Origin of the sequence: Lutibacter sp. (assembly GCF_016342705.1) — a bacterium.
GTDB lineage: Bacteria > Bacteroidota > Bacteroidia > Flavobacteriales > Flavobacteriaceae > Lutibacter.
On sequence record NZ_JAEINV010000007.1, the window covers coordinates 1 to 57,671 of the forward strand.

A 57,671-nucleotide genomic window follows, 5' to 3' on the forward strand; every position below is an offset into this window, starting at 1 on the left:
CAAAAGCAGTTAAAAAAGAGTAGCAAGCAGTCATTTAATTTTTGTCACTTTATAAAAATTCGTATTTTCGAATAACGAGTTATATACCAACAGCTTTTAGTATTTATAGCGCAATTGTCTAAATTTTATAAAGGAATTTATAAAAATCGCGAAGCAGTTGACAAATAACGTCTAGGCATTATTGAAAGAACGTCTAGACGTTCTAGTGTAAACGTCTAGACGTTATTCTTACACTTAGCGGTTAAATAATGGCAACTAATAAGAGGTTTTACAATAGTACTCAGCAATTAAAAAACAATCAGATATTACATAAATTTAAATTACTATAAAAATGGCATTACCACTAAAAATTGTAAAGAAAAGAGACCCAAGAGACCTTAAAAATCCTGAAAACTATTATGTTGCTACCAAGGCTACAGGAGAAATTAATTTTGAAGATTTGGCAAGAATAACCTCTGAGCAATGTACGGCTTCCGTAGCCGATTGTTATCTTGTTTTATTAGCTTTAGAGCATAATATTAAAGATGCATTGAGCTTTGGTAAAATTGTGCGTTTTGGATTTTTAGGGAGTTTTCAAATAAGTATTAGCTCCCATGGGGAAACTACCAAAGAAGCGTTAAGCGTTAAATCTGTAAAACAACGACGCATTTTGTTTCGGCCAGATAAACGTGTAAAAACTTTTTTAAAAGGGCTACATTTTACCACAGCAGGGTTTAAGGAGTAACTAATTTTGGATGATTTTAAGCGCTTGCATACCATGTTGATGTTGCTATGAATGATCTCCTATAAATTTTCAATAAACAAATAAAAAAAGCCAAGCTTGTACTTGGGTTTTTTATCCGCTTATTTTAAAATATGCGTTGTTTCATAGTATGGAATACCGTTTTTAAACCAGTAGTTATCTCTTTTTCAAATACTTCCCATATTAAAAGTGCTAAAAATTTTAAAAAAAAGCCTGAATTAATTATAATTTAATTGTATTTTTAATACAGAATTTCACGAAACTACTGACATAAAAAAATCATTGCATGCTAAAATGACTTTGTAATTTAATTATGAATTAAACCAATTATTCACTAACAATCAAACTAATAATTATGAAACAATTAAAAATGAGTATGGTGGTTCTTTTAATAGCCACTTTTTTTTCGAGTTGTAACGAAGAAATAACAATGTCACCAGAAAATGCTATCAAAAGTGATGCTTCTGTTAGCAGTGCAAGACCATCAGAGAGTGTTCAAGCAGGGGAGTTATATGCTTTATTCGCTTGGGATTCAAGTGAAAATATAGCTTTATATAGTTATAATCCGTCTAATGATGCTATTTCATTAAATGAAGGTTTTACTGGAAATACGGGGCAAAATTACAACTTTGCTTTTGACTATAATTCTAATGATGGTTTATTCTATTTTTTAGGGGCTGAACAAAATAATTCAAGCACTCCTAGAAGTCTATACACATATAATAGAGAAAATGGAGAGGTACTTTTTATTGATCAAATGGAGTCTGTAGAAGGCCAAATTTCACCTCAAGATTTAACATTTGATGATCAGGGTATCCTTTATGTTGTTTTTAAAGGAGGAGAAATTAACTCCTATAATATAACAACTAATACCATGAGTGCATTTAGTAATGTTCCTCAGAATGGAGGCGTAGGTTTAACTTATGACTTTGATCATCATCAGTTGCTGTATGCAACTGGTGGTGGAAATACAAGTGGACCTGTTTCCTTATATTCCATTGATTTAATGGAAGGTTTATATAATTTATTATTTTCATTTTATCCACCGCAATGTTCAAATGGAACTGCTCATGGGATAGAATATGTAGGGAACAATAAATTAATAGCAACTTCAGTTTATGGATGTGATATTATTTATACGATTAATCTAGAAGCTGAAAACACGAACTTATTGTTAAGCCCAACAGGTTCTTATACAGGAATTGTAGATTTAATTTATATCAATATTAATAATCCAGATATGGATGATGACGGCGTTTTAAATGAAAATGATCCCTACCCAAATTCAAATATGAGCGAAACTATTAGTCTTGGAGATATGAACTTAACTATAGAAAATAAGTTTGTAAAAACCGGCACTACTATGATGGATCAAATTGATGCATTAATAGCCCAGATGAATGAAGAATATACGGGTGATAATTATGCGGTGCTTCATAAGAAATTTATGACGGAACTATCTAAAATTACCTATTACTGGTATAAAGGAAGATTAATTACCTCTAGAGAACGATCTGTTATTTCTAAAATAGGTTGGAGTGCAAGTGTTCCATATAATAATTATCCAGCGTAATCTTTTAATAAAGTAATAAAAAAAACCCAAGCAAATTGCTTGGGTTTTTTTGTAGCGTGATCCAGAATTGAACTGGAGACCTCCGGGTTATGAATTAAAGCCAGAAAAATGAAAATCGCCATTTTACTGGGCTTGTGGATGCTGCTTTTGCAAAAACGTGTTCCAAAACGTGTTCTAAAACGTGTTCAGAATTTAGATTGATGTGTTATACAATATTTACTGCAATATACTATAATTTTTTTTAAAACCTTCTTTTTAGCAATCATATTCATTAAACAAGATTTGTTATATACCCAGTGTATAATAACTTTAGTTTGATCAATCCTACGTCTTCAGGAAGTCATGGATTATTTACGGCAACAGCCAATATATGGGGTTAGTGGGCCGAAGAAGCAGGTGGTTCAGAAACACAAACCTTTTCATTAAACGGAACCACAGGTAAAAATGTAGGATTAGGTTTGTCTATTGTGAATGATAAAGTGTATGTGATATTTGAAACGCAAGTATTCACAGATTTCTCGCACTCCATAGCAGCAAGTGAAGATTCTTAGGTTGGCATTTGGATTGAAAGCAGGAGGTAGCTTTTAAATGTATTTTTAGTAGGCTTTGGTATTGAAAATGATAATTTGTTTAGTGAAAACATCAACCAATTTAATCCAAATCTAGGCACTGAGCTTTTTATGATACCAATCAGTTTTATATGAGGTTTCTATAGTGAACATTCTAAAAACAAAACGCCATTCAAAAAGCAGTAATGTAGTAGCTAGTGCAACAGATGAAATGGTTTTTTATGCACTTATTTTAAAATAAATACCAGTAAATTTCCTAACATAACTCCTTGTTTTTAAAAACAGTAACTATGTTATTTGTATTGAAAATGGTGTTTTGTTGATGTATTTGTTTAGATTAATTATTTATAATGCTAAAATGATAATTATCATTATAAAAATCAACAAACAATAATATATTCGTAGTCCAAAAAAAAATGCTACATACCCAAAAAAAAATGTGTTGGTAAAAATTAAAAAATGATATGTAACCTTCTTTAAAAGAGATGATTTCATTTTAAAATTGAAAGCCAAATTGGTAAAACTTTAAATAATCCCAATTAAAAAATGGGGTTGTTAAGGGCGAAGCCATTAAAATAGTTGAGTATAGTCAATTTGTTTAAATAGAAATTAAGAACCCCTTTACGGAAACCCGTAAACTTTAATCCTTTTTATTCATCAATTTTGATACTTCAAATGTATAATTGTTGTTCAAAATAATGTGACTATTAGTGGCGAAGCCATGAGCGTACATAAAGTAGTGTAAATAGAACAACTCATTTTAAAAACCCTAAATACAACAAAATGGATTGGTTTGTTTTATGTGTTAAACGAAAGAATGAAATAAAAATTGCGCAACAGTTAGAAAGTAATGGTTTTGAGGTTTATTGTCCTACCATTACCATACTAAAGCAATGGTCGGATCGTAAAAAGAAGGTAGAAACCCCTTTAATAAGCACCTATATTTTTATTAAAATTAAAGATAAGGAACGTAACAAAGTATTTGAAGTTCCGGGCGTATTAAAATATTTGTTTTATTTAGGAGCACCCGCAAAAGTACCCAACAAAGAAATTACCATACTAAAAGACTTTTTAAAAGGAAGTGTTTTAGTTTCCAATGTAGAAGCCATACAAATAGGAGACAACCATACCATTGCATCGGGACCTTTAAAAGGAAAAAATGGCGTGGTGAAAGAAATAAATAACCATAGAATGCAACTGGTTTTAAAAGAATTAGGGGTGATAGTTACCTTAACAAATATCACTACAAATTAAAAACAGTTTTTTAGTAAATAACCGCACTAATTGTCAGGTTTTTCATCATTTATCAATAAGGCAAGTAGCCAATTTAACAACGAAGCTCACATGATTCATTTAAATGATGTGCCAGATACAGCTATTGTAATTTGCACCACACAAGGAGTAATTTGTACTGCCAATACACGTTTTTGCGAGATTACGGGTATGGAATTAGCAGCGCTTACTGGCGAACAGCTGAGTTTAACATTTTTTTCAAAAGTAGGAATCTTACAAACCGCATGTAACCTACACAAACTTTTAAGTGGTGAAGTGCACTGTAAGGAACTTACGTTTATAAAAGAAGATGCTTCCGTATTAAATTTTGAATTAAAAGCACAAGTATTAGCAGACCATCAAATAGGGTTCTTTTTAAAGGATATTACGGTACAAAAAAACACCCATGCGAAACTGCAGGAAGTAACCGATAGGCTGGAAGTATTAAATGAAGATAAAAGTAGGTTTATTTCTGTATTGGCACACGATTTAAAAAGTCCGTTCAATACTATTTTAGGCTTTATTAGCTTATTAAAAGAAAATATTGAAATTTGTAATAAAGAAGAGGTAGAACGATATATTAGTTATGTTGAAATCACTTCAAAAAACACCTTTCATTTATTAGAAGACACCTTAGAGTGGATTAGTGCTGAACGAGGTACTTTAAATATAACCAAAGGAACCTGCGTATTAAATACCCTAATTACAGAAGTACTTCAACATTTCCATTTAATTGCGAAGGCCAAAAACATCACTATATACGTGCATAAAGCGCCTAAAGTATCCTTATTATGTGATGCCAATATGATAAAAACAGTATTGCGAAACTTAGTTTCTAATGCCATTAAATTTACCAATAGAAATGGTGAAATACATATCAACTTAACGGGCAGTGCAACGGAAGCAAGCATAATAATACGAGATACAGGGATTGGTATTTCAGAAAAAGCACAAGCTGAATTATTTCAAATGCAACAGTTCCATAGTACAGTAGGTACTGACCACGAAAAAGGTACAGGTATGGGCTTATTACTGTGCAAAGAATTTATAAGCAAACACCAAGGAACACTTACCATACAATCTCAAGAAGGTGTTGGAAGTACCTTTACGGTAACCATTCCAATCCTTGAAAAAGAAATTGCAGAAAATTAAAAAAACGAAAACTATGAAAACTATGAAAAGAATTCAAATTATTTTATTAATCGCACTAGTGCTTATTACCATTACGTGGTCATTTGCCGTATTTACCTTGGTGGAATTGCCAGGAATTTAAAAACAAATTATACAAACTTTATGAATAAGAAAAGCAGTATTGTAAATGGCCGGTGAATTACTATTTGGAGAAGAAACGTATAAAATAATTGGCGCGTGCATTCAGGTGCATAAAAATTTGGGAAGTGGGTTTTCTGAAGAGGTGTATGCACAAGCGCTAGCTAAAGAATTTACGACATTAAATATACAATTTGAACAACATAAAAAGTTACCCATTTACTATAATGAAGAAGCGTTAGATCAATACTTTGTGGCGGATTATGTTTGTTTTGACCATATTTTACTGCAAATAAAATGTGTGAATCGCTTGAAAGAAAATTTAACAAAACAAGTAGTTAACTATTTAAAAACTACACATAAAGAAGTAGGCCTTATCATAAATTTTGGCGAAGAATCTCTAAAATGGAAAAGGGTGATAAATACCATTTCTGTATGATTAAAAATATCTGTGAAATTAGTTTAATATCTGTGAAATTTAAAAATGATGCACTTAGCATACAACCAAAGCAATGCCCAATTAGTATCTAATTTAAAGGTGCTTTTAAAGGGAATTTGTAACACTATTTTAAATGTTTTATTTAAGGGTAGCACTTGTGGCTATCCAACGTTGTCCTCACAACTAATAGTTGTACATTTTGAATTATTAAGTATAGTTTATTTTTCAAATGAGAATTAGCTTTTGCTATATAGGCAAAGGCTAATTTTTTTTTAAATACTAGGGAATTATAATATAAAAACATAATTAAATATATTTATGGTAATCGGTTCTTTATATATCTTTTTATTGTTCTCGCTTTTAGTGATAGTGATTTTAGGATCAAAGGATAAGGTTGAAAGATATATTCAATTAATCTTAATTACATTTATTTTTATTGATTTTTCAATTCCACCAGGTGCTTTAGGCATAAAATTATTTGATGCTCTTACAATATTCATTTTGCCATTTTTTTTTATTAGTAAATACAGTAGATCTATTAAAATTTCAGGTAAAATAAAATTTATTTTATTATTATTTGTTATTATATTGGTTATAAGTAGTATCAATTCTATAAACCCAAAACTATCTTTGTTGAGGTTGCTACAGCAATTAAACTATCTATTTTTTTTTATAATATTTACCTCATATGTTAGTCTAAAAAATAATCTTATTAAGATAAAACCCACAATAGTAATAAGTTTTCTAAGTTGCGTAATATTTTTAACTTTTCAAATAGTATTTGGACTTGATTTCACTTTATATTCAATTTTAAATTCTAATGTGACCAATCAAGGAATCAGATACCCTGGGCCATTTCAAGATCCTCAAAAGTTTGCACAATTTTTAGGCATGACTGCATTCCTATTTTTTTCAATTAGTTTTAAAAGAAAATTTATACAAAAAAAATATTTGTACGCAGGAATTTTAGTTGCGATTAGTATAATTTCAACTGGTTCAAGAGGAGCCCTCTTTGGATTTGTTATAGGTATTAGTTATTTTATTATTAGACAAACAATAAAAACCAAGAAAATTATAAATGTAATTCTAATATCAATAATTGCTTTAGTAACCGTATTTTTAAGTGAAAACTCATTAGTTTTTAAAAGAATGGACGATACTGAATCTGATCTTCAGTTTCGATACTCAATTTGGATTAAAGCTTATGATATTTTTTTAGAAAAACCAATTACTGGTATTGGTACAGGAACTTATCAAGGGTTTGTTGAAGAAAATGATCCAGATCAGTTTTGGAAAGTTAATGATGAAAAAATTTATTATAACCACCCTGAAAGCGGTTTTTTGTTGTGGCTTGTAGAATATGGTTTTTTTGGGTTTGTTATAATACTCGGAGCTATTATATATTTAGTAAATCCATTTTATAGAAAGAAAATGAAATGGAAAAATGAAAATTCTATTTTTCTTCTAGAAGCTGGAGTAATTTCATGGATAATTGGCTTCATAACAGTTGACTCATTAGGAGATAAACGAATTGGTGTAACCCTACTGATTCTATGCAGTTTTCTTTATTTATCAAAATTCAACCTAACAAGTAAAAACCTCAAATTTGGACATAGATTATGTCGAAACAAAAATTTAAAATAGATAAAACATCAGTTTTTTCAAATGCATTTTCTGGCATTGCATCCAATGTGCTACAAAATATTTTTTTGGGTATATTTTTTATACTATTAGCTAAAGCTATTGGAATTAATAATTTTTCAGATTATGTAATTGGAAATTCACTTTACCAAATTGTTGGAGCATTTTCAACAATGGGCTTGGCTAATTATTTTATTCGAGAATATGTTAAGCAAAAGGGTGAAAATGATTATTCGGTATTGCACTTTTTTACAACAGAAGTATTACTTAGTTTTATTGCTTTTATTATAATAATGATTCTTTCCTATTCTTTATATGCAAACGAATTATTAATTGTTCAAATAAGTTGTATTCTAGGGATTAATGTGCTTTTTGATAATTTAATTTATTCTGTTAAAGCATTACATGTTGCAAATAAAACTCAATACCTTATTCTAAAAATAACATTATTTGAAGCATTTATAAAATTGATATTAGTAATAATATTTTACTTTCTGCCATTTGAATTTCTTCAGTTTCTTTTTTTGCTAGTTGGTTTTAGAATTTTAACACTAATACTAGCTTTTTATACATTAACAAATTCTGTAAAAAATGAAATTAGTAAAGTTTTCAAACTTAGTATAATTAATCACCCAATTAAATTTAAAAAAATTAGAGCGTTAATTTATGAGGGAAGAATATTTATAATTATTGGGTCTGTAAGTACTATTTTTTGGCGAATAAACGCTTTATTATTATCAAAGTTAGTAGACAAGACAGAAGTTGGTTATTATGAAATTGCATTCAAATTTTTTTCTGTAGCTCAAATTATCCCAGTAATTTTACTAGCTACAATTTATCCTTTAATGTCTAAGTATTATTCTGATAAATCCACTTACTTATCAATTTCTCAAAAGGCATATTTACAAATTTTGACTTTAAGTGTTTTTACAACTTTATCGGCATATTTTATAGCCCCATATTTTATTAAATATTTTTTTGGAAGTCAATTTTTAGGTGCCATAAAGTTAACTCAATATATGTTTTTTGCTTTAATACCTTTTTCTTTATCGTTAGTGCAAGCATATGTTCTTTTGTCAAGTAATAATGAAAAGCTTGATATGTGGTTAAATATTATGAATTTATTTTTTAATACGTTCTTGAGTTATTTTTTAATTAAGCATATCGGCTCAAAAGGAAGTGTAATATCTATTACAGTATCATTTATTCTATTTTACATCTTACAAAGTATTATCCTAATGTATAAAAAATTAAATTTATTAGGCTCTTTCCGTAATTCAGTTTTTGTAATTCTATTTTTTACAATTGTGTGTATTACAATTTCAGAATATGCTATTTTTCCAAATATTCCACCAATGGGTTTTTTTATTAGTTCAATATTAATTATTACCATATATGCCAGATTTACAGGGATTTTAAATACTAATATTCTTATAAAAAAATAAAACTATGAAGCCATCTGTATTGTTTATAACAAAAGTTTGTTTCTTGGATGCAGCGTTGGAATATATTAAAGAAGTGAAAGATTATGTTGATCTTCATGTTTTAATAGAAATTGATCCTCATTCTAAAAACACAAATATTTTAAACGTAAAAAGATTAGTTAAGGATGCGACCTTTTTAAATGCAAAACAATTATTAAGTTCACAAGATTACAAAGGATTTATTGAATATATTGAAGGTTGCGAGTCATTTCAATTTTTTGTTCATCATCACCCCAAAAGCATTTCATTTTCTTCAATAAATAAATCATTCGTACTTTTAAAGCAAATTAAAAAATTAAAACCAGATTTTATTCATTTTGATGATGTTTCAGTACGATTGGTTGCATTATCATTTTTATTGAATTTTAATAAAGAGAAGTTAATTATGAACGTGCATGACCCAGTACAGCATTCTGGAGAAATTATCATAAAAAATTTATTTGCACGAAAAATGTTTTATAGGAAAGTACATAAATATGTAGTGTTTTCAAAATTTAGTAAATCTATTTTTTTAGAAAAATATGGATATAAGAAATCATGTATGGCATTAAATTTAAAGCCGTATAATTTTTATACAAACTATGGGCAATCAAGCCCAAGCAAAATTTACATCACATTTATTGGCAGAATTTCAGAATACAAAGGGGTTGATATTTTCCTAGATGCTATTAATATTTTAAATGTTAAATACCCAGAGGTTAAATATATTATCGCAGGTTCTCCAAATAATGATCTTTTAGCCAAGAATTTAATTGAAAAATATACTTTTGAGAATGTAAAATATATATTTGATCATTTATCCAACAGCAAACTCTGTGAAATTATAAATCTTTCACAACTTATTGTTTGTCCATATAGAGATGCAACTCAAAGCGGTGTTATAATGACTGCTCTTGCCTTATGCGCCCCAATTATTGTTTCAAATCAGGGAGGCTTACATGAATATGTTGAAAGTGGAATAACTGGAATGATTTCAAAACCTGATGCAGAATCATTTGCCACGGCAATCGAGACTTTCATTATAGATAAAATAAAACACAAGCAATTTTCTGAAAATATAAGAAATATGGATTCAAGCCAATTCAATTTTGGAAAAGAAAGAATTTTAGAATTATATAAATGAAAATTATAAAAAAGAAAATATTATTTACAATTCATGGATTAGAAACAGGAGGTGCTGAGAAATTTCTTATTTCATTAGTTAATAAACTTGATCACTCCAAATTGGATTGTACGATAATTAGTTATTCAAAAAATAATCCATTGGCAACTGAACTTAATAAAGAAGTGAATTTGAAAATTTTCTCTAGGAATTCTAAATTTGATTTAAAACCATTAGTAGAGTCCAGACAATTTATTAAAAACTTAAAGCCTGATTTAATTTTTTGTGTAGGATTTTTTTCATTTTTTTTAACTCACATTTCAAATTTATTTAATTTAAAAAAAATCACAAGAATTATTTCTTATCACACTACAATACACAGAAATAAAAAGGATCATTTGTTGATGAAAATGTATTCTAAATTTATTAGAAATAGTGATAAAATTGTCACAGTTTGTAACAATCAAATAGAATATACAACACAACAATATAAAATTAAACGTAATTTTTTCACTTCCATTTATAATGGGGTTGATACTGATTACTGGCGAATGCCAAAAACGCTAGAGGAAACTGGATTAATAAGAGCCCAATTCGGAATACCTAAAGATGCTAAAGTTATTATAAAAATAGCTGCATTTAGAGCTGAGAAAAATCATAAGGCAGCAGTTGATGCATTTAATATATTGAACGAAAAAGGAATACATAATATTTTTTTGCTTTTTGTGGGTGATGGAATTCTAAAAAATGAAATTAAAACGTATGTAACTAATTTAAATTTATCGGAAAAAGTAATTTTTGCTGGGAACCAAATAGACGTACGTCCATTTTATTGGGCTTCGGATATTTTTACCTTAACATCAAATGGTGTTGAAACGTTTTCAATAGCTACGCTAGAAGCCTTAAGTTGTGGCTTGCCATGTGTGCTTACAGATATTGGAGGCGCTAACGAAATGATTTTAGAAGGAGTTAATGGATATTTATCCAATACAAATTACAGAAATATTGCTGTTCAATGGGAAAAGACATTGATTACAAATTTTGATAATGTAAAAATATCCATTGCTACAAAAAATAAATTTAATCTTAATTTAATGATTAATAAGTATCAAGCATTATTAGAAAAATCAACTTGATATTATAACAAGAATTAAACTTAATACTTAGAGTTAGATCCATCCATAAGATTGTTCCGTGTGATTTTGATATTTCTCTGGCTTTAATAAAATATAATCTCAACTATTAGATTTTTTCTTTAAACTCTTAAATTTATATATTTAATATGAAAATATTAATTAATGTACCCCAGTTAAATTTAACAGGTGGTGTTTCATCTCTTTTCAATGTATTGAAGATTGAGAGTAATCATGAAAATATTTCACTTTTTATAATAAAAAATCGACTTCCATTTATTTTAAGAATGCCATTAAAATATATTGAGTTTGTTTATAAAATTTTTTCTGTTGATATAGTACATATTAATCCATCTTTAAATAGGAAATCATTTCTTAGAGATTCTGTTTTTGCTTGGCTTTCATTATTCTTTTCAAAAAAATTAATTGTTTATTGGCATGGTTGGGAAGAGACGTATGAAAAAAAAATTATTGAAAATCTATTTTTAAACTGGGTATTAAAAGCAACATTTCTAAAAGCTCAAACGACCATTGTATTGGGAGAAGTATTTGAAATGAAACTTCGAAAAATGGGTTATAATAATAAAATTGTTATTGAAACAAATAGTGCAGAAAATAAATATATTACAAATCAACAACCGAAAAACATAAAAAAAACGGATTGCATTAATATACTTTTTTTATCTAGACTTGAAAAAGCAAAAGGGGTTTATATTGCTATAGAAACTTTGCGAATTTTGAATAAGAATAGACAAAAATACAGGTTGATAATTGCAGGTAATGGTGGAGAGGTAGTTAATGTTAAATCATTTATAAAAGATGATGAATTTATTGAATTGGCAGGTTACGTTGGAGAAACTACAAAACACAATTTACTAAATAATTCTCATATTATGTTTTTACCCTCTTATTCTGAAGGTTTGCCATTAACTTTATTAGAAGGTATGATATATGGTCTACCTATCATTTCAAGACCAATTGGAGGTATTCCAGACATAGTTATTAACGGAGAAAACGGTTTTCTTATAGAAAGTTTAGAGCCTAAGGTGTATTCAGATAAAATTGAATTTTTAGTGAATTCAGATGAATTATATAAACAGATTTCAATTAATAATATTGAAAAGAGCTCTCTTTTTAGCCCTGAAAATGTAAGGGAAAGAATATGTAATTTATATAGCCAAGTTAATAATGAAAAATAAAATTGATACTATTATTTCATCAAGTATTATTCATATTGAAAAAATGAATTATCAATCTTTTGATTTGTTTGATGCTCTAACTTGCGCTTGGATTGATAAAATCACAAATCGTTCTGATTTACTAAGAAGAATTGCCATCCAAATAAATTTAAAATTTCCTTTGAATTTGCATTGGTTTGGCATGAGAAAAATGGTTCATACTAAGCTAGTATCAGATTTATTGTGGTATTTCTCTCTGGAAAAAAATAATGAGAAGAGCAGAAACTCCTACGAAAAGATTTTTGAGCTAAAAGTAAATGGAAATAATATGGTATGGGGGTTAAACTTTCCGTACACTTCGCGTTTCATTAATGCTGATTCTAATACTCCTAATATTTATAATACAGCCACGACAGGCATTTCCATTTGTGAGTATATTAGTATAAATAATGACAAATTAGCTGGAAGTGTAGTAAAAGAAATAATTGAATCGCTTTTTAGTGTATTTAAGTTTAAGGATGAAGGGTATAAAGGATGGTTCTCATATTACCCAGGCCAGAAAGCACCTACATATAATGTAAATGCATTAACTGCCTATTTCCTTTGTAAAGCTAATTATACTTCAAAACGTAAACTAGTAGATATTAACATAATTGAACAGCTAGTGCAACTACTAATAGAAGAACAAAATAAAGATGGAAGCTGGTATTACTCACGTCTATCGAAAGGGAAATGGATTGACGGTTTTCATAGTGGGTTTATTATTGAATCTTTAGCTTATGTTTATTCACATGGTTATAAATCAAAAGAACTTTATGAGTGTTTAAAGAAAGCATGGAAGTTTTACATATCCAACATGTTTACCAAAGATGGCTATCCGAAATATTTCATAGAAAGTGATAAATACCCGATAGAAGCTCAGAATTGTGCCCAAGCTATTCAAACAATTGCAACTGTAGGTTTATGGTTAAATTGGAGTGAAAAAGAATTGCTTGAAAAGGTTATTGAAAATACATTAAATGTTCTTTATGACAAAAAAGGTTTTTTTTACTATAAGAAGGTACGGAACTTCATATATAAACAATCATATCTTCGCTGGTCCACAAGTCCAATGTTAGTCGCTTTAAAATATTCAGAACTTTATCTATATCAAAATGATAATTCGTAAAATACTTTATTTCTTTTATATCAGTTTATTCCGTTTTACAGCGGAAATATATCGCCCTTATGCAATTATTTCTCCACAATTAAGACAGCTATTAGTTAAAGGATTCTTAAACAAATGTGGTAAAAATGTTAGAGTAAAACGAAATGCGGACGTTTCAATGTTTATGGAATTGGGGAATTATTCAGAGCTTGGGACAAACTGTATTATTCAGTCCAATACAAAAATTGGTGATTATGTAATAATGGGACCCGATGTGAAGATTTACACCAAAAATCACGGATATAGCTCTTTGGATATTCCTATTGCTTTGCAAGCAAATGAAGAAAAAGAAGTTGTTATTGGTAATGATGTTTGGTTAGGAGCGAACGTAATTTTAACCCCAGGAGTCAATATAGGTAACCACGTTATAATAGCAGCTGGTTCAGTGGTTACTAAAGATGTTCCAAATTATGCTATTGTTGGAGGTGTACCGGCGAAGGTTTTAAAATATAGAAATAAAAATGAAGCTAAATAAATTACAAGCCTTTTATATTCTAATAAAGATTTATAATTTTTTATATATAATTTTCTTTACTAGACGTTGTCGTTTTTTTTTGCAAAAAATAGCAAGATTCAATATTGGTAAAAACTCAAGTATACAAGCAGTTCGATTTTTTTCCTTTGGAAAATTAAAAATTGGTTTTAATACGATTATTAATTCGGGTTGTTATATAGATAATCGAAGGAATATTAGTATAGGTAATAATGTTGTTATTGCTCATGATACAAAAATTTACACTTTGGGTCATGATATAAATGATTTAAATTTTGTAACAAAGGGGGCTCCAGTAATAATTGAAGATTATGTAATAATATTTTCTAATGTATTAATAATGCCAGGTGTTACTATTAAAATGGGAGCAGTCGTTTTGCCAGGAAGTGTTATTTCAAAAGATGTTGCAGAAATGAATGTCGTTGGTGGTAATCCAGGTAAATTTATTAAAATGAGAGAAAAATTGCATACAAGTAAAAGAGTAGTTAATTATTGGTTTTCAATATAAATAAATTTTAAAAATGAATATTAGCATATTTGGTCTAGGCTATGTAGGGTGCGTAAGTTTAGGGTGTTTAGCAAAAAATGGTCACAATGTTATAGGCGTTGATGTAAATCAGAATAAAGTAGATTTAATAAATCAAGGTAAGCCTACCATCATAGAAAAGGATATTGATGTAATAATAGCAGAACAATTCCAACGTGGAGTTATATCAGCTACAACAAAAGCAGCTGAGGCTATTACAAAAACGGAGATTAGTATCATTGCAGTAGGTACCCCATCTACACCTCAAGGTCATTTAAATTTAAAATATATTTTCAAGGTTGCAGAAGATATAGGGAAAGCCATTAAAAATAAGAATGATTTTCATATTGTGGTTTTGCGTTCTACTGTATTGCCTGGTACGTGTGATAAAGTAGCTACTATTTTAGAGATGGCTTCAGGAAAAAAAAGGAATGAAGGTTTTGCTGTGGTTGACAATCCTGAATTTTTGCGTGAAGGAAGTGCTGTTCAAGACTATTATAACCCTCCCTTAACCTTAATTGGATCAGATAACAAAAAAGCTGCAGAAAGAGTAGCGGATTTGTATCGTGAGTTACCAGGTGAAATAATAGTGACTGATTTAAAGATAGCAGAGTTGATGAAGTATGTAAATAATACGTTTCACGCACTTAAAATATCTTTTGCCAACGAAGTTGGTAACGTTTGTTCGGCTTTAGATATTGACTCTCATCAAGTAATGGATATTTTTTGTAAAGACAAGCAGTTAAATATCTCCAATTATTACTTCAAACCAGGTTTTGCTTATGGAGGTTCTTGTTTACCAAAGGATTTAAAAGGCTTTCAGACGTTGGCACACGACCATTATGTGAAAACTCCAATAGTAGATAGTATTGGATTAACAAATGAAAACCAAATAGAACGTGCTATTGAAATGATACAGCGTTTCCCTAACAAGAAGCTAGGATTTTTAGGTTTAAGCTTTAAAGCGGGGACAGATGATTTACGTAATAGCCCTGCGGTGCGCGTAGTTGAAGCTTTATTAGGTAAAGGAGCCGCTATAAGTATTTATGATAAGAATATAAATTTGACGATGTTGACAGGTACCAACAAAGATTATATAGATGCACGAATTCCACATTTATCAAAACTATTAGTAACTGATTTGAATGAATTGGTAAGTTCTTCGGAAGTATTAATTGTAAATACAAATGAAGTAGAGTTTGTAAAACTATTAAGAAATGTAACCGATAAAACTATTATTGATTTTGTAAGGATTGATGATACTCTTTTGGAAAGAGAAAATTATATAGGCATTAATTGGTCTATAGAAAAACTAAATAAAGAAAATTATGTGTCAAATGAAGACACCGTATTAAAATAAAAATCATGAAGAATATTCAAGGGAAACATATTTTATTTATCGTTGAAAATCTTCCAGTCCCATTTGACAGAAGAGTTTGGCAAGAAGCTACTACATTAAAAGAGAACGGGATGGAGGTCTCAATTATTTGTCCACAAATGAAAGGTTATTCAAATTCTTATGAAGTTTTGGAAGGTATCGAAATATATAGGCACCCATTGCCATTCGAAGCACGCGGAGCAATTGGTTATTTATTTGAATATGGAGCAGCCATTTTTTGGGAAATGAAATTGGCAAAACAGATTTATAAAAAGAAACCATTTCATGTAATTCATGGATGCAATCCACCAGACTTAATCTATCTGACTGCTAAATTATTTAAAAACAAAGGAGTTAAATATGTATTTGATCATCATGATATCAACCCTGAATTATATATCGCAAAATATGATAAAAAGGATTTTTTCTATAATTTAATGAAATACTTCGAGAAACAGACTTTTAAACATGCCGTAGCAAGTATTGCAACGAATGAATCCTATAAAAAAATAGCAATTGAAAGAGGAGGAATGAAACCTGAGAATGTTCAAGTGGTGCGCAGTGGACCTAAATTAGATAGGCTTCAATTGCAAGCTCCAAAAGAGGAATTTAAGAAAGGAAGAACATATTTATTGGGATATTTAGGAGTTATTGGAGAACAAGAAGGCATTGATTTATTGTTGGATAGTATGAAACATATAGTAACAAAACGTCAAGATGTGCAATTGGCTATTGTTGGTGGTGGTTCTGATTTGGAATTATTAAAAAAGATGTCTGATGAAAAAGGATTGGCCGAATATGTTGATTTTTATGGCAGAGTATCAGATCAGGTTTTATTGGATGTTTTAAATACTGCAGATGTTTGCGTAAACCCTGATAAGCCAACAGAAATGAATAACCTAAGTACAATGAATAAGATTATGGAATACATGGCATTAAAAAAGCCAATTGTACAATATGATTTAAAAGAAGGAAGATTCTCAGCACAGGAAGCATCTTTTTACGCCAACAATACAATTGATTTCGCTGAAAAAATTATGTTACTTCTTGATGATGCAAATTTGAGATTAAAAATGGGTGAATTTGGTTATAATCGTGTCTTAAAAGAATTATCATGGGAATTTGAATCTAAAAAATTAATTAACTTTTATAATAAGGTACTTTCTTAACTATATTAAGTTATTAAATAATAATAAAACTTAAATCTTATGCCAAAAGGACGTGCCAAATATTTGCCGATACCTACCTTATTCATAGATGGTATTTTACTGCTAAATGCATTTTTAACAGCTACCTATGTACAATTTGGAGGTCAATTACCAGACCCAGTATTGTTTTATGGTGTTTTTGGGTTGTGGTATGTATTATGGATTATCATTTCCATCAATTATAAATTGTTTGATGTTCCTCGATTTTTGTATATAGATCAAATAGTGTCTAAAAATGTAAAAGCATTAGGATTATTTATACTGGTGTGTGCGGCGGTATTGTATGTAATTAAAGCGGCTCATTTTTCCAGAGTTTTTTTTGCCATGACCATGGTGTTGTTCAGCATCATGTTTGTTGCTTGGCACGTGATGTTCATGATACTTTTTAAAGCGTATAGACGCGCAGGAAATAATTTTAAAACCATTGCCATTGTAGGATTTAAAGCACCATTAGAGCATTTAATAACCCATGCATTTTCAAAAACAGAAAATGGCTATAAAATAGTAGCTGCTTTTGGATCAGGCCCTGTACCTGCTGGTTTACAAGCCTTTTATAAAGGAACGGAAGATGCATTAACCCATTATTTAGATATGCACCATGTAGATGAACTGCTTATTTCACTGCCTGGAAGTCAATCTAAATTAACCAATAATTTTCTAAAATATTGCGACAATCATTTAATACGGGCGCATATTGTACCTAATTTTTCGGGGTATTTATTTCAGAAATTTTCTATGAAATACATAGAGAATATTCCCACCTTACAATTGCGTGCAGAACCTTTAGAAAGCTTATCCAATAGAATGCTAAAACGCTTTTTTGATGTGGTATTTGCTACGGCGGTGTTGGTGTTGATTGGGAGTTGGCTTTTCCCGATCATAGCGGTATTGATTAAGATATCTAGCAAAGGCCCTGTATTTTTTAAACAACAACGCTCTGGTAAAAACGGCGCTGTGTTTCACTGTTTAAAATTTAGAAGTATGACGGTAAATGGGAACTCCGACCAATTACAAGCCACTAAAAATGATGCACGGATTACAAAAATTGGTAGTTTTTTACGCAAAACAAGCTTGGATGAGTTTCCACAGTTTATGAATGTGTTGATGGGTGGGATGTCTGTTGTGGGGCCTCGCCCTCATATGTTAAAACACACCGATGAATATGGTGCTTTGGTAGATAAGTTTATGGTGCGTCATTTTGCCAAACCAGGCATTACAGGTTGGGCGCAAGTATTGGGGTTTAGAGGAGAAACCAAACACGTATCCGCTATGGAAAACAGAGCCACCGCAGATATCTGGTATATAGAAAACTGGAATGTATTTTTGGATTTAAAAATTATAGTGCTCACCGTTTGGCAGGTGTTTTTTAAAAAAGAAGAGAATGCGTTTTAGGAAGCTGATAATGAAGTACTATAAGCGCATTGAATACAACAAATAATAAAATAAAGAAATAATGAGAAATAAATTTAAAACATGGATAGCCATCGGTTGTTTGGCCTTGGTACTAGGAAGCTGTGCTTCTTCAAAAGAAGTAGTGTATTTTCAGGATACAGCCTCGGCACACATAAAAGACAGCCTTTTAAATTATGAACCAACCTTACAGGCAGGCGACTTAATCACCATTCATGTGTCGGGCATTGACCCGTTGGCCGCAGCTACCTTTAATATTTTTGAAAGTACAGGAACGGGGATGCCAAAAGCTTTGCCTTATTTAGTAAGTAAAGAAGAAACCATACACTTTCCAGTGTTAGGCACGGTTTCAACAAAAGGACTGACACCCATGGCCTTAACGCATTATTTAGAAACTACCTTAACAGATTACTTGGTAAAGCCTATTGTAAATATACGCATCACCAATTTTAAAATTACAGTGATGGGCGATGTAAAATCTCCGGGCGCGTATACCATTCCAAATGAACGGATTACTATAGTGGAGGCCTTGGGATTGGCAGGCGATTTAACCATACAAGGGAAACGAAACAATGTATTATTAATTCGGGAAGAAGCAGGGAAACGCACCTTTATTACCATAGATTTGACCAATAAAAAGTTGTTCAATTCACCCTATTATTATTTAGCGCAAAATGATGTGATTTATGTAGAACCGAACAAGGCGAAAATAAATTCATCAGCGGTAGGAGCCAATGCAGGTATTATTTTATCCTCTATCTCCACCCTTATATCATTAATAGCCATTCTTACCCGATAAAATTAAACACGATGCAACAGCAGGAAAACCCTTTAAATTACTTGTTTTTAGACGAAGAACCGATGGATTATCGGGCAATCATAGAGAAATATCTGTACCACTGGAAATGGTTTGCACTGGGCATAGTATTGGCAGTAGTGGCGGCATTTTTGTATTTGCGCTACACACCGAATGAATACCTAGTAACATCCGCTATTTTAATTGATGATGAAACGGCTGGAGGCTTGCCTTCAGAATTGTCCGCTTTTGAAGATTTAGGCTTGATGGGATCTACCAAAAAACAGATAGAAACTGAAATTGGTTTGTTAAAATCCAGGTCTTTAATGGAAGATGTGGTAAAAGAGCTGGGCTTAAATGTAGCCTATTTTAGAAAGGGCAGGGTACGCGAAGCAGAGTTGTATAGAAATAACGTTCCATTTAAAGTGAACTTTTTAAGCAAAGATTCCCTATTTTACCAACGCGATACCAGTTTTTCTATTCAGGCAATTTCAGCGACTACTTACTTCTTAAAAACCAGTGATGGTACAACAACCAGTGCGAAGGTATTTGGAGAAAAACTAGCCACCAAGTTTGGGGATATTACGGTAACACCTGCAGATGTGCAGCAGGTAAATGTGGAAGATGAAATTATTGTAACGCTGAGCCCTTTAAAAAATGTGGCGGAAGGGTATGGTAAAATGATTACGGTGGATTTATTGTATAAAAAATCTAGTTTAATTGAGCTCACCATAAAAAATCCGGTAAAGTTAAAGGCCATAGATATTTTAACCCATTTAGTACACCAATACAATAAAGAAGCGATTACCGATAAAAATTTGATTGGAAACAATACGGCTACGTTTATAAATGAACGCTTGGCAGTGATAGAACAAGATTTATCTACGGTAGATAAAGGGGTAGAAACGTTTAAAAGCAGCAATCAGTTAACCGACATTATCTCGGAAGCGGGGATTGCTTTAGAAAGCAATGCAGAGGTAGAAAAAAAGGTGGTAGATTTATATACCCAGTTAAAACTGGCCAATTATATGGGGGAATATTTAGCTGCTAATGAAGATAAATTAATACCTGCCAATTTAGGATTGAAAGATGGATCGGTAAGTGCCAACAGTACTAGTTACAATGAGTTATTATTAGAGCGTAACCGACTTTTAAAGGGGTCTAGCGCCAAGCATCCGGTCATTCAAAATTTAGATGCACAGTTAAGTCAATTAAGAACCAGTATTTCACAAGGCTTGGTGAATTTAAAATCCTCGTTAAGCATTGCTATTAAAGATGCGGAACAGCAGGAACGTCGCTTTAATTCTAAAATTGGCGCAGTGCCAAAGCAAGAACGCGAATTTAGAGACATTCAACGCCAACAGCAAATTATAGAAACCTTGTATTTGTATTTGTTGCAAAAACGGGAAGAAAATGCCATTTCTTTGGCGGTAACAGTACCGAATGCCAAAATAATAGATGCTGCTGATGGCAGTAACATTCCGGTAAGTCCAAAACGAAAAGTAATTTATGTAGTAGCCTTATTGTTAGGGTTTTTAGTACCTTTTGTAGTGTTGTATATTCGCTTTTTACTGGATAATAAGGTACATTCTATAAAAGATGTGGAACACCAAGTAAAAGCACCGATTGCAGGGGAAATTCCAAATACCAAATCGGAACACAAAGTGGTAGTATCTGATAATCATCAAGATGCAATTTCAGAATCATTTAGAATGTTGCGTACCAATATTAATTTTATGCTGGCAGGCGTGAAAGATCCTTCTAAGGTGATATTTATAACTTCCACATTGCCTACGGAGGGAAAAACATTTTTAGCATTAAATTTAGCAGCCGTGTTGGCATTGTCTAATAAAAAAGTATTGTTGGTAGGAGCAGATGTTCGGAAACCCAAATTGAATGAGTACTTAAATCTAAACGAAAAATTAGGGTTAACTCAGTTTTTAATGGATGATACCATAAAAGTACCAGACATTATTCATCATTTTGCCGAGGGTAATTTTGATATTTTAAGTTCAGGAGTGGTGCCTCCAAACCCTTCAGAGTTGTTAATGAATGGTCGTTTTGATGAAGTGTTGGCTTATGGAAAGGCACATTATGATTATGTAATTGTAGATACTGCACCGGTGAAGATGGTAACAGATACTATGTTGTTAAGTCACCATGCCAATTTGTGTTTATATGTGATTCGTGCCAATTATTTAGACAAACGTTTGCTGGAAATACCAGAAAACTTGTACAATGAAAAACGGTTACCAAATATGGCCATTTTAATGAATGATATCAACATTGAAAGAGGCTATGGCTATGGGTACGGTTATAGCTATGGCTATGGCTATGGTGAAAACCTACCAAAAAAATCATGGTGGAAACGTTGGTTGCACTAAATTAATATGTGGGGAACAAAATGGCTTTGGCTAGTGCTTTTCAGTGTGTGTTGCATCTGGAATGCAATAGCACAAGAACCTAGAACACAGTATGTGGTGGAATTGCAAACAACTCAAGCCACTAAAAATACCGTGCCTTTTTGGTTGTATGCCAATACCTATGGAACTGTACCGCAGCAGCGAAGCACCGTGCTGTATACGGCCATTGCTGGGAAAATTTTAAAACCTACCCAATACTTTCATTGGGAATATAAAATAGGGACCACTGCCTATACTGCTGAAAAAAACGCGTTTTTTATAGATGAATTGTACAGTGATGTACAGTATAAATCGTGGGGTCTTACCCTTGGGATTAAACGGGATGCACAGCAAATGCAGGGATTGTCTTCCTCTAATGGTACGATTACCAAATCTACGAATGCGCGTGCGTATCCCGGATACAATTTGTATTTAAAGCATTTTGTGTCCTTGCCATTTGCGCAACACTGGTTGTCTGTAAAAGGAAATTATGGCGATTATGTGTTGAATGATAAAAGAAGTGTACAAAACGCACGCTTGCATAGTAAAAGTCTATTTATTAAATACAAATTGAATCCTTCTTGGGAGGTCATTACCGGGTTGAACCATTATGCGCAATGGGCAGGTACTTCTGATGTTTTTGGCAAGCAACCCCGTGGATTTAAAAATTACCTTCGGGTGATTACAGGCAGCTCAGGAGGAAGTGATGCCTTAGGAGGCGATCAGATAAATGTGTTGGGAAATCAATTAGGGAGTTATCAATTACAGGTACAGCATACGGGTGAAAAAACCACGTGGCAAAGTTATTATTCTCATATATTTGAAGACAGATCCGGAAGGGAGATGATGAACTATCCCGATGCCTTGTATGGACTTTTAATGACTTTTAAAAAGGACAAGCCTTTAGTGAAGCAGTTGGTGCTAGAGTACACCTATACTAAAAATGTAAGTGGCAATGCGCCGCATTATACAGATGAAAATGGCATACCACATGCGGCTAGTGGTATGGATAATTATTTTAATAATGGGGTATATCAATCTGGTTGGACGTATTTTGGAAATACCATAGGTTCTCCATATTTTACAACAAAACCTATAGATGCGGATGGAATTACCCGCGGTATTATTGATGGTGATAACCGATTTATGGCTGTAAATATAGGTGCTTCAGGTACGTTTAAAAAAGTATCCTACAGTGTTTTAGTAAGTCATATTTCGTATGTTGGTTGGTTTGGAACGGAATACAATCCAAGACCCACACAATTTTCGGGGATATTGGCTGTTGAACTTTCAAAAATGATACGCGTTCCATTTGACGTTTATGTAGGTACTGCTTTTGATACAGGAACCTATAGACCGGTAAATTTTGGAGGTTTTATAAAACTATCCAAAAGCGGTTTTTTTTAGTATTTCATTTAAGTATAGAAGTTTTTTAGCATGCACTGTAATTTGTAGCTTTTATAGCAATGCTAAACCGTATTTAACTTCGTTTAAAACAAGATTTTTTTGAAGTAGTATTGTGTTTCTTTACTTAAAATGATAAAGCGCTAAAGTGTAACTTTAGTCTTTTTTTTTGTACTATGATTTAACCTTGAACTGTTCATGTATACAGTAAAGGAACTTCAATTAAATGAATTAAATTTTAATTTAAGATCTTGTATATGCGTATTTGTTGGATGCATATGAGCTAATTTTAATAACCGGATTAAATTTTTTCTATAGGATGTTACTATAAAAAGTGTTTCTACTTTGGATTTGTATTTTAATTAATGCAAATCATATTGTGGATATATAAATGTATTTTGGTATTCATCATAATAAACAATTTTTGAAGTGCTCATGTCAAAATATGGAATTCTGCCATAAAGATCTCTTGAAATATTATGAACTTCAAAATATCTACTAGCTATCATATTTTCAAGATTTATTAAATCTCCTTTTGTTGCTGGTTCGTCTTTTTCTGTTCGTAATACTTTTACTGCAATTCCTGTTACAGCATTTGCAATAATTGCTCCCAAAGCTGAAGTGGCTACTCCAGTACCACTTATGTTTTCTTTTTTAGTAGGTTTTTGGTCACTAACAACGGGTTGTTTTTCCAATAGATCTGAGTTTTTTGATAGTGCTTTTGATGGCAACGTTGATTTTTGGTTGTGAACAAACCAATACCGAGATCTGCACGAAGCGGAACAAAATTTTTGAACTCCTATTCTTGTTGGAATATAAGCTTCGTTGCATTGTATACATATTTCTGTTTTTTTTCTATCTTTTTTCATATTTAAGCGTAAATTAAACGTATAATTGATGTATAATTTTATTTTTTTGTTGAATTACTAAATTTTAGTTGCAACACATGCTACTCTAAATTTATATTAAAAACAGTACTTAATAAAAAACGGGTAGCTTCTTGATCTGCAATTAATGGCTCTTTTTTTATTTTATTTTTTAATTTAGGTTGCTTCTTTTCTTTAGAATTATTTTTCTCTGATTCTTTAACTTCTTTGTTTTGTAATTCAACAATGGAATCGTTGGGCAGTTTTATGTTATAGAGATCAATTGTTGATACAAGATCTGGTAGATATATTTTTACTATTTCCGAAATATCATAATATTGTTTTAATACAATTTCATCAGGATTGTAAAAGCAATTGATTAATTCAGAAAAATGTGTTTTATAGACTTCATTTTGAATTTCAAATAAACCAATAGTTGTAACATCAATTCCGTCTTTATTATAAATGCATAAATTTACACTTAACCAATCTACCAATGCGGTATAAAATTCTATCGTATCAAAATATTTATGCAAAATATACTCAAATTCAAAAGGGCTTAATTCTCTTTGAATTTTTAAAAGTTGAAAAATGTTGTGTTCAAAAAGTTTTGGCTTTTTAATCAGTCGTTCATTAAATTCAGTAATTTCAAATGCTCCAATTCCATAATGAACATCCAAAATAGATATTTCATCTAAAAAAAGAGGAGGCAATTGACTTTTAATACTTTTAAAATACTTTGCGGGAAATATTGCACTTGGAATATAAAAAGCAACATTATGAAATATTGGTTTCACCAATTCTGTATAAAATGTATCTAAAGATTTTTCGCTCATAGCATTTTTATTTAATCAAGTTGGAGTAATCTTCCGGCAATTCAGCATCAATATCTCTCAAATATTTTTCTAGAGCTGTCATAGAGGTGTGACCTGTAATTAACATTAATCTACTTTTAGCTTCAAAAGGGGAGGATTGTTTTACCAATTCTCTATAAAGCTTTGTGATATATGTATGTCTAAAACTATATAAACCATAATCTTCACTTAAATTAAAATGACTTTTAACAATGTCCTTAAATTGTTTTGTAAAATAACCTCTTCTGTTTATTTCTGATGTTTTCCAAACTTTTCCCAAGCCTTTAGGAGTGAACAATGGATTTTCTTTGTCTAATTCAGAAAGATCTGGAAGGTCATTTATTAAAATGTCGGGAATAATTTTGGTTTTAAACGGACTATTTTTAGCTTTAAAACGGAGCGTTTTTTCTTTTAAATTGATATCACCAACTTTAAGCCGGTTGACTTCAATTGGGCGAAGAAAATTATAAGAGATAAACTTAATGTACAATAATAAATTAGGGTCCTTTTCTTCTAAAAAATTAAAAATATTTTCCTGTACTTCATTGGTATACGTTTTATTTCTTTCGGGAGTAGAACGTAATACGGGAATATTTTTTATAAAGTTAGTATCAATAATTTCATTGTCCTCCAATGTTTGAAATACACTACTTAATTCAACTCTGGTATTATTTCTAGTTCTAGCAGTAGTTCGTTGTAATACATCATTTAAAAAATGTAATACCATTTTTTTAGTTAGCTGGTTGATATATTTAACTTGTGGATACTGTTTTGCTATATATAATTGAAAGGTATTGGTTTTTCCTTTGTAAGCCTTGTAAGTAGAATTGGCAACAGTTTTTTCCTTAATGGTTAATACAAAGTCAATAGCTTCTTTCAACGTTTTTGAGTTTGTTGCAACTGGTTGAAGATTTGTTGCTTCTGCTGTAATTAAGCTATTGCTAGGAATTTCAGCGGTTGCAACAACTGTTGCAACATCATTTTCAACAGTTTTACCTGTTGTTGCAACGGGATCAACAGACGTTGCAATACTTTGTTGCAACATTGTTGCGCTTTTATTAATGGTGATGATGCTGTTATTTTTTTGAAAAAGGCCTACATTATCTTCAAAAGGATTAAAGCCTAATTTTAATAACCTAATTAAATTTTTTCTATAGGATGTTAAAACTGAGAGACGATCTTCTTTAGTTTTATAAGTATTTGCTGTACCATAAATATTCTTCATCCTATCTAACTTTCCAGTTTCAGGATTTCTAAAGGAGAAATAAACATACCAACGCTTCTTTAAATTTCCGTTAGCAGTATAAATTTTTGGGAGAGAAAAATTCTTTTTCATTTGTAAATCGTGTTCCAAAACGTGTTCACTTTGGTACTCAAATTTAAGAATTTCATTTAAATTGAACATAAAAAAAACGGTTTAGATCAATCTAAACCGCTTATTTGTTCACTTTTCGCTTGTAGCGTGATCCAGAATTGAACTGGAGACCTCCGGGTTATGAATCCGACGCTCTAACCAACTGAGCTACCACGCCATTTATGAAGGGTGCAAATATAAAAATAAAAAACTTGTTCTTGCAAATAAAAAAGACATATTTTTTAATAATTTAAATTTTTTTAGGATAGATAAATTATATATATTGTGCTTTTAAAAATAAAGCATGTCAACGAAAATAAAATTTGAAATAGAATTCCCTATCCACGCTTCTCCACAGATGTTATATCAGTACTTTGGAACGCCTTCCGGGCTTTCAGAATGGTTTGCAGATAACGTAAATTCAAGAGGAGAAGTATATACTTTTATATGGGATGGGTCAGAAGAAAAGGCAAAAGTATTGCAGGAACGACCAGGTGAGAAAATTAAATTTAGATGGTTAGATAATGATGATGAAAAATCATTCTTTGAATTTCGCATTGAAGTTGATGAAATAACCAAAGATGTATCGCTAATTGTCACTGATTTTGCAGAAGAAGATGAAGTTGATGAGGCAAAAATGTTTTGGCAAAATCAAATAGACGAGCTAAAACACACTATTGGTGCGTAATAAAGTATAAGTAATTTAATAAACCTTGATTTATCAGGGTTTTTTTATGTGAATTTCTTTCCTAATTTTGTAAAATGATAAATTTAAACGGTTCATTAATAAATAATTCAAGCACAATTTTAACGGCTGAAAATAGGGCATTTAAATATGGTGATGCTCTTTTTGAAACTTTAAAAGTAACAGACTTAAAAATTCATTTTTTAGAAGATCATTATTTTAGATTGATGGCTTCTATGAGAATGATACGCATGGAGATTCCACTAAATTTTACGATGGAATTCTTTGAAGAAGAGATTTTAAATACCGTAAAAGCCGTTGGCCTTACTACTAGTAGAGTACGATTTACTGTTTTTAGAAATGATGGAGGTTTGTACGCTCCAAAAACAAATGAAATTTCATATTTAATACATGCGAATGAACTAAACTCTTCAATAAAACAAGGCTATTCTTTAGAGTTGTTTAAGGATTATTATATATTTTCAGGATTGTTGTCAACTATAAAGACCACCAATAAAATTGTAAATGTGTTGGCCGCTATTTTTGCTGAAGAAAATGAGTATGATAACTGCGTGTTGTTAAATGAAAAAAAGAATATAGTGGAAGTTTTAAACGGAAACATATTTTTAGTGTTTGGTACTACCATTAAAACACCAGCTATTACGGAAGGTTGTATTAAAGGTATTATTCGAAAAAAAATAATTGAAGTACTCTCAAAAAATAAGGAATATACTATTGAGGAAACAGAAATTTCACCATTTGAATTACAAAAGGCAGATGAAGTATTTATAACCAATGCAATTGTTGGAGTTCAACCGGTACATTTTTATAAAAAAATGGTTTATAAAAGTAGTGTTACTGAAAAAATTAATGAGTGGCTAAATCAGCTAGTTTAATTCAGGATTCATAGGCGCATTTGCCCAAATTTGATACTCACCGCCTATGGACATTAATTGATTTTTCCAAATAGTTGAGCTATCTAGATCAAAAATATTAGGATATTTATTTTGAATAATAAGCCAAGTAGATTCATTTAACTCTTCGGTTAATTGATTAATTGACCAACCAGAATATCCTAAAAAAAAGCGAATATCTGTTTCTTCAATTTTTTTTGTATTTAATAATGCGGTTAACGTTTCAAAATCGCCACCCCAATAAATATCTTTATCAATTTTAATACTATTTGGAATTAGTTCTGGGAGTTTGTGAATAAAATATAAATTTTCTTGTTCCACAGGGCCGCCATTAAAAATGGTAAAATCACAATCTATATCAGGAATTAAATCTTTTAAAATAAAATCACTGGGTTTGTTTAATATAAATCCAATGCAGCCCTCTTTATTATATTCCGTTAAATATATAACCGATCTATTAAATTCTTTATCATTTAAAATAGATGGCTCAGCAACTAATAATTTTCCTTTTGATGGATTTTTAGGAAGCATAAATTATATATTTTAATTAAATATAATGAAATTTAGGAATAAAAAAAACTCTTCAATGTTAATTTGAAGAGTTTTGAGAATAAGAATATTTCTTATGTATTAATTTACGGCATCGCTGAAACCAGCACCTGCTTTAAATTTAACTACGTTTTTAGCCGCAATTTTAATAGTTTTTCCTGTTTGAGGATTTCTTCCTGATCTTGCTGCTCTTTTAGAGATAGACCAAGTTCCCCAGCCTACTAATGCAACTTTTCCACCTCCTTTAAGAGTTTTTGTTACATTTTCTGTTAATGATTCTAAAGCTGCTTTTGCTGCTGCCTTTGTGATGCCAGCATCAGCTGCCATTGCATCAATTAAATCTGATTTGTTCATAATCTAAATGTTAAATTAATTGGTTAAACATATTTCGCTTTTAATAGCTTAACAAAGTTAGACGGAATAAGGGTTTATGCAAGTTTTTACCCAAAAAAATGTCTGTTTTGTTAATAAAAGAGGGTAAATGTTAATAACCTTTCTTAAATTTAACTATTAATTACGAAAGCCTTTAAAATAAAGGGTTTAAAGCATTATAGAATTTTCTTGAAATGTAAAACCGTTTAATAAACTTTTTGTATCCATTTTTTTCTTGCCTGCCAATTGTAAACTTTCAATTAAAATATAACCATCTTTTGCAGCAACTTTTAATTCGTTTTTAGAACTTATGATAGTTCCAGGTTTTATACTATGATTTATGAATTTTTTTTGAACATCAAAAATTTTAACTTTAATTTCTTCTTCATTGTTTTTAAGAATGGTCCAAGCGGTTGGATAAGGATTTAAACCTCTAATTAAGTTATAAATAGTATGTATTGATTCGTTCCAATTAATTTTACAGGTTTCTGTATATATTTTTGGCGCAGCTTTTTCTTCAAATTCTGGCTGTTTGGTTGTTTGTACTTTGTCATCATTTATAAGATGTACTGTTTTTACTACCAAATTACTTCCAATAGTCATTAATGCATCATGCAATTCACCAACAGTTTGGTTTTCTGAAATAGCAACTTCTTCTTGTAAAATAATATTTCCAGTGTCAATTTTTTCATCAATAAAAAAAGTAGTGACACCGGTCTTGGTTTCACCATTTATAATTGCCCAGTTAATTGGTGCAGCGCCTCTATAATTAGGTAAAAGCGAAGCGTGTAAATTAAAGGTTCCGTATGTTGGCATTTTCCAAACAGCATTTGGTAACATTCTAAAGGCTACTACAATTTGTAAATTAGCATTTAAACTTTTAAGTTCATTTAAAAAATCTTCACTTTTTAAATTTGTTGGTTGTAAGATATGTAAGCCTTTTTCTTCGGCATATTTTTTTACTGCAGATTGCTGTAATTTTTGACCTCTTCCAGCTGGTTTGTCTGGCGCTGTAATTACACCTACTACATTATAGGATGCTTTTATTATGGCATCTAATGTTGCAACAGCAAAGTCTGGAGTTCCCATAAAAACAATTCTCAAATCTCTCATATATCAGTTCTTTTAATTTTATTTTGCGAAGTTATTGCTATTTTATTTTTTTCTAACAGTATTTTTAGAGTATTTAAAATCTCTTTTTCTGAAAATTGAAGATTGTTAATTATTTCTATTGAAGTGTACGTTGATATTCCTAAAAAAGTTAAAATAGCTTCTGAAATAGTTTTGTAGGAAGCATTTCCCTTGGTTTTAGCCAAACAATTATCGCATTTGCCGCAATCATCTGTAATTATTTCATTAAAATAGGAGAGTAATTGTTTATTTCTACACGTTTTTTTATTTTTTATAAAATTGATAGATGCTTTTAATTTTTCAAATTTCAATACATATTGTTGTTCAATACTTTTAGCAATGCTATTAATGGTATAATCATCTTCTCTGTTTACTAAAAACAGTAGTTTAGATGTTGAATCCTCATAACTGTAGTTTATAATTCCATCTTTATTTAAACTAGTTAGTTGATTAATTATTTCAATTTTGGAAAGCCTTAATTTGTTAGCTAAAGAAAATTCATTTATAAATGTTGCATGTTCAAATATGCCTCCATAAGTTCTTAAAATCAATTTTAACAAAGTTTCAGAAGCCGGATGAGAGTTTATATAATAAAACAATTGATGGTTGTTTAAGGTAATTTGAATGGTAGATTTTTTGCTGTAATTTTCATCTAATAAAATGATGTTTTCTCGCTCTAAAACTTTAAGGGCATTATAGGTTTTTAAAATGTTAAGCTGATAGGTTGTGCAAAATTCTTGTAATGAAAAATTAAATAATTCTGTGGGTAAATCTCCGTATGAAATACGGTAAAAACTGTTTAAATATTGATAGGTTTTTTTAATGTACTTTACTGTTGGTGAAGCATTTGAAAATTTTGTTTCGGTATCATTTATAATAGTATTGTTAGTTAAAATAAATGAATATGCCTTTTGTTCGTCTCTTCCTGCTCTTCCTGCTTCCTGAATAAAATTTTCTAAACTATCTGGTATGTTAACATGTATTACCGCTTTCACATTGGCTTTGTCAATTCCCATTCCAAAAGCATTTGTAGCAACCATTATGGGTGTTTTTTCTAGCATCCAATTATTAAATGCATTGTTTTTTTCTTCAACAGATAATCCTCCATGATAAAAACTACTTTTTAATTTATGATATAGTAAAAAGTGACAAATATCTTTGGTTTGTTTTCTGCTTTTGGTATAAATTATTGTTGGAGCATTTATTCTTTTTGCAATACTCAACAATCTATTATTTATATCTTCAGTTTCAATAACCGTATAAATTAAATTTTTTCTTTGAAACGATTTTTTAAAAAGTTGCGCGTTTTCTAGGTTTAAATTTTGTTGAATATCATTTAATACTTTAGAAGTTGCTGTAGCGGTTAAAGCAATAAAAGTTGCGGTTGGTTGTAATTCTTTTAAAATAGCTAATTTTAAATATGAAGGTCTAAAATCATGTCCCCAAGCAGAAATACAATGCGCTTCATCAATGGCAATAATGGATGCTTTTAATTGCTTTATTTTCTCTTGAATAAAAGGCGATTGCAACTTTTCTGGTGACAAATATAAAAACTTGTAACCTCCAAATTGTAAATTATCAAACGCGGTAATTATTTCATCTTGAGATAATTGAGAGGTTAAAGCAATGGCTTTTATGTTTTTTTCTTTTAAACTGTTTACTTGGTCTTTAATGAGTGCAATTAAAGGTGAAATTACAATGCAAACACCTTCTGAAATGAGTGCTGGAATTTGATAGCAAAGTGATTTTCCACCACCTGTTGGTAATAATACTATGGTGTTTTGTGCATTTAAAACTGCATTTATGATGGCCTCTTGTGGAGGTCTAAATTGGTTGTGATTCCAAAATTTTTGAAGTATTTCAATCGGAGTTGTCATTATTTTATAAAGTCTAAAATAAAATCTGCTCTTTTTTCAACCGTGCCAAATGGCACTTCAATAACATTATAGTTTAATTTCTTGTAGGTACGATCTAAATGATTATGAATTGCCAAAGCCTGCTCAAAATTTTCATATCGTTCGCTATCAGTAATATAAATAGCTTCCCAAGGCGGCATTAAAAAAATATAATCGTACTTATAAAGCTTACTTTTTTTAATATAAGATGTAGGATAATCAATACTTATATAATTCATGTATGCATGAACATCTGGAATTCCTCTATCAAAAAATACAATATCAGCGTTTCTTTTTTCAGCTTCAAGATATTGATTGATTCGGCCTTCTAGTAATAACTCACTAAATAGCAGTGGTTTGGTTAAAAATAATTGTTCTACGCCATTTTTACGGGCGTTTAATGTAACTTCTCTAGAAATTTCTGTCATACACATAAAATTTCTATTCAATAATTCTTCAATTACAGTAGTTTTGCCTGTACTTGGCCCTCCAGTTAAAACAATTTTTTTTTGCATACTACAAAAATAAGTTTTTCATAAAATAATACTAAAAATAATAGTGTAATTTTGTCAGTTAAATATGAACAGTTTAAGTATGGTACTAAATTTGAGTACTATAAATAAAAAGAAAATGGATAATAGAACTCAATTTTACAAAAAATTAAAGAAAAAATTAAAGCAAGATACCTCTTTTCCAACAAAATACTTGTTTAAATTTATTGTACCTACAGCGGAAGACAAAATAAATCAAATTGAAAATTTATTTAATTATGAAGGTGCGGTAATTAATAAAACTACTTCAAAAACTGGTAAATATACAAGTGTTTCTATACATGTTGTTATGAAAAAAGCCGATCATATAATTATAAAATATATGGAAGCTGAAAAAATAGAAGGAATAATATCTTTGTGATACTTTTAACAACAAAAACAAAAAATAAAAAATAAATTGCAACGTTTTTTGTATCATAAAATTTAATTGTAACAATTATATTACAACACACATATTTAACAATATGGATTTAAAAAAAATCACTTTTATTGTACTTATTATTGCCTTTAATTTAAATGCACAAAATAATCAAAAAGTATTATTCTCTATTGATAATGAGCCAGTTTACACTCAAGAATTTGTGAATGTTTACAAGAAGAATATTAATTTAATAGACGATTCATCTAAAAAGGGTATTGAAAATTATTTAAACTTATATGTAAATTATAAATTAAAAGTAAAGGAAGCTTTTGAGCTACGTTTAGATACCTTTCCTAAATTTAAAAGTGAACTTAGTGAATATAAATCAAATTTAATAGCGCCTTATTTAAAGGATAAAAATGTATCAGAACATTTAATTAAAGAGGCGTATGATAGAATTACAAAAGAAGTTGATGTAAGTCACATATTACTATTTATAAAACCTGACGCAACCGCAAATGACACGTTAATTGCCTATAATAAGTTAATAGAAGCAAGGAATTTAATTTTAGCCGGAAAGAGTTTTGCTGAAGTTGCTTTAAAATATTCTGAAGATCCAACCGTACAACAAAACGGAGGAAGAATAGGTTATTTTACAGGTTTACAAATGGTATATCCATTTGAGAATACTGCGTTTAATACAAAAATAGGCGATGTTTCTATGCCTTTTAAAACAAAATTCGGGTATCATATAGTACAAGTTCATAATGTTAGGAATGCTAAAGGTGAAGTTGAAGTTGCCCATATAATGGTTAAAAATGATAGCTTAATTGCAAAAAATAAAATTGATGACATCTATGCTCAATTAGTTGATAGTAATACTGATTTTTTTGAGTTGGCTACTCAAGTTTCAGATGATAAAGCAACTGCTCCACAAGGTGGAAGATTGAATAAATTTGGTACTGGGCAAATGTTAGAAAGTTTTGCGAATGAGGCTTTTAAATTAGAAAATGAAGGTGATTTTTCTAAACCATTTCAAACCCAATTTGGCTGGCATATTGTAAGGTTAATTAAAAAGTATCCGATTGAAAGTTTTGAAAAGTTAAGAGATAGAATAACACAACAGGTTGAAAATGATGAGCGTTCTAATTTAATAGGTGAATCTGTAATAAATAGACTTTTTAAAGAATACAAAGTAGTTGTAAATGAAGAAGCTTTACAGCAGTTTTCTGTTAATGATTGGAAAGAAAAACCAGAACTATTTAGGAGTACTTTACTAACAATAGAAAATACACCTATTTCTCAAAACCGTTTTATATCTTACTTAAATTCTTTTACTAATACTAGTATAGCTAAATCATTTGCAGGTTTTAAGGAAAAAGAAGTCATCAATTATTACAAACAACATATTGAAACAGATAATGATGAATTTGCAATCATGTTTAAAGAATTTAAAGAAGGTTTGTTATTATTTGATTTATTAGAAAAGAGGGTTTGGGAAAAATCTAAAGATAGTGCGGCACTATCAAATTATTTCAATGAAAATAAAACAAAGAAATATAATCATAAAGAATTGGCTACTATAAAAGGAACTGTAATTTCAGATTTTCAGGAATATTTAGAAAATGAATGGATAAAAGAGTTAAATTTAAAATACAAAGTAGCATTTAATTCCTCTGAAAAAAAGAAACTTTTAAAACTAAAAATATAACTATTGAAAAATTTAATTCCATATTTAATATTATTAATATCGTTGCAATCTTGTAATTATTTTACATTTAAAGATACTGAGAAGGAAGCAGTAGCAAGAGTTAATGATACCTATTTATATAAGGAAGACTTAACCAATATTTTTAACACAGGTTTATCCAAACAAGACAGTACATTGTTAGTTAATAGTTATATTAACAACTGGGTAAAACAGCAATTATTATTGGCTAAAGCGCAAATTAATTTAGAAGATACACAAAGTGATTTTGACGATTTGGTTAAAAAATATAGAGAAGATTTATACATTAATTCATATAAAGAGGCTGTTGTAAAACAGTATTTGAATTATGATATTACACCTCAGGATATTGATAAATTTTACAATGAAAATGGTCAAAATTTCAAATTAAATGAAGAGTTGGTTAAATTGAAATATATAAAAATTGGCAAAGATTTAATTAATAAAAATGAGATAATACGTCTTTTTGAATCTTCAAAAAAGAAAGATTTAGACACCTTACAACACAGAGAAATATTTTTAAAATCACAACACTTAAATGATTCAATTTGGGTGAAATTAAGTGAGCTATATATAAAAGTTCCAATTTTGAAAGATTTAGATAAACAGGAACTTCTAAAAAAAGATAATTTTGTTAAAAAAGAAGATTCATTAAGCTTATATTTGGTCAAAATTAAAAATGTACTAAATAGAAATGAAATAGCACCAAAAAGCTATATTACTCCTTCAATTAAGCAAATGATTTTACATCAAAGAAAATTACAATTATTAAAAAATATTGAAGAAACATTATTAGAAGATGCACAAAACAAAAAACAATTTGAAATATATTAAAATGATTAAAAAAATAACAATTTTAGCTTTTTTATTAGTAGCCTTTACTTCAAAAGCACAAGATAGTTTATCAATAAAAAGCGAAAGAATTAAAGTAGATGGAGTAGCAGTTGTTATAGGTAAAAATATTGTATTAGATTCTGATATAGAGAAGTTTAAAAAAGAATTACAGCAGCGAATTGAAGGGAAAATTGAAATTACAGATTGTGAAATTTTAGAAGAAATAATGACACAAAAATTAATAGCGCATCATGCAGTTGTTGATAGTGTTGTAGTTACTGATGCAGAAGTTCAATCTGAAGTAGAAAGAAATATTGGCTATTTTACACAACAATTGGGCTCTATGGAAAAAGTACTTAAAATGTACGGTTTTAATGATGAGGAAGATTTAAGAAGTGAACTTTCAGATATTCAAAAGGAACAACTTTTAATAAAAAGAGAACGCTCTAGTATAACAGAAAAAATTGATGTTACTCCAGAAGAAGTTAGAACATACTTTAAAAACCTTGAAAAAGAGAACAGTTTGCCAGAATTTAGTGCAGAAATTGAATTGGCTCAAATAGTGAAGTATTTAAAACCAAAAGAAGAAGAAACAAATAGAGTAGTAGCCAAATTAAAAGAGATAAAAAAAGAAATTGAAGATGGCTATAGCTTTAGGTTAAAAGCCATAATCAATTCTGATGACCCAGCTGTTTCAGGAAACGGAGCAGGATCTGGAGGGAAATATACAATTACACGTGAAAGTGGTTTTATTAAAGAGTTTAAAGAAGTAGCATTTTCTTTAGATGAAGGAGAAATTTCAGAACCATTTGAATCGGGTTTTGGATATCATATTATTCAAGTTGAAAAAATTAAAGGGCAAGAGCGTGATGTACGTCATATTTTAATACAACCAAAAATTAGTGAAGAAGAATTAAATACTTCAAAAACTGAACTTGCAAAAATTAGAAATCAAATTCTTAATGGAGAAATTACTTTTGAAGAAGCCGTTTTAAAATATTCTGATGATGTAGAAACTAAAAATAATCAAGGTTTAATATTAAATCCAGAATCTAATGATACAAAATTTGATTTAACCTTAATGGGTCCTGAATTATATGGAAAAGTTAATAATTTAAAAACTGGTGAAATTACTGAACCTTTCTACGAAGAAGTGAGGGGTGGTGAAAAAATGCATAAAATTATTTTACTAAAAAGTAAAAACGATACTCATAAAGCAGACTTTGTAAAAGATTACGAGAAAATTCAGCAGTTAACCTTGCAAAAGAAACAAGAAGAAGCTATTGAAAAATGGGTGAAAAATAAAATTGGAGATACCTATATTAAAATAGGGAATGATTTTAAAAATTGTGAATTTAAAAATAACTGGAAAAAAGATTAATATGTCGGATGTTGCTGCATTAAAACTACTGGTAGAAAAACATACAGCTTTAAAGAAAGAAATAGGTAAAATTATTATTGGTCAAAACAAAGCGGTTGATCATATATTACTTTCTATTTTAAGTGGCGGACATTCATTATTAATTGGTGTCCCTGGTTTAGCTAAAACTCTAATTGTAAATACAATAGCTCAAACTTTAGGGTTGGAATTTAAACGTATTCAATTTACTCCAGATTTAATGCCTTCGGATATTTTAGGGAGCGAAATATTAGACGAAACAAATCATTTCAAATTTATAAAAGGCCCAATTTTCAGTAATATTATTTTGGCCGATGAAATTAATAGAACGCCACCAAAAACGCAAGCGGCACTTTTAGAAGCCATGCAAGAGCGATCAGTAACTGTAGCAGGGCATCATCATACATTGGCAAAACCATTTTTTGTTTTAGCAACTCAAAATCCAATAGAGCAGGAAGGAACATACCCGTTACCAGAAGCGCAGCTAGATAGGTTTATGTTTTCTATTAATTTAGATTACCCAACTTTTGAAGAAGAAGTTGAAGTTGTTAAAAGTACCACAAATGATATTAAAGTAAGTGTTAGTCCAATGCTTTCTACTGAAGAAATAAATGAATTTCAACACTTAATTAGGCGAATTCCTGTAGCAGATAATGTTATTGAATACGCTGTAAAATTAGTTTCTAAAACACGTCCTAATTCGGTGAATTCACCTGAAATTGTAAATAACTTTATTGATTGGGGTGCAGGGCCAAGAGCATCTCAAAATTTAATATTAGCAGCGAAGGCTAATGCCGCCGTAAACGGAAAATACTCACCTGATATTGAGGATGTTCAAGAAGTTGCATACGCAATATTAAAGCATAGAATTGTTAAAAATTACAAAGCTGAAGCAGAAGGTATTACAGAAAAACAAGTGATAGAATCGTTGTTTTAAGATTCAGTTTCAGGGTTTTCAAAAAAGCTAAATACACTACCACCATATTTTTTTTCATAGCTTATAAATGGGTTATTAAATTTGGTGAATTTAGAGTGTTCTATAATAAGAACTCCACCTTCATCTAGTAATTGATTTTTAAAAACCAATTCCACAATTTTTTCAAATAAGTCGTCTTCAAATCCATAAGGTGGATCGGCAAAAATAACATCAAATTTTGTATTTGTTCTCTCTAAATATTTAAAAACATCACTTTTTACAGTGGTAATTCCTAATTCAAGTTCATCAGAAATTTGATTAATATATTTTATGCAACCAAAATTTTCATCAACAGAAGTTATTTTTTCTGTGCCTCTAGATCCAAATTCGTAACTAATATTTCCAGTTCCTGAAAATAAATCTAGAACTGCTATTTCATGAAAGTAATAAAGGTTGTTTAATATATTAAATAAAGCTTCCTTAGCAATATCAGTTGTTGGTCTAACAGGTAATTTTTTTGGAGCTTGTAACCTTTTGCTCTTAAATTTTCCGGAAATAATTCGCATTAAATTTGATTTAGTAACGTATAGTGTTGGTGAGAAGAAATGCCTTCTAAAATATTATTATAAGATAAATTGTTGTAAAAACTAACGTTTCTAACATATTGGTATGCAATTTTATATAATTCAGATTCTTTTTCAATATCACCCATTAATATTAATTGAAATTCTTCTGGGTTTAAATTTAATTGTTCTGCAATAAAAAGGATATAGTATATAAAGTCTTCTTTTGTTTTAAAATTGAAGATATTATAAAGGTCTAGCTTTTTATTTTTTAAAACAACTATTTCAAAAGTATGTTGTGTAATATTTACAAAACAATGCTGTTCTACATTATTTTTAAACTCATTTAATAAACTTTCAATTAAAACGGTTGATGCATGTTTAAATATAAAGGACCCATATATATCAAATAAGAAATTATTAACATTTACAAACGGAATATATACATTTACAATGTCTGAATTTTTGAGTTCATCATACGTAATAAAGTCGTTTTCAAGAACTTTTATAGAGTATTTCAAGTAGTTTGACAAGTTGTTTTTGTCAAAAATAGGTTTAGGAACCTGAGTTACTAAATTATTAAAATGTGTAACACTTACGGATGTGTATTTATGTTTAAGAATAGTGTTAGTTTCATAAAGCTGTTCTACAAATTCTAAATGTTTGTAAGGTGAGATTTCGTGTTCATCTATAAACTGTAAGTATTCAAAATGTAGGATGTCTTTTGAATGCATGTTATAGATACAAAAAGAAAATCCATCCAAACTAAGTTGGATGGATAAATGATAATCTTCTAGATTGTTAAAATCTATATTATTCTTCGATATCTTTTTTATCTGCTTTATCATAAAATGGAGGCCAGTTACCATCTTCGCTAACTTCACCTAATGATCCTACTCTAATAAATTCACCTTTAATTTCTTCACCACCAATAGCTTCTTTTTCTTGCTTGATAAGATTCATATCCATACCTTCTAAAATTAAAGCTTTATCTACTTTAACTTCAAAAACTGGAGCTTTTAGGCCTATAATTTTTTCTACAAAACCAATTTCAATTTTAAACATTTGGTCAGTACCAGGTATTTTAAGCATATTTTTGTAGTCTTTACCTGCAAATTTGGCTTTTACATCTTCGTAACCAATAGTATCAACTACTCTTTCTTCAATTTCTTTTGTAATACCACCACCAACACTAACACTTTTTACAACGTTTCTTGTTTGGGTTAATGCAAATTTACCATTTTCAATAAAGCTAATTAATTCTTCTCCATTATCAGTATATCTTCCTTTTACTTTTTTGAAAGCAACTTCAGCATCTCTAATAATTTTCATACTTTCAATAACCCTAGCATACTTAACTTTTTTCTCTTTGTTAAATTGCATTGGCTTTTGTATTTCGAAATTGATTTTATAAACTAATAAAGCTGCTATTGCAATTAATAAAACCGATAAAACCCAATGTAATTTCTTTGGAATAAAATTAACAATGGCGTAAGCTAAAAACGCGGTAACTACAATTGCCGCTATAATAATCAATATTGTTGTCATTTGTGTTTGTATTTGTAATTTTTATCTGTGTACGCAAATCTACAAATTTTTTTTAATGAGAAAAACTTTTAAGCATAAATCAATTTGTATATTTGAATTTTATTACAAAATGATCAAAACTACACAAGAATTTTACAAAAACCTTATAGATAATTTTCCTTTTGAGCCAACAAACTTGCAAGATATTTTATTGTTTAAGTTAACTGACTTTATTTTTGAAAATAAAAACAATCAATTATTTTTAATAAAAGGGTATGCTGGTACAGGTAAAACAACTTCTATTAGTACAGTTGTTAATAATTTGTGGAAAGCTGGTAAGAAAGCGGTTTTATTGGCTCCAACGGGTAGAGCAGCAAAGGTAATTTCTGGATATTCGGGCAGGCAAGCATTTACAATCCATAAAAAAATATATCATCCTCGTAAAAATAAATCGGGAGGAGTAGATTTTACCTTGCAAACAAATAAGCATACAAATACTATTTTTATTGTTGATGAAGCCTCCATGATTCCAGATACTTCAACGAGTGGTAATTTGTTTGAAAATTCATCATTATTAGACGATTTAATGTCATATGTGTACTCTGGAGCACATTGTAAACTAATTTTAATTGGAGATACAGCGCAATTACCGCCTGTAAAGTTAGAATTAAGTCCAGCATTGGATGCTCAAAAACTCAAATTAAATTATGATAAAGATGTTATAGAAATAGAGTTGAACGAAGTAATGCGTCAACATGCCGAGTCTGGAATTTTAGTAAATGCGACAGAATTAAGATACATTTTGGCAAATAATGGCTTTAATGATTTTAAATTTAGATTGGGTTACCCAGATTTAATTCGGTTAATTGATGGGTATGAAATTGAAGATGCCATAAATAGCGCTTATGATAATTTTGGTGTTGAAGATACCGCATTTATTGTACGATCAAATAAAAGAGCAAATCAATACAACCAACAAATAAGAAGTAAAATTCGCGGTCAGGAAAATGAAATCTCTACTGGCGATTTTGTGATGGTTGTTAAAAACAATTATTTTTGGTTAAAAGAAAGTAGTGATGCGGGTTTTATTGCCAATGGCGATATTTGTGAAATACTTCAAATTTTTAGTATTAAAGAGTTGTACGGTTTTAAGTTTGCCGAAGTAAAAATTAGAATGATTGATTACCCAAATCAAAAACCTTTTGAAACGGTATTGTTGCTAGACACTTTAACTTCGGAAACACCATCTTTATCTTATGAAGAGTCTAATAAACTATATCATGAAGTTGGAAAAGATTTTGCTCATGAAACTTCAAAATATAAACAACTATTAGGTATTAAAAAAAGTAAACACTTTAATGCGTTACAAGTAAAGTTTTCTTACGCAGTTACGTGTCATAAATCGCAAGGAGGACAGTGGAAAACAGTTTTTATTGAACAACCTTATTTGCCAGACGGACAAAGTATACCTTATTTACGCTGGTTATACACGGCGGTTACAAGAGCTCAGGAAAAAGTATATTTAATAGCTTTTAAAGATGATTTTTTTATTGAATAGTTGAGTTTTTAGAGATAATATTCAAAATCTATTTAAACATATCCATTCCAGGAATATTTGGCATTCCATCTTTTGCGGCAGCCGCTAATTCAGTTTCACTAATTGAATTTGCTTTTTCTAAGGCTTTGTTTAGTGCAATTACTAAAAAATCTTCCAATTCTTCTTTGTCTGTAAGTTCTTCAGAAATTGAAATATTTTTAACCGCTCTATTGGCTGTAACAGTTACTTTTACCAATCCGTTTCCGGCTTCACCATCAATTAAAATAGTGTTTAATCGTAATTTAGTAGCTTCAATTTTTTGTTGTGCTTCTTTTAATTTAGCCATCATTCCAGATAAGTCTCCAAACATTTTGTTACATTTTTAACAGTTGATACCAAGCAAATATAGTATTTTTGCGAACTATTGAAAATAAATTAATGATATTGGAAAAAATAATAAAAGCACCAAAGGCTACAAAAGTTGAAAAGAAGTTAGAAATTCATGGCGATGTTAGAATTGATAATTACTATTGGTTAAATGATAAAGAGAACCCAAAGGTTATAGATTATTTAAATGAAGAAAATGATTATTATAGTAAAATAACAGCACATACAACTGAATTTCAGTCAGCTTTATTTGAAGAAATGAAATCGAGAATAAAGGAAGAAGATGAGTCGGTTCCATATAAAAAAAATAACTACCATTATATTACCAAATATCAATTTGGAAAGCAATATCCTATTTATACACGTAAAAAGGAGACGTTAGAAGCTGCCGAAGAAATTTTGTTTGATGTAAATAAAATGGCGAAAAAGCATTCCTACTATAAATTATCAGGAATGTCTGTAAGTCCAGATAATAAACTAGTTTCATTTGCAATAGATACTAAAGGAAATAGAGAATATAAATTGCAGTTTAAAAATTTAGAAACGGGAAAATTATTTTCTGAAAAAATAAAAAACACCACAGGTGGTGGAACTTGGGCAAATGATAATAAAACTGTTTTTTACACCAAAAACAATCCAAAAACATTGCGAAGTGAAAAAATATTTAAACACGTTTTAGGAACCGATGTTTCTGAAGATGTTGAAGTGTTTTTTGAAGAAGATGAAACTTTTAACACCTTTGTTTACAAAACAAAATCTGAAAAATATATAGTAATTGGATCTTATAATACAGTTTCAACAGAATATCGTGTTTTAGACGCCAACAATCCAAATGGAACGTTTAAAATAATTCAACCAAGAGAACGCGATTTAGAATATAGTATTGCGCATTACGAGTCTGATTTTTACATACTTACAAATAAAGATGGCGCCACCAATTTTAAATTGATGAAAACATCTGAAAGTAACACTGAAAAAGAAAATTGGGTAGAAGTAATTTCGCCAAGAAAAGATGTTTTATTAGAAGATATTTCAATTTTTAAAAACTTCTTGGTTGTTGAAGAGCGTGAAAATGGATTGAGTAAAATAAGAATTATAAAATGGGATGCTTCAGAAGATTTTTATTTACCTTTTGAAGAAGAAACCTATTCAGCCGGAGTATATTACAATCCAGAATTTGATACCGATGTTATTAGATATGGTTATAATTCCATGACAACGCCAAGCTCAGTAATCGATTTTAATGTAGTTTCTAAAACAAAAGAAATTATTAAAGAGCACGAAGTTTTAGGTGGTAAATTTGATAAAAAAAACTATAAAAGTGAGCGTCTTTGGGCAACTGCACAAGACGGTACAAAAGTAGCCATTTCATTAGTTCACCATGTAAATACTAAGTTTTCAGAAAATACACCATTATTATTATATGGTTATGGATCTTACGGCCATACAATAGATGCAGGATTTAGTTCCACCCGTTTAAGTTTATTAGATAGAGGTTTTATATTTGCCATAGCCCATGTGAGAGGAAGTGAGTATTTAGGTAGAAATTGGTACGAAGACGGAAAATTATTGAAGAAAATGAACACATTTACAGATTTTATAGATTGTGCTCAGTTTTTAGAAGATAATAAAATTACATCAGCAAAACATTTATACGCCTACGGAGGTTCCGCTGGTGGATTATTAATGGGAGCTATAATTAATTTAAAACCAGAACTTTTTAACGGAATTATAGCCGCTGTTCCTTTTGTTGATGTTGTTACTACAATGCTAGATGATAGTATTCCTTTAACAACTGGAGAATATGACGAATGGGGCAATCCTAATGAACCAGTTTATTATGATTACATGAAATCCTACTCTCCTTACGATAATGTTTCCAGAAAAAATTATCCAAATATGCTGGTTACAACAGGACTCCATGATTCCCAAGTACAATACTTTGAGCCTGCAAAATGGGTTGCAAAGTTACGAGAATTGAAAACAGATAAAAATATTTTAGTAATGCATACTAATATGGAGGCGGGGCATAGTGGGGCTTCTGGCCGTTTTGACTCTTTAAAAGAAGTAGCAAGAGATTATTCTTTTATTATTGATTTGGAGGGGCAAACGATAATTTAAAAAAAATTATTAAATTTGCACGTTATAGATTATTATTCTAATTTCATTTTTGAAAAATATTATATCTGAATTAAACTATTAAAAATGACAAAAAATAAAGGTATAAGTAAGAATATTTTAGACCTTATAGGTAATACTCCTTTAATTAGATTAAACAAAATCACCAATAATCTCTCTGGAAATTTTTACGCTAAGTACGAAGGATTTAATCCAGGACATTCTATGAAAGATAGAATAGCTTTACATATTATAGAGGAAGGTGAAAGACAAGGTTTACTAAAAAAGGGAAGTACTATTATTGAAACAACATCTGGTAATACGGGTTTTAGTATTGCTTTAGTTAGTATTATTAAAGGTTATAAATGTATCTTAGCCGTAAGCTCAAAAGCTTCCGAAGGAAAAATTAATATGCTGAAGGCAATGGGAGCAAAAGTATACGTTTGTCCAGCACATGTAAGTGCAGACGATCCTCGTTCTTATTACCAAGTAGCAAAAAGATTACACGAAGAAACAGCAAACTCGGTTTATATCAATCAATATTTCAATCAATTAAATGCCGATGCGCATTATAATTCTACAGGTCCTGAAATTTGGGAGCAAACAAATGGAGAAATTACTCATTTAATTGCCGCTAGTGGAACAGGAGGAACAATTTCTGGAGTAGCGAGATATTTAAAAGAGCAAAATCCAGCAATTAAAGTTTTAGGTGTTGACGCTTATGGATCAATTTTAAAGAAATTTCACGAAACTGGTGAATTTGATAAAAATGAAATTTACCCATATAGAATAGAAGGGTTAGGTAAAAACTTAATTCCTACAGCTACAGATTTTGATGTTATTGATGTTTTTGAAAAAGTATCTGATGAAGATGCAGCTCATAGAGCTAGAGAATTGGCAATAACTGAAGGTTTATTTACAGGTTATACAAGTGGTGCAATTGTACAAGCTGCTCTTCAATATGGTGCAAAGGGGTATTTTGATGAAAATTCAAAGGTTGTTTTAATATTACCTGATCACGGATCTCGTTATATGGAAAAAATTTATAGTGATGATTGGATGAAAGAGCAAGGATTTTTTGATTCAAAAACACATGCACACCAAGAAGTTGAGTTTATAAAATAAAAAATATATTGTAAAATATTAAAAGAGGTTAGGATATTTTTTCTAACCTCTTTTTTTATAAAATTTACATTTGAAAACCACAAAAAAAATAACGTACTTTGCACTTGTAAAAATGCAAGATGTTTAATTACATTTTAGACATAAATAATATACAATGAAAGATTTATTTGAAAGAATCGTAAAAGATAAAGGTCCATTAGGAAAATGGGCAAAACAAGCTGAAGGTTATTATGTATTTCCTAAACTTGAAGGTGAAATTTCTAATAGAATGAAATTCAACGGTAAAAATGTTGTTACCTGGAGTATTAACGATTACTTAGGTTTAGCAAATCACCCTGAAGTTAGAAAAGCGGATGCTGAAGCTGCTGCTGAATATGGTATGGCATACCCAATGGGTGCTAGAATGATGTCTGGCCATACAGTATATCATGAGCAATTAGAAAAAGAATGTGCTGAATTTGTAGGTAAAGAAGCTGCATATTTAGTAAATTTTGGTTACCAAGGAATGGTTTCTGCTATTGATGCATTGGTAACAAAACATGATGTTATTGTATATGATATTGATTCTCATGCTTGCATTATTGATGGTGTTAGATTGCATCATGGTAAAAGATTTACTTACCAACATAACGATATTGAAAGTTTAGAGAAGAACTTACAACGTGCTACAAAAATTGCAGAAGAAACAGGAGGAGGGATTTTGGTGATTTCTGAAGGTGTTTTTGGAATGCGTGGTGAACAAGGTAAATTAAAAGAAATAGTAGCTTTAAAAAGTAAGTACAATTTTAGATTTTTAGTAGATGATGCTCACGGTTTTGGAACTTTAGGTGAAGGTGGAAGAGGAGCAGGTTATGAGCAAGGTGTGCAAGATGGAATTGATGTGTATTTCGCAACTTTTGCAAAATCTATGGCAGGTATTGGCGCATTTTTTGCAGCTGATAAAGATATTATTCAGTATTTACAATACAATATGCGTTCACAAATGTTTGCAAAATCATTACCTATGGCAATGGTGAAAGGAGCATTAAAACGCTTAGATATGTTGCGTACAATGCCAGAATTAAAAGAAAAGTTGTGGGAAAATGTAAATGCACTTCAAAATGGATTAAAAGAAAACGGGTTTAATATTGGAAAAACAAATACGTGTGTAACTCCAGTATTTTTAGAAGGTGATATTCCTGAAGCAATGGCAATGGTAAATGATTTACGTGAAAATTATGCAATATTTTGCTCTATTGTGGTATATCCTGTAATTCCTAAAGGTTTAATTATTTTAAGATTAATTCCTACAGCTGCACATACTTTAGCAGATGTTAAAGAAACTATTGAGTCTTTTTCTGCAATTAGAGAAAAACTTGAAAAAGGTATTTACAAAAGAATTGCAGCTTCAATGATGTAATATTTTAGTTTTGAGTCGTCCTAAAATAGGTTGACGATTATTAAAAAAATTAATGAAAACCTGTGAAGATATCTTCACAGGCTTTTTTATTAAAAGAATATCAGTTTAATATCCTTCAGAAATATTTTTTAATGAACTTTTATTAATTATTTTAATTTTCTTTCCAATTAAATCTATAACACCATCTTTTTTTAAGTTAGAAAGTAACCTAATGGCAGATTCTGTAGCTGTTCCAATAGTGTTTGCAATCTCTTCTCTTGTTAAAATAACATCAATACAAGCTTCATTATCAAGTCCAAAAATTTCTTCTAAATAAATTAAGGTTTCAGCCAATCTATCTCTTACTGGTTTTTGGGCCATTTGAGAAATAGCTGTATTTGCATCATTTAACTGTTGTGAAATATTTCGCATTAAATCCAATGAAAAATTAGCATTTTCTTTAATGGTTTCTAAAATATCTCCTTTAGGAATAAAACAAACATGCATATCTTCCAAAGCTATTGCGTTTAAACCAACCAATTCTTCACTTAAAATAGATCGATGCCCTAAAATATCACCACCTTTTATAAACTTAATAATTTGCTCTTTACCGTTGGTATTTAATTTTGTCATTTTACCTTTACCATCTCTAATACAGTAAAGTCCATTAATGGCATTTCCTTCGGTTAGTAAATTTTCTCCTTTTTTTATAACCAAAGTAGTTTTATGATCAGAAAATTTTTCTAATTCTTCTTGGGTTAATGTCTTTAAAGCGTTAAAACGTTTAATTATGCATTGTCTGCAGTTCGACATATATCATTAAATTTAAATGTAGTATTATAGATTACAAATTTAATAAATAAAATGACAAATATCACTTACAATGTATGATATTTGTCATAGATAAAATTCAACTAATTTATAGTTTTGCAAGCGTAAAAAATAAGTATGAGTTCAAAAGAATGTTACCATTGTGGGGCAGATTGTGGTAAAAAACCAATAATTTTTAATGAAAAGGAGTTTTGTTGTAATGGCTGTAAAACTGTTTATGAGATTTTAAACGCAAATGAATTAACTTGTTATTACGATTTACAAATTGCTCCGGGGACTATTCCTAAGGAGATAAAAGGAAAATTTAATTATTTAGAGAATACGGAAATAATTGAAAAACTGTTAGAGTTTAATGATGGAAGCACATCAGTTGTTGAGTTTTATATTCCTAGTATTCATTGTAGCTCTTGTATTTGGGTTTTAGAAAACTTATCTAAATTAAATAAAGGTGTTATTACCTCTATGGTAAACTTTCCAAATAAAACATTACGAATCACATTTAAAAATGATTTAAGTCAGTTAAAAGAATTGGCAGAATTAATTACTTCAATTGGGTACGAACCCTACATAAGTTTAGAAGACGACTCTAAAAAGTTACATAAAGTTGATAAAACATTAATTTATCAGGTTTCAATAGCAGCTTTTGCTTTTGGGAATATTATGCTTTTATCATTTCCTGAATATTTTGAGGTTGATGAATTTTGGTTGGAAAAATATAAATATTTGTTTAGATGGCTCATGTTTGTAATGGTAATTCCGGTAGTTTTTTATTCAGGAAAAGGCTATTTTATTTCGGCCTATAAAGGGTTAAAGCATAAAATATTAAATATTGATGTTCCTATTGCTTTAGGAATTTCGGTGTTATTTATTAGAAGTTCTATTGAAATACTTTTAGATATTGGATCTGGGTTTTTTGATAGTTTGGCAGGTTTAATTTTCTTTTTACTCTTAGGTAAATTTTTTCAACAAAAAACATATAATTTTTTATCTTTTGAACGCGATTATAAATCGTATTTTCCAATTGCAGTCACAAAAATTGTAGATGGATTGGAGACAAATATTCCAGTAAATGATATTAAAAAAGGAGATCGTTTATTAATAAGAAATGAAGAATTAATTCCGGTTGATGGCATTTTAATTAACGGAAATGCAGCTATTAATTATAGTTTTGTAACAGGAGAATCTGTTCCAACAGTAAAACAAAGCGGCGACAAATTATTTGCAGGAGGAAAACAAACTCAAGGTGCTATTGAAATGGAAGTAATTAGCACTATTTCTCAAAGTTATTTAACACAATTATGGAGTAATGATGTGATTAATAAACCAACCGATTTTACCATAAAAAATTTAACAGATACCATTAGTAAGTATTTTACAATTGCCATTTTATCTATCGCTTTTATTGCGGGTATTTTTTGGTATTTTAAAAATCCATCAATGGCATTTAATGTAGTAACTGCTGTATTAATTATTGCGTGCCCTTGTGCATTGGCATTATCTGCTCCGTTTGCTATTGGTAATATGTTGAGAATTTTTGGCTATAAAAAATTCTATTTAAAAAACGCCGAAACTTTAGAGAAAATTTCAAAAATCACCACCATTATTTTTGATAAAACAGGAACGATTACTACAAGCCATAAAACGCAATTGAAATATACGGGAAAAGCATTAACAACTAATGAACTTAAAACTGTAAAAACAGTTTTAAGAGCTTCAAATCATCCTTTAAGTAGAACTTTGTATGAGTATATTAAGCAGAAACCATTTTCAGAAAAATTGACAACTTTTGAAGAAGTTTTAGGCAAAGGAATTAATGCTTCCATAAATGATATAGACATTAAATTAGGATCAGCAAGTTTTGTAGGTGTTAATTTAAGTAGTATAAATGAAACCTCTATTTATGTTGAAATAAATAAGGAATTAAAAGGAGCCTTCATATTTCAAAATAGTTATAGAGATGGTTTAAAAGAAGTATTTGAAACACTTAACATAAATTATAAGTTGGTAATATTATCTGGAGATAATGAAGGTGAAAAAGAATTTTTAGAATCCTTATTACCAAAAAATACACAATTTCAATTCAACCAAAAACCTGAAGATAAATTAAACTATATTAAAAATTTACAACAAAAAGGTGAAAAAGTAATGATGGTTGGCGATGGACTAAATGATGCAGGTGCATTGGCACAAAGTGAAGTTGGAATTGCTGTTTCTGAAGATGTAAATGTATTTTCACCAGCTTGTGATGCAATATTAGATGCAAAACTTTTCAACAAATTACCTAAGTTTTTAACATTATCTAGTAAAACTATGGGTATTATTAAAACAAGTTTTGTAATTTCATTGCTGTATAATTTAATAGGTATGTATTTTGCTTTAACTGGTCAACTTACACCGGTTGTAGCTGCAATTTTAATGCCTTTGAGTTCAATAAGCATTGTAGTTTTTGTTACGATTATGACAAATTTGGCTTCAAAAAAGTTTGTAATATAGGTAGCATTAATTTTTAAATATGATAATTATCATATAAAGTTTCATCTAAAAAATTATTTTTGTAGCAAAAATCAGTAGTAAACTAATAACTAAAAATGGAAGTTGTATATATTACAATAGGCGTTAGTATTATTGTAGCCATCTTTTTCTTCATTGTTTTTATTAAATCAGTTAAATCTGGTCAATATGAAGATACCTATACACCATCTGTCCGTATGTTATTCGATGATGAATTAGTAACACCATCTGATAAAGACAAAATTAAAGACAAGGAAAGTAAATCTGAATCAACTAAATAATAAATAATTAACAATTAATCAAACAAGTATGGAAAAAGAACAGTTTTATTATGATAATAAAATCGTGAAAATGTTCCTTTGGGCTACAATTCTTTGGGGAGTTGTAGGAATGTTAGTAGGGCTTTTAGTAGCGCTACTTTTTGTGTTCCCAGGACTTTTAGAATTTGCAGGAGCAGACGATGCTATTTCGTGGTTAAGTTTTGGTCGTTTACGTCCATTACATACCAACGCAGTTATTTTTGCTTTTGTGGGTAACGGAATCTTTTTAGGAATTTATTACTCTACACAAAGATTATTAAAAGCTAGAATGTTTAATGATGTTTTAAGTAGAATTCATTTTTGGGGTTGGCAAGCTATTATTGTTGCTGCAGCTATAACATTGCCTTTAGGTTTAACATCTTCAAAAGAATATGCAGAATTAGAATGGCCAATTGATATAGCAGTTGTTTTAATTTGGGTAGTTTTTGGAATTAATTTAATTGGTACAATTTTAAAACGAAGACAACGTCATATTTATGTGGCAATATGGTTTTATATAGCTACTTTAATAACTATTGCTGTTCTTTATATATTTAATAATTTAGAAATGCCCGTAAGTGCATTTAAAAGCTATTCAGTTTATTCTGGTGTGCAAGATGCGCTAGTTCAGTGGTGGTACGGACATAATGCGGTGGCATTTTTCTTAACCACACCAGTATTAGGTTTAATGTATTATTTTGTTCCTAAAGTAGCAAATAGACCAGTTTATTCATATAGACTTTCAATTATCCACTTTTGGACATTAATTTTCTTATACATTTGGGCAGGCCCTCACCATTTATTATACACAGCTTTACCAGAATGGGCACAAAACTTAGGAACTGTTTTTTCAATTATGTTAATATTTCCATCTTGGGGTGGTATGATCAACGGTTTATTAACCCTGCGTGGAGCTTGGGATAAAGTTCGTGAAAACCCAGTATTAAAATTCTTTGTTGTTGCAATTACTGGTTATGGTATGGCAACTTTTGAAGGACCGATGTTATCATTTAAAAATTTAAATGCAATTGGACATTATACAGATTGGATTGTAGGGCACGTTCATATTGGAGCTTTAGCTTGGAACGGATTTATGATTTCAGGTATTGTTTACTGGTTAGCAGAAAAATTATGGAAAACGCCGTTATACTCACGTAAACTTGCAAACACACATTTTTGGTTAGGTACTTTAGGAATTTTATTTTATGCCATTCCGTTATATGTTGCTGGTTTTACACAAGCATTTATGTGGAAACAGTTTAATCCAGATGGAACTTTAGTTTATGGTAACTTCCTTGAAACAGTTACACAAGTTATACCAATGTATGCAATGCGTGCCATTGGAGGAACTTTATATTTAACGGGATTTATATTATTAGCAATAAACGTTATTAAAACGGCAAAAGCAGGATCAACTGTTGAAGATGAATTAGCAGAAGCAGCTCCATTGAAAAAAATTAGTGGTAAAAGAATTGCTGGTGAAGGTTTTCATACTTGGTTGGAAAGAAAAACAGTTTTATTTACAATTTTAACAACAGTTGCAATTTTAATTGGTGGTTTAGTTGAAATAGTTCCATTAATTTTGGTTAAATCAAATGTGCCAACAATTACAAGTGTTAAACCTTATACTCCATTAGAATTGGAAGGAAGAGATATTTATATAAGAGAAGGTTGTAATAATTGTCACTCTCAAATGATTCGTCCTTTCCGTTCGGAAGTTGAGCGATATGGAGAATATTCTAAAGCTGGTGAATATGTATACGATTTTCCATTCTTATGGGGTTCTCGTAGAACCGGACCAGATGTTCATAGAGTTGGTGGAAAATATAATGATAACTGGCACTTTAATCATATGATGGATCCTCGTTCAACATCGCCAGGTTCAATTATGCCACGTTACTCTTGGTTGATTAAAAACGATATGAACGCGTCTAATTTAGAAAGTAAAATGTCTGGTTTAGTAACTTTAGGTGTACCATATACACCAGAACGAATAAGTGGAGCTAAACAAGAATTGTTAGCACAAGCTAAACAAGTAGAAGAAAATTTAAGACAAGATCCTGAATTTGTTAAAAATTATGGTTCAAGTAATATTCAAAATAAAGAAATTGTAGCTTTAATTGCATATTTACAACGTTTAGGAACAGATATTAAAGCAAATAAAACAGCATTAAAATAATATTGTATGTTAAAATTCATAAAACATAATTTAGAAGGAATTGATGGGGTGGAGATTTACCCAATAATTTCATTGTTACTATTTTTTACAGTATTTGTTACTATGATATTTTTTGTTTACAAATTACCAAAAAAAAATATTGATGAAATAAGTCAATTACCTTTAGATAACGATAATAATAAAGAACTTACTCATGAATAAAAATTCAGAAAACATATCTGCTTGGAAAAGGTTTATGAAATCTATGACCAAAGCACACGACTTAGGAACAGAGGAAGACATCATGTTAGACCATGATTATGATGGAATAAAAGAACTAGACAATGTATTACCACCTTGGTGGTTATATGGTTTTTACATAACAATTGCAATTAGTATCTTTTATTATATTCAAGTATTTTATAATTCAGAAGAATATAGCCAAGCAGAAGAATTTGCAACTGAAGTTGCTGAAGGGAAAGCTGAAGTTGAAGCTTATAAAGCTGCAAATCCTCAATTATTTGATGATGCTAATATTGTAGCTCTGACCGATCCTGAAAGTCTAGCAAAAGGAAAAGAATTATTTACATCTAAAACTTGTTTTGCATGTCATTTAGCCGATTTAGGAGGAAGTATTGGGCCAAATTTAACCGATAATAAATGGGTTTTAGGAGGAGATGTTAAAAATATTTTTAATACAATTTCTAAAGGTGGTAGACCAGGAAAAGGAATGGTTGCTTGGGAAAGTACCATTAGTAGAGATGAAAGAATACAGTTAGCAAGTTATATTATTTCTATGCAAGGCACTCAGCCAGCAACACCAAAAGCACCTGAAGGAGATATTACTTGGCCTGAAGAATAATGTTAAAAACAAATAAATATTAAATAGTTTTTATTAGTTACTATCATTTAGGCTTTGTTTTTATTTTTTGTCACTTTTGTTTCTATTAAGTTAAGTAATTAGCTATAAATTTGGAAGGTGAAATAAAAATAAAAATAAAGCCTTTTTTTATTAGAATATGGGAGAACAAGTAAAAGAAAGATTTAGAGATTCTATTGGGACAATAGATGAAAGTGGAAAAAGAAATTTTATTTTTCCAAAAAAGCCAAAAGGTAAATTATATAATTACAGAACTTATGTAAGCTGGTTTTTACTAGCTTTTTTGTTGGCGGCTCCTTTTATTAAAATTAAAGGAAATCAGTTTTTATTATTTAATGTAATAGAACGTAAATTTCATATTTTCGGGTTTCCATTTTGGCCACAAGATTTTCATTTATTAGTAATTTCCTTATTAGTAAGTGTAGTTTTTGTTATTTTATTCACCGTTGTTTTTGGTAGAATATTTTGTGGATGGATGTGTCCTCAAACTATTTTTATGGAAATGGTTTTTAGAAAAGTAGAATATTTAATTGAAGGGGACAGAAGCAAACAAATAAAACTAGAGAAGCAAGCTTGGGATGCGGAAAAAATTAGAAAAAGAGTAACAAAGTGGATTGCTTTCTTTTTAATTTCATTCATTATTTCAAATGTGTTTTTAGCGTATATTATTGGCTCAGATGAAGTTTTAGCCTACATTACTGAAGGTCCTTTTGCTCATATTGGATTATTGCTGAAACTATTAGCCTTTACTGCTGTTTTTTATTTCGTATTTGCTTGGTTTAGAGAACAGGTTTGTATTATTGTATGTCCATATGGAAGATTGCAAGGTGTTTTATTAGATAATAAATCTATTAACGTTGCATATGATTTTGTTAGAGGAGAAGGAGATAACGGTAGAAAAAAATTAAGAAAAGATGAAAATAGAGATGAATTAGGCCATGGTGATTGTATAGACTGTAAACAATGCGTTCAAGTGTGCCCAACAGGAATTGATATTAGAAATGGAACACAATTAGAATGTATTAATTGTACAGCTTGTATTGATGCTTGTGATGAAATAATGGATAAATCTGGTTTTGAAAGAGGATTAATTCGTTATGCATCTGAAAATGACATTGAGAAAAAAGAGAAATTTAAGTTTAATGCTCGTTTAATAGCTTATTCAGTTATACTTACAATATTAGTTGGCGTTTTAATTACCATGTTGTTTTTAAGAAATGATGTTGAAGCAACAATTTTAAGATTACCAGGACAAACATTTCAATCAACAGAAACTACCGTTAAAAATGTGTATACAGTAAAGCTAATTAATAAAACTACTGAAGACATTGATGATGTTGAAATTAAGTTAATTTCTCATGAAGGAGAAATTATAATGGTTGGTGGACCATTAAATGTTAAAAAACAAGGATTAAAAGAAGGTACTCTATTTATTGAAATAAATAAAAAAGACTTAAATTCGTCAAAAGAAAAACTAAAAATTGGAATTTATTCCAAGAATAAATTAATTGAAACTACTTCAACTAATTTTACAGGACCTTTAAAAATAAACTAAATGAAGTTAAAAATAAGTTGGCCAACAGGTATTGTAATTGCGCTAGTTGCATTTATGATTTTTATATTATCATTTGTATATAAAGTAACTTTTTTACCAGAATACGATCACCACCTGGTATCTGAAGAATATTATAAAGATGAACTTAATTACCAACAGGAAATAAATAAAGAGAACAAAGGTGTTGCTTTAAAAGAAAATATTAAAATAGCAAAAGATTCTTTAGGATTAAACATTGAATTCCCTAATGAATTTAAGTCTTCTAAAATTACGGGTTTAATTACTTTTGTAAGATTATCAAACAATAAAATTGATTTTAATATTCCAATACAATTAACTTCAAATAAAATTTTAATTCAAAAGGCTAAATTAGTTGAAGGTAGATGGGACGTGAAAATTGAATGGAATGTAAATAATGTTGATTATTTGTACAAAGAAAAAATAATTTTTTAAAATGCTTTGGACTGCACTAATTTTAGGATTGGCCGGTAGTTTTCATTGCATTGGTATGTGCGGTCCTATCGCATTTGTATTACCGGTAGATAAATCGTCTAAATTTAAACTAAGTTTTCAAACTTTTTTATATCATATTGGTCGTTTACTTAGTTATTCAATTATAGGAATTCTCTTTGGTTTAATTGGAAAAGGACTCTATTTAGCCGGATTTCAACAACGTTTATCAATTTTGGTTGGTGTTTTAATGATAGCCTTAATACTAACTCCAGTTTCATTATTCAATAAATACAATTTTACAAAGCCGCTTTACAAAATTATTGGTAAAATAAAGCAACAGCTAGGTCTTTATCTTACTAAAAAATCAAATAAATCAATTTTTTTAATTGGATTTTTTAATGGGTTTTTACCTTGCGGGTTAGTTTACATGGCATTAATAGGTTCAATTTCAACAGGTAATGTTTTAAATGGAGGTTTGTACATGTTTTTATTTGGCTTGGGAACAATTCCTTTAATGACTGCGGCCATTTTATTAGGAAATTTTATTAATTTAACGGTTCGCAAAAAAATACAAAAAGCTATTCCTGTTTTTGTTGTTATTATAGGAATATTATTTATTTTGCGTGGGCTTGGTTTAGGGATTCCGTATATTTCTCCTTCAGATGCGAAATTGCAAATTTCAAATAACCCAGCCGAATGTATAACTGTTGAAAATGAATAATATTTATGGAGGAAAATGCAAAGTTGACTATTGAAGATTTTCAAAATGTATCAACAAATAAAGAACTTCTTGAAATAATTAATGATAAAAATATTTCTTTAGAAAAGGTAAATGATAAAATTTTTTACGAAGAGGATCTAAAAAAGCTACAAATAGAATTGGTGAAATTTCAAAAATGGGTTGTAAAACATAAAAAACGTGTTGCAATTATTTTTGAAGGAAGGGATGCCGCTGGAAAAGGAGGTAATATTAGAAGATTTACTGAGCATTTAAATCCGCGGGCAATGCGCGTTGTTGCATTAACAAAGCCAACAGAAGTAGAACGTGGTCAATGGTATTTTAGACGCTACATTAAAGAATTACCAAACTCAGGAGAAATAGTTTTTTTTGATAGAAGTTGGTACAATAGAGCCGTTGTTGAACCTGTTATGGGTTTTTGTGATGAAGCACAATATGATAATTTTATGGTACAAGTTCCAGAATTTGAACATATGTTGTACGAAGATGGTGTGGTTATCATTAAATTTTGGTTTTCTATTTCTAAAGGAGAACAATTAGCAAGGTTTAATGAACGAATTTCAACACCTCTAAAACGATGGAAATACAGTCCGGTAGACAGAAAAGGTCAGGAACTTTGGGATAGATATACATATTTTAAAGAACTTATGTATAATAAAACACATACAAGTTATAGTCCATGGATAATTGTTAGAGCAAATAACAAAAAAACTGCCAGATTAGAAAGTATTCGTCACGTGTTATCCTTATTTAATTATGAAGGAAAAAGTGATGCTTTAACAACATTATTACCAGACCCTAATATTATTTCAAGATATTATCGTTCTTCAAAACAAATAGATTAATATGGAAGAATTTAAATTAACAGAGGAAGATGTTCAAATTCTTAATACAAATAAAGGATTAAAAGCATTATTATCTAAAGAACCATATAACTTAGAAAGGGCTGTTAGGTATGTGAAATATGAGAAAAAATTAAAAAAATTACAGGTTGAATTAATTCGATTGCAAACTTGGGCAATTGATGAAGATGAACGTGTAATAATTATTTTTGAGGGAAGAGATGCCGCTGGAAAGGGTGGCGCAATTAGACGTGCAACTGAGCGCATGAATCCACGTCATTTAAGAATTATTGCACTACCTAAACCAACAGAAGATGAGCAAACGCAGTGGTATTTTCAACGATATGTAAATCAATTTCCAAAAGCGGGTGAAATAGTTTTTTTTGATAGAAGTTGGTATAATAGAGCCGTTGTTGAACCAGTAAATGGTTTTTGTACCCATGAAGAATATTTAATATTCATGAAGCAAGTAAACGATTTTGAAAGAATGATTACAGAATCAGGTATCCGTTTAGTTAAAATATATATGTCTATTTCTAAAAGAGAGCAAGCGAAGCGTTTTGAGGATATTAAAAATGATCCTTTAAAACATTGGAAAATGACACCGGTAGACGAAAAAGCTCAAAAACTTTGGGACACGTACACTCAATATAAAGCAAAAATGTTTGAAAATACGCAGTTAGGTGGTTTACCTTGGAAAGTCATTCGAGCAAATAAAAAGACATTTGCCAGAGTTGCTGCCATAAATCATATTTTGAAAAGCATTCCATACGATAAAAAATTGGAAATTTAATGTATAAAAAAGCCTTCATTTTAAAATGAAGGCTTTTTTATTATTTGATAAAATTAGTTATTCTTCAACAACAACCCAATCTCCTTTCTGAATTAAAGGAATTGCTTGTTTATATTTAACGGATTTATTTTCACCAGTCATTACATTTTTAATAGTAACTTGTTCATTTCTACCAATTTTGCGCTCTGTACGCACAATAGTTTCAACAGCTTGTGGTTGTTGGGTTTGATTGGTTTGTGTAGCCTCCGTTGGACTTTGGTACTCTTCCTTACTTAATTTAACTTTTTCACGTTTATGTTCTCTTGCCTGATAAACTTGATTGGAATCTTGAGAAGGTAA

General features: G+C 29.9%; 55 protein-coding genes, 1 tRNA gene and 1 pseudogene (1 of these 57 running past the window's edge). 42 read left to right on the top strand and 15 right to left on the bottom strand.

From position 1 onward, the window contains the following. Positions 1–331: 331 nt before the first annotated feature. The 21 genes and pseudogenes from JEY78_RS07980 (at position 332) to JEY78_RS08080 (ending at position 23,229) form a co-directional block, all read left to right on the top strand. Positions 332–724, top strand: coding sequence for an HU family DNA-binding protein (locus JEY78_RS07980; RefSeq protein WP_291849248.1), 393 nt, complete (start codon positions 332–334; stop codon positions 722–724). Between the two features lie 373 nt (positions 725–1,097). After that, the gene (locus JEY78_RS07985; protein ID WP_291849251.1) at positions 1,098–2,315 is read left to right on the top strand and encodes a hypothetical protein; all 1,218 of its coding nucleotides are present in this window, start codon (positions 1,098–1,100) and stop codon (positions 2,313–2,315) included. Between the two features lie 440 nt (positions 2,316–2,755). Further along, positions 2,756–2,866, top strand: a pseudogene (locus tag JEY78_RS15780) (hypothetical protein); the annotation flags it as partial. Positions 2,867–3,667: 801 nt separating this feature from the next. Then, the gene (locus JEY78_RS07995; protein WP_291849256.1) at positions 3,668–4,138 is read left to right on the top strand and encodes a UpxY family transcription antiterminator; all 471 of its coding nucleotides are present in this window, start codon (positions 3,668–3,670) and stop codon (positions 4,136–4,138) included. Between the two features lie 90 nt (positions 4,139–4,228). After that, on the top strand, positions 4,229–5,308 hold the full coding sequence (locus tag JEY78_RS08000; RefSeq protein ID WP_291849259.1) for a PAS domain-containing sensor histidine kinase: 1,080 nt from the start codon (positions 4,229–4,231) through the stop codon (positions 5,306–5,308). Between the two features lie 166 nt (positions 5,309–5,474). Further along, positions 5,475–5,864, top strand: coding sequence for a GxxExxY protein (locus JEY78_RS08005; RefSeq protein ID WP_291849262.1), 390 nt, complete (start codon positions 5,475–5,477; stop codon positions 5,862–5,864). A gap of 45 nt (positions 5,865–5,909) precedes the next feature. After that, positions 5,910–6,104: a hypothetical protein gene (locus JEY78_RS08010; RefSeq protein WP_291849265.1), complete on the top strand. Its 195-nt coding sequence runs from the start codon at positions 5,910–5,912 to the stop codon at positions 6,102–6,104. A gap of 78 nt (positions 6,105–6,182) precedes the next feature. Beyond that, complete coding sequence (locus tag JEY78_RS08015) at positions 6,183–7,508, top strand: O-antigen ligase family protein (protein ID WP_291849268.1); 1,326 nt, start codon at positions 6,183–6,185, stop codon at positions 7,506–7,508. Then, on the top strand, positions 7,484–8,950 hold the full coding sequence (locus JEY78_RS08020) for an oligosaccharide flippase family protein (protein ID WP_291849271.1): 1,467 nt from the start codon (positions 7,484–7,486) through the stop codon (positions 8,948–8,950). The genes JEY78_RS08015 and JEY78_RS08020 overlap by 25 nt, the downstream gene beginning before the upstream one ends. A gap of 4 nt (positions 8,951–8,954) precedes the next feature. Continuing rightward, the gene (locus tag JEY78_RS08025; protein WP_291849275.1) at positions 8,955–10,112 is read left to right on the top strand and encodes a glycosyltransferase family 4 protein; all 1,158 of its coding nucleotides are present in this window, start codon (positions 8,955–8,957) and stop codon (positions 10,110–10,112) included. Next, a complete protein-coding gene (locus tag JEY78_RS08030; protein ID WP_291849278.1) occupies positions 10,109–11,227 on the top strand; it encodes a glycosyltransferase in 1,119 nt (372 codons plus the stop codon). Before JEY78_RS08025 ends, JEY78_RS08030 begins: the two co-directional genes overlap by 4 nt. Positions 11,228–11,373: 146 nt before the next feature. Next, positions 11,374–12,423: a glycosyltransferase family 4 protein gene (locus JEY78_RS08035; RefSeq protein ID WP_291849281.1), complete on the top strand. Its 1,050-nt coding sequence runs from the start codon at positions 11,374–11,376 to the stop codon at positions 12,421–12,423. Further along, on the top strand, positions 12,413–13,570 hold the full coding sequence (locus JEY78_RS08040) for a hypothetical protein (RefSeq protein WP_291849285.1): 1,158 nt from the start codon (positions 12,413–12,415) through the stop codon (positions 13,568–13,570). The genes JEY78_RS08035 and JEY78_RS08040 overlap by 11 nt, the downstream gene beginning before the upstream one ends. Beyond that, positions 13,557–14,084 (top strand): DapH/DapD/GlmU-related protein, encoded by a 528-nt coding sequence (locus tag JEY78_RS08045; protein ID WP_291849288.1) that lies wholly within the window; start codon positions 13,557–13,559, stop codon positions 14,082–14,084. Before JEY78_RS08040 ends, JEY78_RS08045 begins: the two co-directional genes overlap by 14 nt. Beyond that, positions 14,071–14,610, top strand: coding sequence for an acyltransferase (locus JEY78_RS08050; protein WP_291849291.1), 540 nt, complete (start codon positions 14,071–14,073; stop codon positions 14,608–14,610). Before JEY78_RS08045 ends, JEY78_RS08050 begins: the two co-directional genes overlap by 14 nt. A 13-nt stretch (positions 14,611–14,623) precedes the next feature. Continuing rightward, a complete protein-coding gene (locus JEY78_RS08055; RefSeq protein WP_291849294.1) occupies positions 14,624–15,988 on the top strand; it encodes a nucleotide sugar dehydrogenase in 1,365 nt (454 codons plus the stop codon). A gap of 5 nt (positions 15,989–15,993) precedes the next feature. Next, positions 15,994–17,175, top strand: coding sequence for a glycosyltransferase family 4 protein (locus JEY78_RS08060; protein WP_291849297.1), 1,182 nt, complete (start codon positions 15,994–15,996; stop codon positions 17,173–17,175). Positions 17,176–17,214: 39 nt separating this feature from the next. Next, positions 17,215–18,606 (top strand): undecaprenyl-phosphate glucose phosphotransferase, encoded by a 1,392-nt coding sequence (locus tag JEY78_RS08065; RefSeq protein WP_291849300.1) that lies wholly within the window; start codon positions 17,215–17,217, stop codon positions 18,604–18,606. 106 nt (positions 18,607–18,712) lie between these two features. Beyond that, positions 18,713–19,423 carry a polysaccharide biosynthesis/export family protein gene (locus tag JEY78_RS08070; protein ID WP_291849303.1) on the top strand — a complete coding sequence of 237 codons (711 nt, stop codon included), beginning with the start codon at positions 18,713–18,715 and terminating at the stop codon, positions 19,421–19,423. 11 nt (positions 19,424–19,434) lie between these two features. Beyond that, on the top strand, positions 19,435–21,804 hold the full coding sequence (locus tag JEY78_RS08075) for a polysaccharide biosynthesis tyrosine autokinase (RefSeq protein WP_291849306.1): 2,370 nt from the start codon (positions 19,435–19,437) through the stop codon (positions 21,802–21,804). A gap of 6 nt (positions 21,805–21,810) precedes the next feature. Further along, complete coding sequence (locus tag JEY78_RS08080) at positions 21,811–23,229, top strand: capsule assembly Wzi family protein (protein ID WP_291849309.1); 1,419 nt, start codon at positions 21,811–21,813, stop codon at positions 23,227–23,229. A 359-nt stretch (positions 23,230–23,588) separates the two neighbouring features. Here JEY78_RS08080 and JEY78_RS08085 read toward each other — a convergent pair whose 3' ends face one another. The 4 genes from JEY78_RS08085 to JEY78_RS08100 form a co-directional block, all read right to left on the bottom strand. Next, positions 23,589–24,095 carry a hypothetical protein gene (locus JEY78_RS08085; RefSeq protein ID WP_291849312.1) on the bottom strand — a complete coding sequence of 169 codons (507 nt, stop codon included), beginning with the start codon at positions 24,093–24,095 and terminating at the stop codon, positions 23,589–23,591. A gap of 80 nt (positions 24,096–24,175) precedes the next feature. Continuing rightward, positions 24,176–24,928 (bottom strand): hypothetical protein, encoded by a 753-nt coding sequence (locus JEY78_RS08090; protein ID WP_291849316.1) that lies wholly within the window; start codon positions 24,926–24,928, stop codon positions 24,176–24,178. 7 nt (positions 24,929–24,935) lie between these two features. Further along, positions 24,936–26,351: a site-specific integrase gene (locus JEY78_RS08095; protein WP_291849319.1), complete on the bottom strand. Its 1,416-nt coding sequence runs from the start codon at positions 26,349–26,351 to the stop codon at positions 24,936–24,938. A gap of 53 nt (positions 26,352–26,404) precedes the next feature. Beyond that, positions 26,405–26,478, bottom strand: a tRNA-Met gene (locus JEY78_RS08100). A gap of 126 nt (positions 26,479–26,604) precedes the next feature. On the opposite strand from JEY78_RS08100, the gene JEY78_RS08105 reads away from it, so the two are divergent. After that, positions 26,605–26,988, top strand: a complete 384-nt coding sequence (locus JEY78_RS08105) for an START-like domain-containing protein (protein WP_291849322.1) — start codon at positions 26,605–26,607, stop codon at positions 26,986–26,988. 74 nt (positions 26,989–27,062) lie between these two features. Continuing rightward, positions 27,063–27,881 (top strand): aminotransferase class IV, encoded by an 819-nt coding sequence (locus JEY78_RS08110; protein ID WP_291849325.1) that lies wholly within the window; start codon positions 27,063–27,065, stop codon positions 27,879–27,881. Here JEY78_RS08110 and JEY78_RS08115 read toward each other — a convergent pair. The 5 genes from JEY78_RS08115 to JEY78_RS08135 form a co-directional block, all read right to left on the bottom strand. Continuing rightward, positions 27,873–28,430 carry a YqgE/AlgH family protein gene (locus tag JEY78_RS08115; RefSeq protein WP_291849328.1) on the bottom strand — a complete coding sequence of 186 codons (558 nt, stop codon included), beginning with the start codon at positions 28,428–28,430 and terminating at the stop codon, positions 27,873–27,875. The genes JEY78_RS08110 and JEY78_RS08115 overlap by 9 nt on opposite strands. Positions 28,431–28,529: 99 nt before the next feature. Then, positions 28,530–28,802 (bottom strand): HU family DNA-binding protein, encoded by a 273-nt coding sequence (locus JEY78_RS08120; protein ID WP_291849331.1) that lies wholly within the window; start codon positions 28,800–28,802, stop codon positions 28,530–28,532. Between the two features lie 186 nt (positions 28,803–28,988). Next, positions 28,989–29,933: a methionyl-tRNA formyltransferase gene (fmt, locus tag JEY78_RS08125; RefSeq protein ID WP_291849333.1), complete on the bottom strand. Its 945-nt coding sequence runs from the start codon at positions 29,931–29,933 to the stop codon at positions 28,989–28,991. Next, positions 29,930–31,828 carry an ATP-dependent DNA helicase RecQ gene (locus tag JEY78_RS08130; protein WP_291849335.1) on the bottom strand — a complete coding sequence of 633 codons (1,899 nt, stop codon included), beginning with the start codon at positions 31,826–31,828 and terminating at the stop codon, positions 29,930–29,932. The genes fmt and JEY78_RS08130 overlap by 4 nt, the downstream gene beginning before the upstream one ends. Beyond that, on the bottom strand, positions 31,828–32,361 hold the full coding sequence (locus tag JEY78_RS08135) for an ATP-binding protein (RefSeq protein ID WP_291849337.1): 534 nt from the start codon (positions 32,359–32,361) through the stop codon (positions 31,828–31,830). Before JEY78_RS08135 ends, JEY78_RS08130 begins: the two co-directional genes overlap by 1 nt. Positions 32,362–32,476: 115 nt before the next feature. Here JEY78_RS08135 and JEY78_RS08140 point away from each other — a divergent pair, with 115 nt between their 5' ends. The 5 genes from JEY78_RS08140 (at position 32,477) to JEY78_RS08160 (ending at position 37,657) form a co-directional block, all read left to right on the top strand. Beyond that, positions 32,477–32,758 (top strand): DUF493 family protein, encoded by a 282-nt coding sequence (locus tag JEY78_RS08140; RefSeq protein WP_291849339.1) that lies wholly within the window; start codon positions 32,477–32,479, stop codon positions 32,756–32,758. 103 nt (positions 32,759–32,861) lie between these two features. Further along, positions 32,862–34,469 carry a peptidylprolyl isomerase gene (locus JEY78_RS08145; RefSeq protein WP_291849341.1) on the top strand — a complete coding sequence of 536 codons (1,608 nt, stop codon included), beginning with the start codon at positions 32,862–32,864 and terminating at the stop codon, positions 34,467–34,469. A gap of 3 nt (positions 34,470–34,472) precedes the next feature. Further along, entirely contained in the window at positions 34,473–35,321 is an 849-nt protein-coding gene (locus JEY78_RS08150; RefSeq protein ID WP_291849344.1) for a peptidyl-prolyl cis-trans isomerase, read from the top strand. A 1-nt stretch (position 35,322) separates the two neighbouring features. Continuing rightward, entirely contained in the window at positions 35,323–36,702 is a 1,380-nt protein-coding gene (locus tag JEY78_RS08155; RefSeq protein ID WP_291849348.1) for a peptidylprolyl isomerase, read from the top strand. A gap of 1 nt (position 36,703) precedes the next feature. Next, positions 36,704–37,657 (top strand): MoxR family ATPase, encoded by a 954-nt coding sequence (locus JEY78_RS08160; protein ID WP_291849802.1) that lies wholly within the window; start codon positions 36,704–36,706, stop codon positions 37,655–37,657. Here the strand turns inward: JEY78_RS08160 and JEY78_RS08165 are convergent. The 3 genes from JEY78_RS08165 to JEY78_RS08175 are packed head-to-tail and all read right to left on the bottom strand — an operon-like array spanning position 37,654 to position 39,747. Next, positions 37,654–38,202: an RsmD family RNA methyltransferase gene (locus JEY78_RS08165; RefSeq protein WP_291849351.1), complete on the bottom strand. Its 549-nt coding sequence runs from the start codon at positions 38,200–38,202 to the stop codon at positions 37,654–37,656. The genes JEY78_RS08160 and JEY78_RS08165 overlap by 4 nt on opposite strands. Next, on the bottom strand, positions 38,202–39,047 hold the full coding sequence (locus tag JEY78_RS08170; RefSeq protein WP_291849354.1) for a DUF3822 family protein: 846 nt from the start codon (positions 39,045–39,047) through the stop codon (positions 38,202–38,204). Before JEY78_RS08170 ends, JEY78_RS08165 begins: the two co-directional genes overlap by 1 nt. Beyond that, entirely contained in the window at positions 39,013–39,747 is a 735-nt protein-coding gene (locus JEY78_RS08175) for a hypothetical protein (protein ID WP_291849357.1), read from the bottom strand. The genes JEY78_RS08170 and JEY78_RS08175 overlap by 35 nt, the downstream gene beginning before the upstream one ends. Before the next feature lie 109 nt (positions 39,748–39,856). Here JEY78_RS08175 and JEY78_RS08180 point away from each other — a divergent pair, with 109 nt between their 5' ends. Then, on the top strand, positions 39,857–41,284 hold the full coding sequence (locus tag JEY78_RS08180; protein ID WP_291849359.1) for an AAA family ATPase: 1,428 nt from the start codon (positions 39,857–39,859) through the stop codon (positions 41,282–41,284). A 28-nt stretch (positions 41,285–41,312) separates the two neighbouring features. Here JEY78_RS08180 and JEY78_RS08185 read toward each other — a convergent pair whose 3' ends face one another. Next, complete coding sequence (locus JEY78_RS08185) at positions 41,313–41,633, bottom strand: YbaB/EbfC family nucleoid-associated protein (protein WP_291849362.1); 321 nt, start codon at positions 41,631–41,633, stop codon at positions 41,313–41,315. A 68-nt stretch (positions 41,634–41,701) separates the two neighbouring features. On the opposite strand from JEY78_RS08185, the gene JEY78_RS08190 reads away from it, so the two are divergent. From JEY78_RS08190 to JEY78_RS08200, 3 genes are all read left to right on the top strand, one after another. Further along, on the top strand, positions 41,702–43,771 hold the full coding sequence (locus tag JEY78_RS08190; protein WP_291849365.1) for a S9 family peptidase: 2,070 nt from the start codon (positions 41,702–41,704) through the stop codon (positions 43,769–43,771). A gap of 84 nt (positions 43,772–43,855) precedes the next feature. After that, complete coding sequence (locus JEY78_RS08195; protein ID WP_291849368.1) at positions 43,856–44,893, top strand: PLP-dependent cysteine synthase family protein; 1,038 nt, start codon at positions 43,856–43,858, stop codon at positions 44,891–44,893. Positions 44,894–45,047: 154 nt separating this feature from the next. After that, on the top strand, positions 45,048–46,292 hold the full coding sequence (locus JEY78_RS08200; RefSeq protein ID WP_291849371.1) for an aminotransferase class I/II-fold pyridoxal phosphate-dependent enzyme: 1,245 nt from the start codon (positions 45,048–45,050) through the stop codon (positions 46,290–46,292). A 105-nt stretch (positions 46,293–46,397) separates the two neighbouring features. On the opposite strand, the gene JEY78_RS08205 is transcribed toward JEY78_RS08200, so the two are convergent. Then, entirely contained in the window at positions 46,398–47,084 is a 687-nt protein-coding gene (locus JEY78_RS08205) for a Crp/Fnr family transcriptional regulator (RefSeq protein ID WP_291849374.1), read from the bottom strand. 135 nt (positions 47,085–47,219) lie between these two features. On the opposite strand from JEY78_RS08205, the gene JEY78_RS08210 reads away from it, so the two are divergent. From JEY78_RS08210 to ppk2 (JEY78_RS08255), 10 genes are all read left to right on the top strand, one after another. Beyond that, positions 47,220–49,595 (top strand): heavy metal translocating P-type ATPase metal-binding domain-containing protein, encoded by a 2,376-nt coding sequence (locus JEY78_RS08210; RefSeq protein ID WP_291849376.1) that lies wholly within the window; start codon positions 47,220–47,222, stop codon positions 49,593–49,595. A 95-nt stretch (positions 49,596–49,690) separates the two neighbouring features. After that, on the top strand, positions 49,691–49,894 hold the full coding sequence (gene ccoS, locus JEY78_RS08215; protein WP_291849379.1) for a cbb3-type cytochrome oxidase assembly protein CcoS: 204 nt from the start codon (positions 49,691–49,693) through the stop codon (positions 49,892–49,894). Between the two features lie 28 nt (positions 49,895–49,922). Continuing rightward, positions 49,923–52,091, top strand: coding sequence for a cytochrome-c oxidase, cbb3-type subunit I (gene ccoN, locus JEY78_RS08220; protein ID WP_291849382.1), 2,169 nt, complete (start codon positions 49,923–49,925; stop codon positions 52,089–52,091). Between the two features lie 6 nt (positions 52,092–52,097). Further along, positions 52,098–52,292: a CcoQ/FixQ family Cbb3-type cytochrome c oxidase assembly chaperone gene (locus JEY78_RS08225; RefSeq protein WP_291849385.1), complete on the top strand. Its 195-nt coding sequence runs from the start codon at positions 52,098–52,100 to the stop codon at positions 52,290–52,292. Beyond that, the gene (locus tag JEY78_RS08230) at positions 52,285–52,932 is read left to right on the top strand and encodes a cbb3-type cytochrome c oxidase N-terminal domain-containing protein (protein WP_291849388.1); all 648 of its coding nucleotides are present in this window, start codon (positions 52,285–52,287) and stop codon (positions 52,930–52,932) included. Before JEY78_RS08225 ends, JEY78_RS08230 begins: the two co-directional genes overlap by 8 nt. 157 nt (positions 52,933–53,089) lie before the next feature. After that, positions 53,090–54,505 carry a cytochrome c oxidase accessory protein CcoG gene (ccoG, locus tag JEY78_RS08235; RefSeq protein ID WP_291849392.1) on the top strand — a complete coding sequence of 472 codons (1,416 nt, stop codon included), beginning with the start codon at positions 53,090–53,092 and terminating at the stop codon, positions 54,503–54,505. Continuing rightward, positions 54,506–54,958 carry a FixH family protein gene (locus JEY78_RS08240; protein WP_291849394.1) on the top strand — a complete coding sequence of 151 codons (453 nt, stop codon included), beginning with the start codon at positions 54,506–54,508 and terminating at the stop codon, positions 54,956–54,958. A 1-nt stretch (position 54,959) separates the two neighbouring features. Next, entirely contained in the window at positions 54,960–55,679 is a 720-nt protein-coding gene (locus tag JEY78_RS08245) for a sulfite exporter TauE/SafE family protein (protein ID WP_291849397.1), read from the top strand. 5 nt (positions 55,680–55,684) lie between these two features. Beyond that, entirely contained in the window at positions 55,685–56,542 is an 858-nt protein-coding gene (ppk2, locus tag JEY78_RS08250; protein ID WP_291849400.1) for a polyphosphate kinase 2, read from the top strand. 1 nt (position 56,543) lies between these two features. Then, entirely contained in the window at positions 56,544–57,332 is a 789-nt protein-coding gene (gene ppk2 / locus JEY78_RS08255) for a polyphosphate kinase 2 (RefSeq protein WP_291849403.1), read from the top strand. Positions 57,333–57,389: 57 nt separating this feature from the next. Here the strand turns inward: ppk2 (JEY78_RS08255) and secA are convergent, their stop codons facing one another. Beyond that, positions 57,390–57,671, bottom strand: partial view of a preprotein translocase subunit SecA gene (gene secA, locus JEY78_RS08260; protein WP_291849406.1) — the 3' end only. It continues 3,057 nt past the right edge of the window; the window shows 282 of its 3,339 coding nt (coding positions 3,058–3,339); the start codon falls outside the window, past its right edge — the gene reads right to left on this strand; its stop codon occupies positions 57,390–57,392.

Excerpts from the sequence above, each read along its gene's own strand:
- JEY78_RS08045 (WP_291849288.1), top strand. The coding sequence starts at position 13,557 with ATGATAATTCGTAAAATACTTTATTTCTTTTATATCAGTTTATTCCGT.
- ccoN (WP_291849382.1), top strand. The coding sequence starts at position 49,923 with ATGGAAAAAGAACAGTTTTATTATGATAATAAAATCGTGAAAATGTTC.
- JEY78_RS08040 (WP_291849285.1), top strand. The coding sequence starts at position 12,413 with ATGAAAAATAAAATTGATACTATTATTTCATCAAGTATTATTCATATT.
- JEY78_RS08015 (WP_291849268.1), top strand. The coding sequence starts at position 6,183 with ATGGTAATCGGTTCTTTATATATCTTTTTATTGTTCTCGCTTTTAGTG.
- JEY78_RS08240 (WP_291849394.1), top strand. The coding sequence starts at position 54,506 with ATGAAGTTAAAAATAAGTTGGCCAACAGGTATTGTAATTGCGCTAGTT.
- JEY78_RS08050 (WP_291849291.1), top strand. The coding sequence starts at position 14,071 with ATGAAGCTAAATAAATTACAAGCCTTTTATATTCTAATAAAGATTTAT.
- JEY78_RS08055 (WP_291849294.1), top strand. The coding sequence starts at position 14,624 with ATGAATATTAGCATATTTGGTCTAGGCTATGTAGGGTGCGTAAGTTTA.
- JEY78_RS08230 (WP_291849388.1), top strand. The coding sequence starts at position 52,285 with ATGAATAAAAATTCAGAAAACATATCTGCTTGGAAAAGGTTTATGAAA.
- JEY78_RS07985 (WP_291849251.1), top strand. The coding sequence starts at position 1,098 with ATGAAACAATTAAAAATGAGTATGGTGGTTCTTTTAATAGCCACTTTT.
- JEY78_RS08160 (WP_291849802.1), top strand. The coding sequence starts at position 36,704 with ATGTCGGATGTTGCTGCATTAAAACTACTGGTAGAAAAACATACAGCT.
- JEY78_RS08245 (WP_291849397.1), top strand. The coding sequence starts at position 54,960 with ATGCTTTGGACTGCACTAATTTTAGGATTGGCCGGTAGTTTTCATTGC.
- JEY78_RS08085 (WP_291849312.1), bottom strand. The coding sequence starts at position 24,095 with ATGAAAAAAGATAGAAAAAAAACAGAAATATGTATACAATGCAACGAA.
- JEY78_RS08155 (WP_291849348.1), top strand. The coding sequence starts at position 35,323 with ATGATTAAAAAAATAACAATTTTAGCTTTTTTATTAGTAGCCTTTACT.
- JEY78_RS08105 (WP_291849322.1), top strand. The coding sequence starts at position 26,605 with ATGTCAACGAAAATAAAATTTGAAATAGAATTCCCTATCCACGCTTCT.
- JEY78_RS08170 (WP_291849354.1), bottom strand. The coding sequence starts at position 39,047 with ATGATAAAGCAGATAAAAAAGATATCGAAGAATAATATAGATTTTAAC.
- JEY78_RS07980 (WP_291849248.1), top strand. The coding sequence starts at position 332 with ATGGCATTACCACTAAAAATTGTAAAGAAAAGAGACCCAAGAGACCTT.
- JEY78_RS08135 (WP_291849337.1), bottom strand. The coding sequence starts at position 32,361 with ATGCAAAAAAAAATTGTTTTAACTGGAGGGCCAAGTACAGGCAAAACT.
- JEY78_RS08060 (WP_291849297.1), top strand. The coding sequence starts at position 15,994 with ATGAAGAATATTCAAGGGAAACATATTTTATTTATCGTTGAAAATCTT.
- JEY78_RS08090 (WP_291849316.1), bottom strand. The coding sequence starts at position 24,928 with ATGAGCGAAAAATCTTTAGATACATTTTATACAGAATTGGTGAAACCA.
- JEY78_RS08120 (WP_291849331.1), bottom strand. The coding sequence starts at position 28,802 with ATGAACAAATCAGATTTAATTGATGCAATGGCAGCTGATGCTGGCATC.
- JEY78_RS07995 (WP_291849256.1), top strand. The coding sequence starts at position 3,668 with ATGGATTGGTTTGTTTTATGTGTTAAACGAAAGAATGAAATAAAAATT.
- JEY78_RS08010 (WP_291849265.1), top strand. The coding sequence starts at position 5,910 with ATGATGCACTTAGCATACAACCAAAGCAATGCCCAATTAGTATCTAAT.
- JEY78_RS08000 (WP_291849259.1), top strand. The coding sequence starts at position 4,229 with ATGATTCATTTAAATGATGTGCCAGATACAGCTATTGTAATTTGCACC.
- JEY78_RS08190 (WP_291849365.1), top strand. The coding sequence starts at position 41,702 with ATGATATTGGAAAAAATAATAAAAGCACCAAAGGCTACAAAAGTTGAA.
- JEY78_RS08195 (WP_291849368.1), top strand. The coding sequence starts at position 43,856 with ATGACAAAAAATAAAGGTATAAGTAAGAATATTTTAGACCTTATAGGT.
- JEY78_RS08005 (WP_291849262.1), top strand. The coding sequence starts at position 5,475 with ATGGCCGGTGAATTACTATTTGGAGAAGAAACGTATAAAATAATTGGC.
- JEY78_RS08165 (WP_291849351.1), bottom strand. The coding sequence starts at position 38,202 with ATGCGAATTATTTCCGGAAAATTTAAGAGCAAAAGGTTACAAGCTCCA.
- JEY78_RS08145 (WP_291849341.1), top strand. The coding sequence starts at position 32,862 with ATGGATTTAAAAAAAATCACTTTTATTGTACTTATTATTGCCTTTAAT.
- ppk2 (WP_291849400.1), top strand. The coding sequence starts at position 55,685 with ATGGAGGAAAATGCAAAGTTGACTATTGAAGATTTTCAAAATGTATCA.
- JEY78_RS08110 (WP_291849325.1), top strand. The coding sequence starts at position 27,063 with ATGATAAATTTAAACGGTTCATTAATAAATAATTCAAGCACAATTTTA.
- ppk2 (WP_291849403.1), top strand. The coding sequence starts at position 56,544 with ATGGAAGAATTTAAATTAACAGAGGAAGATGTTCAAATTCTTAATACA.
- JEY78_RS08095 (WP_291849319.1), bottom strand. The coding sequence starts at position 26,351 with ATGTTCAATTTAAATGAAATTCTTAAATTTGAGTACCAAAGTGAACAC.
- JEY78_RS08140 (WP_291849339.1), top strand. The coding sequence starts at position 32,477 with ATGGATAATAGAACTCAATTTTACAAAAAATTAAAGAAAAAATTAAAG.
- JEY78_RS08035 (WP_291849281.1), top strand. The coding sequence starts at position 11,374 with ATGAAAATATTAATTAATGTACCCCAGTTAAATTTAACAGGTGGTGTT.
- JEY78_RS08225 (WP_291849385.1), top strand. The coding sequence starts at position 52,098 with ATGTTAAAATTCATAAAACATAATTTAGAAGGAATTGATGGGGTGGAG.
- JEY78_RS08030 (WP_291849278.1), top strand. The coding sequence starts at position 10,109 with ATGAAAATTATAAAAAAGAAAATATTATTTACAATTCATGGATTAGAA.
- JEY78_RS08180 (WP_291849359.1), top strand. The coding sequence starts at position 39,857 with ATGATCAAAACTACACAAGAATTTTACAAAAACCTTATAGATAATTTT.
- JEY78_RS08175 (WP_291849357.1), bottom strand. The coding sequence starts at position 39,747 with ATGACAACAATATTGATTATTATAGCGGCAATTGTAGTTACCGCGTTT.
- JEY78_RS08080 (WP_291849309.1), top strand. The coding sequence starts at position 21,811 with ATGTGGGGAACAAAATGGCTTTGGCTAGTGCTTTTCAGTGTGTGTTGC.
- JEY78_RS08130 (WP_291849335.1), bottom strand. The coding sequence starts at position 31,828 with ATGACAACTCCGATTGAAATACTTCAAAAATTTTGGAATCACAACCAA.
- JEY78_RS08065 (WP_291849300.1), top strand. The coding sequence starts at position 17,215 with ATGCCAAAAGGACGTGCCAAATATTTGCCGATACCTACCTTATTCATA.
- JEY78_RS08200 (WP_291849371.1), top strand. The coding sequence starts at position 45,048 with ATGAAAGATTTATTTGAAAGAATCGTAAAAGATAAAGGTCCATTAGGA.
- JEY78_RS08205 (WP_291849374.1), bottom strand. The coding sequence starts at position 47,084 with ATGTCGAACTGCAGACAATGCATAATTAAACGTTTTAACGCTTTAAAG.
- JEY78_RS08210 (WP_291849376.1), top strand. The coding sequence starts at position 47,220 with ATGAGTTCAAAAGAATGTTACCATTGTGGGGCAGATTGTGGTAAAAAA.
- JEY78_RS08185 (WP_291849362.1), bottom strand. The coding sequence starts at position 41,633 with ATGTTTGGAGACTTATCTGGAATGATGGCTAAATTAAAAGAAGCACAA.
- ccoS (WP_291849379.1), top strand. The coding sequence starts at position 49,691 with ATGGAAGTTGTATATATTACAATAGGCGTTAGTATTATTGTAGCCATC.
- JEY78_RS08020 (WP_291849271.1), top strand. The coding sequence starts at position 7,484 with ATGTCGAAACAAAAATTTAAAATAGATAAAACATCAGTTTTTTCAAAT.
- JEY78_RS08025 (WP_291849275.1), top strand. The coding sequence starts at position 8,955 with ATGAAGCCATCTGTATTGTTTATAACAAAAGTTTGTTTCTTGGATGCA.
- fmt (WP_291849333.1), bottom strand. The coding sequence starts at position 29,933 with ATGAGAGATTTGAGAATTGTTTTTATGGGAACTCCAGACTTTGCTGTT.
- JEY78_RS08115 (WP_291849328.1), bottom strand. The coding sequence starts at position 28,430 with ATGCTTCCTAAAAATCCATCAAAAGGAAAATTATTAGTTGCTGAGCCA.
- JEY78_RS08075 (WP_291849306.1), top strand. The coding sequence starts at position 19,435 with ATGCAACAGCAGGAAAACCCTTTAAATTACTTGTTTTTAGACGAAGAA.
- ccoG (WP_291849392.1), top strand. The coding sequence starts at position 53,090 with ATGGGAGAACAAGTAAAAGAAAGATTTAGAGATTCTATTGGGACAATA.